Below are 56999 nucleotides of genomic sequence, written 5' to 3'. Positions count from 1 at the left end.
AGCCATCGCCGGCAACATCCTCGTGCGTCAGCGCGGGACGAAGTTCTATCCGGGTCGCAACGTGGGCATGGGCAAGGACCATACCCTGTTCGCGCTCGTCGATGGCCGCGTCGCGTTCCACGAGGGCAAGCTTGGCCGTAAATTCTGCTCGGTCGAACTGGCCGCAGCGGCCGAATAATCGGGCAACCGCGCCGGGTTGCCCACCAGGGTGACCCGGGTTCCGCGCAGGAACCAGCAAAAAAGGGAGACGGGTCACCCCGGCTCCCTTTTTTCATGCTCCCTCCACCGTTTGGGCTTCTGTCGCCGTCCCGTCATGGGTCTGTGGCAAGCGCCCGACGCGACGAGGAGTTGTCGAGTGATGTTCGCGCGGACCCCAAGATTGTTGTTACGGCCAGCCTGGCCGGAAGATGCCGCCGCCCTGACCAAGGCCATCGGCCATGAAGCCGTCGCCCGCATGGCGGCGCGCGTGCCCCATCCGTACACCCATGACGACGCCGAGCGCTGGCTGGCCCAGCCCTGCGGCCCGACCGAGCCGCGCTTCCTGATGACCGCGCTCGACCGGGGCGGGGCGCCCGAACTGATCGGGGGAATCGCGATCATCGCGGGCGATACGGGGCATGAACTGGGTTACTGGCTGACGCCCGACGCCTGGGGGCGCGGCTATGCGACCGAAGCGGGCCGCGCCGTCGTTGCGATGGCGCGCCACGCTTTGCCGATCACCCGACTGAACGCCTGGCATTTCGTCGACAACCCCGCCTCGGGCCACGTCCTGACCAAGCTGGGCTTCCGCCCGACCGGCCAGCGCATGGCCCGCGCCTCGGCCGGACGGGCGACGCTGTCGCCCAGCATCCATTATGCGCTGGACCTGGAGGAGGAGCGAAATCCCGCGATGCCGTTGGCGGCATGAGGGTCTTCCCGGGTCGCAGTCGGGATAGCGGCCTGCGATCCGGGATTCCGGGCGGGAGGGGCGTGGCCTTCGACGTCGCTCAGGCTGAACAGCTGTTTGTATAAGGCCCCATTCTTCCAACCTCCGTTCAGCCTGAGCGAAGTCGAAGGCCACGCGAAACACCACCGCCCCACGTCCACGCATCCGGTGCACCAAGGCCACGCCCCTCCCCCGATCGCCCCGGCGACAAAAGGCCGGGCTGGTCAGTCGGCGCGGTGAGCGGTAAAGGCGGCGCCATGCATTTTCTCGATCAGGCCAAGATTTTCGTCCGCTCCGGCGCGGGCGGCCCCGGCGCAGTGTCCTTCCGCCGTGAAAAGTTCATGGAATATGGCGGCCCCGACGGCGGCAACGGCGGCAAGGGCGGCGACATCATCTTCGAGGCGGTCGCGGGCCTGAACACCCTGATCGACTTCCGCTACACCCAGCATTTCCGCGCGCCCCGCGGATCGGGCGGGTCGGGGTCGAACCGCACCGGCGGCGGCGGCGAGGATCTGGTCATCAAGGTGCCGGTCGGCACCCAGGTCCTGTCCGACGACAAGGAAGAGGTGCTGCTCGACTTCACCAAGGTCGGCCAGCGCGAGGTGTTCCTGCGCGGCGGCGACGGCGGGCGCGGCAATGCCAGCTACAAGACCTCGACCAACCGCGCGCCGCGCCAACACGGCACCGGCTGGCCCAGCGAAGAGGCGTGGGTCTGGCTGCGTCTGAAGCTGCTCGCCGATGCGGGGCTGGTGGGCCTGCCCAATGCGGGCAAGTCGACCTTCATCAACGCGGTGACGAATGCGCAGGCCAAGGTCGGCGCCTATGCCTTCACCACCACCCGGCCGCAGCTGGGCGTGGTGCGCCACCACGACCGCGAGTTCGTGATCGCCGACATCCCCGGCCTGATCGAGGGCGCGGCGGACGGCGCCGGGATCGGCGACCGCTTCCTGGGCCATATCGAGCGATGCCGCGTGCTGCTGCACCTGGTCGACGCCAATGACGAGGACGTGGCCGAAAGCTATCGCATCGTCCGTGACGAGCTGGAGGCCTATGGCGCCGGGCTGATCGACAAGCCGCACATCATCGCGCTGAACAAGATCGACACGCTCGACGACGAGCTGATCGAGGCGCTGTCGGCCGAACTGGCCGAGGCGAGCGGCGCCGATGTGATCCCGCTGTCGGGCGCGGCGGGCATCGGCGTGGACTGGGTCCTCGACAAGCTGCTGGAGCAGATGGGTCCGGGGCCGGATGCGGTGCCGGAGAATGACGAGGGCGAGGACGAGATTACGTGGTCGCCGCTGGGATGATTCGTCAGGTGGCGGGCTCGCTGAGACTTCCTGCCCTCCCCCATCCCCTCCCACTTGCGGGAGGGGAGCGATACTTGGCGAGCTATTCGCTCTTTCTTCTCCCCTCCCGCAGGCGGGAGGGGCCGGGGGAGGGAAAAGCGCCTCGCAGAGACCGGCAATCTTGGCACTCCATTCCACAATGATCTTCCCCCCGCCCCCCTGCCAGCGGCTGATCGTCAAGGTCGGCTCCGCCCTGCTCGTGACGCCCGAGGGCGAAGTCCGTCGCGACTGGCTGACCGGACTGGTCGCCGACATCGCCGCACGCGTCCGCGAGGGGCAGCAGATCGCGATCGTCTCGTCGGGCGCGATCGCGCTCGGCGCGCGCCGACTGGACCTGTCCAAGGGCGGCCGCGCCAGCTTGGAGGATGCGCAGGCCGCCGCCGCGACTGGCCAGATCGCGCTCAGCCAGGCCTGGGCCGAACTGCTCCACGCGCAAGGACTAACCGCCGCGCAGATGCTGGTGACACTCGACGATCTGGAGGATCGCCGCCGCTACCTGAACGCCGCCGCGACGCTGAACCGGCTGCTGGGGTTGGGCGTGGTGCCGGTCATCAACGAGAATGACAGCGTCGCCACCGAGGAAATCCGCTTCGGCGACAATGACCGACTCGCCGCGCGGGTGGGGCAAGCGGCGGGCGCGAACGGCGTGCTGCTGCTGTCCGACGTGGACGGACTGTACGACAGCAACCCGCACACCAACCCGGACGCCCGCCATATCGAGCGGGTTGAGCGAATCGACTCGGTCAGCGGCATGGCCGATGGCGGCTCCGCCTCCGGCATGGGGTCGGGCGGCATGGTGTCGAAGATCGCCGCCGCGCGCATCGCGGTCAGCGCGGGCGCGCATCTCGCCATCGCCTCGGGGCGGATCGACCATCCGCTCTCCACCCCCGCCCGCCACACGATCTTCGTCGCCGAAAAGGGCGCCCCCGCCCGCAAGGCATGGCTGGCAGGCGGCCTGACTGCGCGCGGCGCGATTCACGTCGATGCGGGCGCGGCCAGGGCACTGGCAGAGGGCAACAGCCTGCTCGCGGCGGGCGCGACTGCCGTGCAGGGCCATTTCGCGCGCGGCGACCTCGTCACCATCGAGGGGCCGAACGGCACCATCGCGCGGGGGCTCAGCGAATATGACTCGACCGAGGCGCGCGCGCTGGTCGGCACCCGCTCGGACCAGCAGGCCGAGATACTGGGTCACGCCCCGCGCGCCGCGCTGATCCATCGCAACCATCTGGCCCTGCTATGATCGTCGCGGTGACGGGAGCGACCGGCTTCGTCGGTCGCGCGGTGGTGGACCGTGCCGCCGGTTCGGGCCTCACTTTGCGCGCCCTCACCCGGCGCGCCCAGCCGTCGCGCGCCGGGCTCACCTGGATCGCCGGCGCGCTGGACAAGCCGGAGAGCCTCGCCACGCTGGTCGAGGGGGCCGACGCCGTGCTCCATATCGCGGGCGTGGTGAATGCGCCCGACCGCGAAGGCTTCGTCGCGGGCAATATCGATGGCACGCGCGCCATGGTCGATGCGGCGAAGGCGGCGGGCATTCGGCGCTTCGTCCATGTCTCCTCGCTGTCGGCGCGCGAGCCCGAGTTGTCCGTCTATGGCTGGTCCAAGCGACAGGCCGAGGATGTGGTGGCGGACAGCGGCCTCGACTGGACGATCGTCCGGCCGAGCGGCATTTATGGCCCGCACGATACCGAGTGGCTGGACGTGTTCCGCACCGCCAAACTCGGCCTCGCCTTCATGCCTCCGCCTGGCAAGCTGTCGCTGATCGCGGTCGAGGATTTCGCGCGGTTGCTGACCACACTCGTCGCCACCGATGGTCCCCGCGCCGTGCTGGAGGTCGATGACGGACAGGTGCTGACCCATGCCGAACTGGCATCCGCCATGGGCGCGGCGGTCGGGCGGCGGGTGATGACGCTGCATCTGCCGAAAGGTTTGTTGAGCCTGGGTGCGAGGATCGACCGGAAACTGCGGGGCAACGGCGCCAAGCTGACCCCCGACCGGGTCGGCTATCTCTGCCACCCCGACTGGACCGCCGACCCTGCGCTTCGCCCCGACCCGGCGCTGTGGGAGCCCGCCATCCCGCTGGCCAAGGGGCTGGCCGATACGGCACGGTGGTATCGCGCCAACGGCTTGCTATAGCAGCGAACATACAGGTGGTCGAAAAGCCGCCGCATTTGGGTGCCACTGGGCGCCCGACTGAAAGGATCATCATGAGCGACCGCCAAGCCATTTTCGACACCGTCGCGGCCCAGATCGCGCCCTTCAACAAGAAGGGCGTCGCGCTGACCGAGGCGACGACCTTCCAGGGCGACCTGGAGTGGGACAGCTTGACCGTGATGGATTTCGTCGCCGCCATCGAGGACGAGTTCGAGATCATCATCACGATGAACATGCAGGCCGAGATCGAGAATGTCGGCCAGCTGGTCGACGCGGTCGAAAAGCTGAAGCAAGCCTGACCCTGAAGCGCCCGAGACGGACCCTCCCATGACCGAAGCCGCCGCCCAGCCCCATGCCCTGCCCGCAGATGCACAGGAGGTTGCCCCCGAGCGCGACCTGCTCTCCAAGTTCGACGGCCTGATCGCCGAGCGGCAGAAGCTGCTCGACTCAGGGGTCACCGATCCCTTCGCGATCGTGATGGAACAGGTGAAGTCGCCCACCGAGGCGGTGATCCGCGGCAAGGATACGATCCTGCTCGGCACCTATAATTATATGGGCATGACCTTCGACGCCGACGTCATCGCGGCGGGCAAGGAAGCGCTGGAGAAGTTCGGTTCGGGCACCAATGGCAGCCGGATGCTCAACGGCACCTTTCACGACCATATGGACGTCGAACAGGCGCTGCGGGAGTTCTACGGCACGACCGGCGCGATCGTCTTCTCGACCGGGTACATGGCCAATCTCGGCATCATCTCGACGCTGGCGGGCAAGGGCGAGTACGTCATTCTCGACGCCGACAGCCATGCGTCGATCTATGACGGCTGCCAGCAGGGCAATGCCGAGATCGTCCGCTTCCGCCACAACTCGGTCGAGGATCTCGACAAGCGGCTCGGCCGCCTGCCCAAGGAACCGGCCAAGCTGGTCGTGCTGGAGGGCGTCTATTCGATGCTGGGCGACATCGCCCCGCTGAAGGAGATGGTCGCCGTCGCCAAGAAGCATGGCGCGATGGTGCTGGTCGACGAAGCGCACTCGATGGGCTTTTTCGGCCCCAACGGACGCGGCGTGTACGAGGCGCAGGGGCTGGAAGGCCAGGTCGATTTCGTTGTCGGCACCTTCTCCAAGTCGGTCGGCACGGTCGGCGGCTTCGTCGTGTCCAACAATCCGAAGTTCGAGGCGGTTCGCCTGGCCTGCCGCCCGTATATCTTCACCGCCTCGCTGCCCCCCTCGGTCGTCGCGACCGCCGCGACCTCGATCCGCAAGCTGATGACGGCGCATGAAAAGCGCGAGCGGCTATGGTCGAACGCTCGCGCGCTTCATGGCGGACTGAAGGACATGGGCTTCCGCTTGGGCACCGAGAATTGCGACAGCGCGATCGTCGCGGTCATCCTGGAGGACCAGGAACAGGCGGTCATCATGTGGCAGGCGCTGCTCGACGGTGGGCTGTATGTGAACATGGCGCGTCCGCCCGCGACCCCGGCGGGCACCTATCTGCTGCGCTGCTCGATCTGCGCAGAGCATACGCCTGAGCAGATCCAGACGGTGCTGGGCATGTTCCGCGCCGCGGGTCAGGCAGTCGGCGTCATCGCCTGACCCCGTTTTCGGGTCGGCCCCCTTTCATCCTCCCCTGCTAGGGGAGGTGGCAGGCCGCAGGCCTGACGGAGGGGTGTCACCGCCTGATGGGAGCGGACCGCAGATGCCGACACCCCTCCACCATGCTCCGCATGGTCCCCCTCCCCCTCTGGGGGAGGAAGGGGTAAGCGGCCCCGTAAAAGCCGCACGGCTATATCCGGCCCGGCTTTGCAATATCCGACCGTCGAGGATAGCGTCGCGCCCGTGATGGATCAGGACGAGCTTGGCGGGGTCGGCCGGTGGCGGACCTTTGCGCTGATCGCGATGGCGGTGGCGGGCGCGGTGACGTTGGCCATGCTCGTCATCACGCTGGGCCACGCCAATCGCGAGCGCGACCGCGCGCTGGAGCGGCAGAGCCACAGCTATGACGTGATGATCGCCGCGCGCACGTTGGCGGGCACCATCGCCCGGTCGGAGGCGTCGTTGGGCCGCTACGTCATCTCGGGCGACCGCAAGCTGGGCCAGCTCTATCAGGACGAATGGACGACGGCGGGGGTTCAGCTCGACCGGCTCGACCGGATAATCGAGGACCAGCAGCAACAACGCCTGATCGACGAGCTCCGCCAGGCCTATGAAGCGCGCGGTCGCGAATTGTCGACGATCGCTTTGTCGACCACCTATCACCTCAACCGCCAAGCCTATGGCCTTTATTATCAGGCGCGTCAGGCCGAGGCGCTGCTCAAGATCAACGATCTGCTCGCCCGTCTGACCGATGGCGAGCGGGTGCTGCTGCAACAGCGATCCCAGGCTGCGCAGGAGACGGTCCAGCATTCCAACAAGATCGCGAGCGGCCTCGTCGTGTTCGGCATCGTGCTGGTGCTGGGCGGCATCGCGCTGGCATGGATCATCGTCGGCGCGGTGGGCGAGCGGGCCGAGGCCCATGCCGAAGCGCGCGCCGAACGCGCCCGAGCCGAGGAACTGGCCAGTGCGGTCGAGGTCGCGACCGAGGAGCTGAAGGTCCAGGAAGCCAAGCTGCGTCAGGCGCAGAAGATGGACGCGCTGGGCCAGCTGACCGGGGGCATCGCGCATGACTTTAACAACATGCTGGCGGTCGTACTGGGCGGGCTGGAACTCGCCCGCCGCACCCAGTCGCCCGACGACATGGCGCGCCATCTGGAGAGCGCGACCGAGGGAGCGCACCGCGCCGCCGCACTGACCCGCCGCCTGCTGATGTTCAGCCGCGAGGAAGCGCTGGCGCCTGAGATTCTGGTGCCGCGCCGTCTGGTCGAGGGTATGCGCGACCTGCTCGACCGGACGCTCGGCGACGGGGTGAAGGTGAAGGTCGAGGACTGGACGACCGGCTGGACGCTGTTCGGCGATCGAACCCAGATGGAGAATGCGATCCTCAATCTGGCGGTGAACGCCCGCGATGCGATGGACGGGCGCGGCCAGTTGACCATCCGCACCGCCGAAATGCGCATGGGGCCCCATGCCCTGCCCCGTGCCGAGGCGGGCGATTATGTGGTGCTGTCAGTCGCCGACACCGGCGACGGCATGACGCCCGAGGTGATCGAACGCGTGTTCGAGCCGTTCTTCACCACTAAGCCCGCGGGCAAGGGCACCGGGCTGGGTCTCAGCCAGATTTTCGGGCTGGTCGGCCAGATGGGCGGCGACGTGACCATCCAGAGCGCGCCGGGCAAGGGCACGACGGTCAGCCTCTATCTGCCCCGTCATGACGCACCCGCCCCCGCGATGCCGGTTGAGACCCCGCTGGCCGCGCCCGAAGTCGAGGCGGAAGCAGAGGGAGCGCTGCGCATCCTGCTGGTCGAGGACGATCCCCGCGTACTCGCCGCGACGATGAGCGCGCTTCAAGAGCTGGGCCATGATCCCATCCCCTGCAACGACTCGCGCGAGGCCGAAGGATTGCTGGCACGGCATCCGGGCATCGGGCTGATCGTGTCCGACGTGCTGATGCCGCACCTGACCGGTCCCGAGCTGATCGCGACGATCCGCCCGCGCCATCCCGATCTGGCGGTGCTGTTCGTCACCGGCTTCGCGGGCGACGCGCAGGCGACCGGGTTCGAGGGGCATGAGGTGCTGCGCAAACCCTTCACGCTGGCCGGGCTGGAGCGCGCGGTGGCGGCGGCGTTGAAGCGGGCGGAGGGGTTGGTCAGCGCGGCGGCTTGAGGGGTGCGGTACGTAGCCTTCGACTTCGCTCGGGCTGAACGGCTTTTGGTATCAAGCTCCATGTCCCTCACTCCGTTCAGCCTGAGCGAAGTCGAAGGCCAAGGGAATCCTTCGCAAACAAGGGGTGACGCGCCCTGCCCGCGCCCGTATAGCCATGGCCGTTTTATCGCGCGAGTGATGTCCCCCGCATGAAATCCATCGATCGCTACATGGCCCGGTTGATCGCGTTGCCGCTGTTCGCGACGCTGCTCATCTCGGCGATGCTGCTGGTGCTCGATCGCATCCGCCGCCTGTTCGAATTCGTCGCGACCGAAGGCGGGCCGATCAGCGTCGTGTGGCGGATGCTCGCCAACCTGCTGCCCGAATATCTGGGGCTGGGCATTCCGATCGGGCTGATGCTGGGCATCCTGCTCGCTTTCCGCCGCCTCGCCACCTCGTCCGAACTGGACGTGATGCGCGGCGTGGGCATGAGCTATACCCGGTTGCTGCGCGTGCCGTACATGTATGCGATCGTGCTGGCCGCGCTGAACCTGGCGATCGTCGGCTATATCCAGCCGGTCGCCCGCTATTATTACGAGGGCTTGCGCTACGAGCTGCGCACCGGCGCGCTGGGGGCGTCGATCAAGGTCGGCGAGTTCACCCATCTGGGCGACCGGATGACCCTGCGCATCGAGGAGAGCCGGGACAATGGCCGCGACCTGTCGGGCATCTTCGTCCATGCCAACACGTCGAAGGGCGACTGGATCGGCGTGACGGCGGAGCGCGGGCGCTTCCTGGCGACCGACGATCCCAACGTCATCATCTTCCGCCTGACCAACGGCACGCTGATCCACAACCGGCCCGAGTTCAAGGCGCCGCGCGTGCTGACCTTCTCCAGCCATGACCTGCCGATCGACTTGCCTAAGTTCGACAATTTCCGCCAGCGCGGCGGCCGCGACCTAGAGTTCACCCTGCCCGAGCTGGCCCGTCACGGTCAGGAGGCGCAGAGTGCCGAGGCACGCGCCGGCAGCCGATCCGAATTCCACTTCCGCGTGGTCGAGGTGGTGACGATGTTCCTGTTGCCGCTGCTCGCGGTGTCGCTGGGCATCCCGCCCAAGCGATCGACCTCGGCGCTGGGTGTGTTCCTGTCGATCGTGATGCTCGTCACCTATTTCAAGGTGAACCAATATGCCGCCGATATCGGCGCGCTGGGGCGAGTGAACCCCATCCTGGCGCTATGGGGGCCATTCGCGGTGTTCGCGGGGCTGGTCCTGTGGATGTATTATGTCACCGCCTATGTGCCCGGCGGGCAGCCGATCGGCGCGCTGGAGCGCGGGGTGGCCAAGCTGGCCAAGGCGATCGGGCGCTGGATACCCGGCCGCCGCCGTAAAAAGGCCTATACGGCATGAGCCTGTCCAACATTTTCCCGTCGAGGACGATCGCCATCTACATGGCGAAAATGTTCCTGATCCGCACCTTCGCGATCCTGTTCGCGGTGGCGCTGGTGCTCCAGACGCTCGACGTGCTGAGCGAATCCGGTGCGGTGCTGGCCGCGCCGGGCAACGGACAGGCGCAGGTGTGGCGATACGTGTCGCTGCGCGCGCCGCAGATCATCTCGTTCCTGCTGCCCTTCTCGGTGCTGCTCGGCACGATCCTGACCTTCTTCACGATGAACCAGAATTCCGAGGTCATCGCGCTGAAGGCGGCGGGCATGTCGGCGCATCAGGTGCTCGCCCCCCTGCTGATCGCCAGCGCGGGCGTGGCGGCGTTCAGCTTCGCGTTCAACGACCGCATCGTGCCGCGCGCCAGCGCGACGTTGTCGGCCTGGCAGAAGGTGCAATATGGCCCCCTGCCCATCGACAGCGGCGACCGGGCCAATGTCTGGGTGCGCGACGGCGACGACCTGATCTCGGTCGATCTGATCCAGGGCCGGGGCGCGAAGACCCAGCTGGGCGGCGTAACTCTCTACGACCGCGCGGGCGGCAGCCTCCAGGCGATCGTGCGGGCCCCGCGCGGCGTGCGCTCGGGCGATGGCTGGCAGATCGGCCCGGCGACCCGGTTCGAGGTGAAGTCGGGCAAGCTGACCAACTATCCCTCGCTGATCGTCGGGCGCGGCGTGTCGCCCGAGCAACTGACGCTGGCCAGCGTGAACGCCGACAACCTGTCCTTCGGCGCGCTGTCGAGCGCGATCACCGACCTGCAGGAAGCGGGACGGCCGACCAAGTCGCTGGAAGGTTCGCTTTGGCACAAGCTGTCCGCGCCGATGTCGGCCATGCTGATGCCCCTGCTCGGCGCGGTCGCGGCGTTCGGCATTGCGCGGTCGGGCAAGCTGTTCGTCCGAGCCGTGATCGGCATGGCGCTGGGCTTTGCCTATTTCGTGGCGGACAATTTCTCGATGGCGATGGGCGATCTGGGCGCCTACCCACCCTTCCTCGCGGCTTGGGCACCGATCCTGCTGTTCTTCCTGATCGGCGAAGCGGTACTGTTCCGGACGGAGGAGTGAGGGGGTAGGCTGGCGCCCCCCTTTACCTCCCTCCGTTCAGCCTGAGCGAAGTCGAAGGCCAAGGGAAAACGTCCACCAAGCTGCGATGATGGCCCGTGCACTTCGACTTCGCTCAGTGCGAACGGAGGTACGGAATTGCACGATAACCGACGGCCGGTGCCGGGGGATTACTTCCCCCGGCGGATCGTGCTCATCCCGATCTTCGCCACCAGCCCCGGCAGGCCCTTGTAGCTCGCCTTGTGATAGGGCGAATCCGGGGTCAGCGCCGCGCTGATCCGGCGGTGCGCCTCGCCCAGCGAATGATAGGGCAGCGACGGCAGCAGGTGGTGCAGCGCATGATAACGCAGTCCCACCGGCGCCCACAGGCCCGGCAACAGCGCGGGAGGCGGCACATTGACCGAGTCCAGATACTGCGCCGTCACCGTCATCTGCTCGCCCTCATTCTCCCATAGGTGGGCGACGAGCGTGCGGACCTGGTTCAGCACCGCCACCGCCGAGCCGATCGCAAAGCCGATCGCGAAACCGCGCACCGGGATCACGCCCGTCGCAACGAGCACGATCAGCGCGATCGCCCAGATCGAGGCCGCCGCATCGGTGCGGTTGAAGCGGACCAGCGCCTCCCCCTCGGGCATACGGCGGCGGAAATGCGGATTGATCGCCAGCGCCGAATAGCGCTCGACCACCACCTTGCGCAGGCCGGGAATGACCCAGGACAAAGGCGACAGGATCGCAAAGCGGATCAGCAGCCCCAGCGGGGCCAATGCCGACACCAGGATGAACACCGGCAGCGTCCAGGGCTTCATCAGCGCCAGCGGCAGATATTCGGGATCGTCCGCCGTGCCGTACCGCGTCTTGGCGTGGTGCAGGTTGTGCACCCCCTCATACATGAAGGCGGGCGTCAGCAGCGGCACACCGACCAGCGCGTTCCACCCTTCGCGGAAACGCGGCAGCGCCGAATGCTTCATATGGCTGACTTCGTGGATAAACAGCAGAGCGCGATAGAGCGCCAGCACCGCCACGACCGAGGCCACCACGATCACGCCCGTCGACGATGCGGTCACCGCCACGGCCAGCGCCGCATAGCCGACCAGCGCGCTGCCCACCATATCGCCCCAGTAAAGGCCGGGACGCGGCGCGATCAGGTCGCGGGTCAGCTCGGCGGCGGCGCGCAGCATCGCCTTGTCGTCCGCAATCGGGACACGCACGGAAGGGGCCGCTGCGACGGCATGCGCACTCCGTTCAAAAGAAAGCGTCGATTCCATAGCTCTATCCTTTGCCCCCACATAGTGGCGACACGGTGGCATTCCCACGGCCCGCCATGACGGAATCCTCACTCGCTATGATCGACGCGGGCGGTTAGGAACGATGGCAAAATCATTGCCGGACCGCATCCCATGACCGTTTCCATCCGCCCCATCTCTTCGAAGTCGGATCGCAAGATCTTCGTCGACTTCCCCTTTCGCCTTTACGCCGACGATCCCCACTGGGTTCCGCCGCTGAAGGGCGAGGCGCTGGGACTGATCACCCCGGAAAAGAATGGCTGGTACAGCCATGCCAAGGCGCAGCTGTTCCTGGCGGAAGAGAATGGCAAGGTCGTGGGCCGCATCTCGGCGCATCTCGACACGCTGGCGCTGGAGATGGAGCCGTCCAAGGGGTTCGGGCCGGGCGTCGGCTTCTGGGGCCTGATGGATGCGGTGAACCAGGACGTGTTCAAGGCGCTGCTCGCCGCCGCCGAGGGTTGGCTGCGCGACCAGGGCATGACCCGCGCGATCGGTCCCGTGTCGCAATCGGTCTGGGAAGAGCCGGGTCTGCTGGTCCAGGGCTTCGACCAGGACCCGACGATCATGATGGGCCATGCGCGCCCCGAATATCAGGGTTGGATCGAGGGTGCCGGTTACGGCGTCGTCAAGCAGCTCTTCACCTATGAGCTGGACATCACGCAGGAATTCCCGCCCATCGTCCAGCGGATCATCAAATCGGGCGAGAAGAACGAGCGCATTCGCGTGCGCGAGGTGAACAAGGCCAAGTTCGAGGAAGAGGCCGCGATCATCCTGAGCATCCTGAACGATGCCTGGTCGGATAACTGGGGCTTCATCCCCCTCACCCCGCCCGAGATCAAGGATGTCGGCGTCAAGCTGAAGCCGATCGTGTTCAACGACCTGATCCGCATCGCCGAGCTGGACGGCAAGCCGGTCGCGTTCATGATCACGCTCCCCGACCTGAACGAGGCGATCAAGCCGCTCAAGGGCAGCCTGCTTCCCTTCGGCTGGGCCAAGCTGCTGCTCTGGCTGCGCGCGCCAAAGGTGCGGACGATGCGCGTGCCGCTGATGGGCGTGGTCAAGGAGCTTCAGTCGTCGCGCATGGCCAGCCAGTTGGCCTTCATGATGATCGAATATATCCGCCAGGCCTCGGTCACCAAATATGGTGCGTCGCGTGGCGAGATCGGCTGGATCCTGGATGACAATCAGGGGATGCGCTCAATCGCCGAGACCATCAAGAGCGACGTCAACAAGACCTATAACGTCTATTCGCGCGATCTGGGCTGATTCGCGCCGGGTGGGGCCGTCCTGGAATGGCGGCCCCGTTTCCCGTGCTTCACTTGGTACGACCGATATAGTTGAGCGGGTCGACACCGCGCCACATCCATTGCTTGCGCGTCATGCAGACCTTGCCGCGCATGATATGGTCTTCCTCGACATTCAGAAAGCAATAGCGGGTCGGCTTTGCGGCGGCCGTGGGCGCGGTCGGCAACGCGGCGGCTTCGACCGCAGGAGCGGCTGGCTTGGCCACCTCGTCGCGCAGCGACGGAGCGGACGACGGCGTCGACAGGGCGACAGCGGCGGCGAGCAGGGCGAACATCATGATGGGTCTCCGCTTTTCGAGGCTTAGCGACGCGCGATGCGGCCGGTGGGAAGTTCGCCGTCCTTCGCGATCCACTCGTCGGCGGTGCGGCAGACCTTGACCGGAATACGCGAGCCGGTGATCTGACCGACGGCGCAATAGCGGGTCGCCTTGGACGGCTGGATATCCGTGGTCGCGACCGCGACGGTGTTCAGCGTGACGGTGTTCGGCTCGACGGGCTCACGGGCCGGAGCGGCGGACAGGGTCGATGCGATCAGCAATGTCAGCAACATGGTGGTAACTCCCTTTGTGCCGGATCACCCCGGCAGGTGAGTTACTGCATTAGTCATGCCATACACATAAGACGTGGAATTTCAGAGGCTTAGTGTTTTCTGTAATTGCGCACGATGCTAATGCGTGGTGAATTTCGCCACATTCACGGTAAAACTCGCCATCAGGCGGAAGGCCTGACCGACCGGGCATCGTCATTCGCGCCGCACAGTTTTCCACGCCACTCTTCGCCGAACCATGAGTCCCGATCGAATCGCGGCGTTTAAATGGCAAAGAATAAGGAAAATATATTCCACCCCAGCACCAGCATAGACCGATGCGTCCGGCAGATCACAGGGCACGTCCATTCACATAGAACAGTGCGTCCATCTTATTCCCTAACTGACATATGCGACATATTCATGCATGCGCGATGACATTTTCGTTGCGCTATTGCGAAATTCTCGCAGATGACACGCCATTTGTCGTGAAACTGTCACCGCCTGCTGCGAACAGGGGTCGCATCGTCGTTCAACGGGATGCCCCTTCGATGGCAACGCAGATGAGTACCGCCAGCGTCACCAAGGCCTATGATCGCTGGTCGCCTGTCTATGACCTGGTCTTCGGCCCCGTCTTCAAGAAAGGCCGCTCCGCCGCCATCGTCGCCGCCGAGCGGATCGGTGGCCGGATCATCGAAGTGGGGGTCGGCACCGGCATCTCGCTTCCCCAATATTCGCGGGCCAACCGCATCGTCGGCGTCGACCTGTCCGAGCCGATGCTCGACAAGGCGCGCGAGCGGGTTCGCAGCGGCCAGCTGACCCATGTCGAGCAGATCGCCTACGGCGATGCCGAGGCGCTGCAATTCGCCGACAACAGCTTCGACGTGGTGGTCGCGCAATATGTCATCACCGCCGTCCCCAACCCGGAGCGGGCGCTGGACGAGTTCGCGCGCATCTGCCGCCCCGGTGGCGAGATCGTCATCACGACGCGGGTGGGCGCGGGCGACGGGCTTCGTGGACGGATCGAAAAGACGCTGATGCCGATCACCAGTCGCTTAGGGTTTCGCACCGACTTTCCGTTCGAACGCTATACCGACTGGGCGGCGACGCGCGGCGACGTGGAACTGGTCGAAAGCCGCCCCCTGCCCCCGCTCGGCCATTTCTCGCTGGTCCGCTTCGCCAAGCGCCAGCCCTCCCTCCAAGGACAAGTCCAATGACGGGTTTCCGCGCGCAGCTCGCCGAACAGCGGTGGGACGATCATCGCTTCTATCATCACAGCCTGGTCAATCAGAGCCTGCACTTCGTCAGCGCCTGTACCTTCCTGACCGCCTATGTGCTGCTGTTCATCGATCCGGCGGTCGCCAGCCTGCTCGCCTGGGGCGTGGCGATGACCAGCCGCCAGGCCGGGCATTTCTTCTTCGAGCCCAAGGGCTATGACCATGTGAACAAGGCGACGCATGAGCATAAGGAAGAGATCAAGGTCGGCTATAATCTGGCGCGCAAATATGTGCTGATGGGCATCTGGGGCGCGATCCCGGTCGTGCTGCTGGTCCAGCCGACGCTGTTCGGCACGCTGGAATATCCGGACGGCTTCATGGGCTATCTGCGCCATGTCGGCATCGGCTGGCTCGGCCTGGGCGTCAGCGCGATCTTCGTGCGGGTGATGCAGCTCTGGGCGAAGCGCGATCTGGAGACCGGGCTGGTCTGGGCGACCAAGATCGTCACCGACCCCTTCAACGACTTCAAGATGTACAAGAGCGCACCCCGCCGCCTGATGAAGGGCGAGCGGATGGATCATCACGATGTCGATGATTTCGAGGATTTGAAGGCGGCGTAAATTTCGCTTTGCGACGGAGAAGGGCGGCGGTCCGGCAAGGACCGCCGCCCATTTTTATATTCCACCCTCTCGTCTGGCCGCTCCCCTCCCGCAAGCGGGAGGGGATGGGGGAGGGAAAGCCACAGGCGACAAGCTCGGTGAGACACCATGCCCTCCCCCCGGCCCCCTCCCGCCTGCGGGAGGGGGAGAAGTAAAGGCTGGCGGGGATCTAAGCACCCCGCCCCAACCGCACCGCCAGCGACTCCTTCAAGATCCGCCGCCGGATCGCCTTGTTCGCCGCCTTCAGCTCCTGCGGTGTCTCGGGCGAGGTCCACCACCAGCCATCGTCACGCATCTGTTGTCCCGCTGCAACGAAGCGGTCGCAAATATCGGCGAACAGGGCGTCGTCGATGTCGAGGCTGAAGATCAGCCGCCCGGTTCCGACCCAGCTCAATGCCAGACCTTCCGCCCGGAGATAATATTGCAGCATCCAGTTATAGGGCGAGGCGACCGAATAGAGGATGGTCCAGATCGTCTGGACATGCGCGACCGACAGGGGCAGCCCCGCCGCCGCCATCCGCGTATTGAACATCGCGGCGCGGGCATTCCATCGCTCGTCCAGCCCGTCATACAGCGCGGCGATCTCGGGCGTTTCCAGCCGTCGCAGAAAGGCGTTCATCGCCCCCATCACCATGGGGTGCGAGTTGAACGTGCCGCGCGCGAAGCAGATGTCGACGGGGCGATCCTCCCGCCACCGCTTCATCAGATGCGCCGGGCCGCACAGCACCCCGACCGGCAGGCCCCCGCCCAGCGTCTTGCCATAGGTGATGAGGTCGGGCTTCACCCCGAAATACTCCGGCATCCCGCCCTTCGCCAGGCGGAAGCCCATGAACACCTCGTCGAAGATCAGGACGATGCCGTTCGCACGGCATGTCTCGGCCAGCCGGTGCAGCCAGTCGCGATAGGCGGCCAGGTCCGCCCCCGCCTTGCGCCCGCCATCGACCAGCTGCCCGTCCGAAGGGGCCGAGCCATTGGGGTGCATCGCCTGGAGCGGGTTGACCAGCACGCAGGCAATGTCCTTGCGCGTCGCCAACACCTTCAACGTGCGCTCGGACATGTCGGCCAGCGTCAGCGTCCGGTCGGCGGGCACCGGGTTGCCGATGCCCGGCTGCACATCGCCCCACCAGCCATGATAGGCGCCCGCGAACCGTACCAGACGCGGCCGCTTGGTATGATAGCGGGCGAGCCGCACCGCCTGCATCACCGCCTCGGTGCCCGACATGTGGAAGGACACCTCGTCCATCCCCGTCAGGGTCGTCAGGCGGCGGACATTGTCGGCGACGACCGGGTGGAACAAGCCGAGCACCCCGCCCAGTTCCCCGACCATCTCGGCCCCCTCGGCCATGGTCCGTTTGTAGAAGTCGTTACCGAACAGGTTGACGCCGTAGGAGCCGGTCAGGTCGATCAGCCGGTTGCCGTCCAGATCGACCAGGATCGGCCCTTCCGAGCGCTGATAGAAGGCGCCGGTCGCCAGCGTCGTGCGCACCTTCTCGCGAAACTGGAACGGTACCCGGTACGCGCCGGTGAATTGCAGGTCGGACAGGCCGCTTCGTGTATCGCGGGTCAGCGCCAGCGTCTGCGCGTAACGCTCGGCGAACAGCGCGCCCAGGCGCTCGAACCCGGCGCGCCGCTGGTCGGCAATCGCGTCCGGCGCATCGTCGACGCGGAAGAAGCGATCCTCGCCATAGCTGTAGAACGGGATCTGCCCGGCAATCCGCTTGGCCATGCGGACATGGCCGCCCAGCCCCGGATGCTTGGCGCGCGACAGGGTCAGCCGCCGATGCCCCTTCGTCAGGGCAACGGCACCGGCGGAAGCGGCCAGCAGGCCAGTGAGAATCGGGTTCATGCGGCCTTTGACCGCGTACCCATGACGGAGGCATGACAATGCGTGGACCCATCATGCGGTTCTTCCTGAACGAGGACATCAATTTCCTCGTCACCAACCGCCTGCCGCGCCGTTTCGCGACGAAAGCGGTCGGCCGACTCGCCCGGATCGAGCATCCGTTGATCGCCAAGCCCAGCTTGGCGCTTTGGAAATTCTTCGCGGGCGTCGACCTTTCCGATGCGCGCACGACCCGGTTCCGATCGCTGCGCGACGGTTTCGTCCGGCCCTTGCGCGACGGCGCGCGGGCGTTCGACAGCGATCCCGAAACCATCGCCTCCCCGTGCGACGCGCTGGTCGGTGCGCATGGCCGGATCGAGGACGACCGACTCTATCAGGTGAAGGGCTTTCCCTATCGCCTGGGCGATCTGATCCCCGACCCCGAGCTGGTCGAGCGGTTCCGCGACGGCTCCTTCCTGACGCTGCGGCTGACGGCGGGCATGTATCATCGCTTCCATGCGCCGACCGACATCGTGGTCGAGGGCGTGACCTATTTGTCGGGCGACTGCTGGAACGTGAATCCGATCGCGTTGAAGCGGGTCGAACGCCTGTTCTGCCGCAACGAACGCGCGGTGATCGAGGCGCGGACGCTGATGTCCGGCCTGCCGCTGCTGATCGTGCCTGTCGCCGCGATCCTGGTCGCGAGCATCCGGCTACATTGCTTGGATACCGTCGAGAGCCTGCGCGACCATGGCCCCGGCCGCACCGCCTGTTCCGCCCGGATCGGCAAGGGCGAGGAGATGGGCTGGTTCGAGCATGGTTCGACCATCATCCTGTTCCTGCCCAAGGGGATGCGACTGGCCGAGACGCTGGTGGAGGGAGAGGCGATTCGGGCCGGAACGGTGGTCGGGCGGCTGTGACGAACAGGCTTTGCCGCCCCCCCCTGTGAAGGGGGATCAGAATTCCGACCAGTCGCCGTCGTCGACCACGACCGCTGCGGCGGCACTCGATGCGCGGGCGACGCGCGGAGCGGCGGCGATGCGCGGGGTCGCCTGGGCTACGCGGGCCTGGAGCTGGTGGACCGGCGAATGATGGACCGGCGCGGGTGTCCGTGCGGGCATTCCGCCGTCGATCAGACGGAAGCGGCCGACCTCTCGAGTCATGTTGCCGGTTTCTTCGGACAGGCTGCGCGCAGCGGCGGTGGCCTGTTCGACCATCGCGGCATTCTGTTGGGTCACGCCGTCCATCTCGGCGACGGCGGTGTTCACCTGCTGCAAGCCGGTCGCCTGCTGCGCAGCGGCCGAGGCGATGTCGGAGACGAGCGCATTGATCTCGCCGATCCGGCCGGTGATGCGGGTCAGCGCATTGCCCGCCTGCGCGACCAGTTGAACCCCGGCGTCGACCTGCTGGGTCGAGGCGGTGATCCGCTCCTTCACGTCCTTGGCGGCGTCGGCCGAACGCTGCGCCAGCGCGCGCACTTCGCTGGCGACGACCGCAAAGCCCTTGCCCGCATCCCCGGCCCGCGCCGCCTCGACACCGGCGTTGAGGGCCAGCAAATTGGTCTGGAAGGCGATGCCGTCGATCACCGCGATGATCTCGCTGATCTCATGCGACGAGCGTTCGATGCCGTGCATCGCCTCGACCGCTTTCCGCACCACGTCCGTGGACTGATCGGCATCGGTACGGGTTTCGGTGACCGCCTGATTGGCGCGCTTGGCGTTTTCCGCCGTTTCGCGCACCGTCTCCGTGATCTCGTGCATCGCAGCGGCGGTTTCCTCAAGGCTGGCCGCCTGCTGCTCGGTGCGGTGCGACAGGTCGTCCGACGCCTCGCGAATGTCGGCGGCGCCGTTGGTGATCCCCTGCGCGCTGGCGTTCACGGCGGTCAGCGTGGCGGACACCGAGTCCATCGCGTTGTTGAAATCCTGTTTCAGCTTTGCGAACGGCCCGGTCAGGTCCGCGTCGATCCGCTTGGTCAGGTCGCCCTGCGCCAGCGCGTCGAGGCCGCTGCCGACGCTGCTGACGATCAGGCTGGTCTGTTCGGCCTTGGCGCGCTCCGCCCCGACGAGCTGGTCACGGAAAGCGACCATCGCCTCCGCCAGTTGGCCGACTTCGTCACGACGCGGCTCGACCTCCAGCGTCGTGTTCAGGTCGCCCGTCGCCAGCCGCCGCATCGCGACGGTCATCGCCGCCAACGGATTGGCGATACCGCGGATCAGCGTCATCAGCAGATAGCCGGTCAGGGCCAGCACCAGCAGCGAGATCGCAATCGATGCATTGCGCGACCAGATATAGGTTTGCGTCGCCTCGTTCATTTCCTTGTCCATCAGGGCGACCTGAAGGTCGGTCATGATGGCCGCGTCCTTGTTCGCGGTATCGAAGATAGCCTTGCTCGCCCGGAAGTTCGCCAGCGCTTCCTCATTCAAATTCCGACTGCCGAGATCGATCGTCTTGCGCGACATTTGCTCGTACGTCCCCCAATGTTCGCGGAACGTGCGGAACTGGGCGATCGAATTGGGCGCAGACAAAGTGCGGTCCAGAAAAGCTTCGCTTTTGGCGATCGCCTCGGACCGTTCCTTCAGGTCACGAACTGCGGAGGCAATCTGGTCGGTCTCGGTGAAGAGAATGACCGATGCCTCATAGACGCGATAATCTGATGTCGCGGTGTTGATCAGCGAGATGGCAACCAGCTTGTCGCGGCGAACGCGCCCAAGATTTTCGGCTACGCTGTTCAGATGCTGCTGGCTCATGATGGACAGCACCATCGTGACGACCAGGGCGGTGGCCAGAATGCCGAACGCCACGAACAACTTGTTGCTGATCTTCAGATTCTTCATCATCGAACACCCCGAGAATATGGGGGTTATGACGTCGACCTCTTAAGATCACGTTTCGTGCCATGACTGTCGTTTGACTTGTCGAAAAGCCGTTTCGCAATCGTTATGATTACCCATCTTCGATCCGGGTGGCGACGGCATACTGCATGGTGACCCCGACTGGATTCGAACCAGTGGCCCTCAGATTAGGAATCTGATGCTCTATCCTGCTGAGCTACGGGGCCCCATGCAGGCCGGGTGATACAGGCGGGGCGCGGCGTGGTCCAGAGCGGTTTGACGGGCGCGATGGCCGGTCTAGTTCGCCAGCTTGGGCGGCACCACGGGCAAGGGCAAGGGGGCGACCGGCACCCCCTCTTCGATCAGCGCCTTGGCCTCGGCCAGACTGGCCTGACCGTGGATCTGCGTCACGGGCGCCTCGCCCTCATGCATGGCGCGCGCCTTTTCTGCGAAGGCGCCGCCGACCCAGGTGGAAGTCTCCAGCATCTTCGCCTGCGCCTGGGCGAGATGTTCGAGCGCGGCCTTCATCGCCTGCGGACTGGGCGAGTCGGGTTTGCTGTTGCCCTTGGCGGCGATCTGCGGCGCCATGACCGCCTTCTCGATGCTGCGATCGCCGCAGAGCGGGCATTCGACCAGCGCCTTGTCGCGCTGTTCGGCATAGGCGGCCGAGGAGGCGAACCAGGCCTCGAATACATGGCCGCCCGCACAGCGCAGATCGAAGACGATCATGCCTGCACCACTGGCGGAATGGCGCGGCGATGGCGGATGGCGGGCAAACGTTCGCGCACCGACTCGACCTGCGCCGGATCGATCTCGGCAAAGCCCAGCCCCGCCGCCTCGCCCATGTCGAGCAGCACCTCGCCCCAGGGGCCGACGACCAGCGAATGGCCATAGGTGGCACGGCCGTCCTGATGCTCGCCGGTCTGGGCGGCGGCGACCAGATGCACCCCCGCCTCGATCGCGCGGGCGCGGAGCAGCACATGCCAGTGCGCCGCGCCCGTCGGCCGGGTAAAGGCGGCGGGCACCGACAGGATCGTCGCCCCCGCCTCGGTCAGCGCGGCGAACAGCGCCGGGAAACGCAGGTCGTAACAGATGGCGAGGCCTAGGCGACCGACTGGCGTATCGACCACCACGGCCTGCTCGCCCGGCGCATAGGATGCCGATTCGCGCCAGCTTTCGCCGCTGGGCAGGTCGACGTCGAACAGGTGCATCTTGTCATAACGGGCGCGGATATCGCCACGGTCGTCGATGACATAGCCGCGATTGGCCAACCGGCCATCCGCTTCCCGCACCGCCAGCGAGCCGAGATGGACCCACAGACCATGCGCCGCCGCCGCCGTGCGAACGCGGGCAAGCACCGGGTCTTCGCCTTCGGACACCAGATGCGCCGCCGCCCGCGCACGATCGCGGTCGATCAGCCCGGACATCTCCGGCGTGAACAGCATTGCCGCGCCCTTCGCCGCCGCCTCGGCGATGGCGCGCTCCAGAATCCCGGCATTGGCGGCGGGATCGATCCCCGCCGTCATCTGCAACACCCCGATTCGGGTCATGCCGCCAGAAGCGGGTCGAGCCCTCCGCGCTTGTCCAGCGCCGCCAGATCGTCCGAGCCGCCGATATGCTGTCCGTCGATAAAGACCTGCGGCACGGTGGTGCGACCGTTCGCGCGCTGGATCATCTCGGCACGCTGGGGGCCGCCCATGCTGATGTCATATTCCTGGGGCTCGACGCCCTTGGAGGCGAGCAGCGCCTTGGCCCGCGTGCAATAGGGGCAGAACGCCTTGGTGTAGATTTCGACCTTTGCCATGCCCTTCAGGTGTGTCGCGGGACGCCGCTTGTCAATCGTCCGCCCCGTCGATGACCCGCGCCCAGCACAGGATCGCCACCGATGCCGCCCCCGCCGCCAGCAACACCCGGACGCACGCCCCGGCCGTCGCACCGGTGGTATAGACATCGTCGACCAGCACGACATGCCGCCCCTTTACCGCCGCCGGGTCGGTGACGCGAAACGCCGCCGTCACCGCCGCGCGCCGCTGTCTGGGGGACAGTCCGCGCAACAGCGGCGTCGCGCGTACCCGCTGGAGGACCTGCCGCGCCATCGGCACGCCGCTGCGCCGGGACACGCTCTCGCCGATCAGCACCGCTTGGTTAAAGCCGCGCCGCCACAAGCGCCAACGGTGAAGCGGAACGGGGACCAGCAGGTCCGCCCCCGGCGGTATCCGCCGCGCCATCGGCCCCGCCATCGTCTCGGCCACACCGATCCGCCCGCCATGTTTCAGCCGGATCGGCAGCTCGCGCGCGATGGGGCCGTAGGCGACGGCGGCATACACCCCCGCGTGGCGCGGCGGATTGGCCAGACATGCCCCGCATCGCCCCGACAGCCCGCCCAGCGGCATTCCGCAACCCGTACAGCCGAGCGTGTCTAGGAACCGCAACTGTCCCCAGCACGGCCCACAGAAACGATGATCTGCCTCGACCGGCTCGGCGCAACCCGGACAGCGCGGCGGCAAGGCCCAGTGGGCCAGCGCGAGCAAGGGGGCGGCGAGCACGGCGCGGCCCCGCTCCATCGCAAATCCGGTCTGTTTCGATCCCGCCCCCATCGGCTTTGCCTTGTCCCCGATCGCGCGAGCGCGCACAAGCGCGCGGGTGAGCATGTCCACCATCTTCGACCGTCGCGCCCGCCGCCTGCGCCGCGACCGTGCCCAGCCCGATTTCGCCGAGCATGATTTCCTGCGTGCCGCGATGCTCGACGGGCTGGCCGAGCGGCTGGATGCTGTCACCCGCCCGTTCCACGACATATTGGACCTGGGCTGTTTCGACGGCGGCTTCCTGCCCCCGCCGGGTGCGCGGGTGGCGCGGCTGGACCCCGGCTTCGCCTTTGCCCGCGCCGCGCAGGGCGTTCAGGGCGACGAGGACCGCCTGCCCTTCGCCGATCGCAGCTTCGATCTAGTGGTCAGCGCGGGCGTGCTCGACCAGATCGACGACCTGCCCGGCGCGCTGACGCTGATCCGCCGGGTGCTGCGCCCCGACGGGCTGTTCCTGGGCGCGTTCGTCGGCGGCGGATCGCTGCCCCGCCTGCGCGCCGCGCTGCGTGTCGCCGAAGCGGAGCGGCCGGTCGCGCGGCTCCATCCGCAAGTTGACGTACGCTCGGCCGGCGACCTGCTGATGCGCGCGGGCTTTACCCTGCCGGTCGCGGATATCGAGACGCTGGCGGTCCGCTACCGCGATTTCGGTCGGCTGCTGGGCGATCTGCGCGGCATGGGGGCGAGCAACCTGCTGGCCGAGCGGCGTCCGATCGGGCGGGACGCACTGGCGGCGGCGGCGGCGGCCTTTGCCGAGATGGCCGATCCCGATGGCCGCGTGCCCGAACAATTCAACCTGGTCTTCCTGACCGGCTGGGCGCCCGATCCGTCGCAGCCGGTGCCCGCCAAGCGCGGCAGCGCCACCGCGTCGCTGGCCGAGGCGCTGAAGCCGAAGCCCGAGGCGGGCGAATAATCAGCCGATGATCGCGCCGCGATCCCCCGCCAGGATACGGCCCATCGCCTCGAACAACTGATCCATCGCGACCGGCTTCACGATCACATCGTCGGCCCCCGCGCTCAGGCAGCGTTCGCGCAGGTCAACGCCGCTGTCGGCGGTGACCACAATGATCGGCACCTCGGCCTTGTCATCGCCGCGGGCGCGGATGTGGCGGATGGCGGTGATGCCGTCCATGCCCGGCATCCGCAGGTCGATCAGGATCATGTGATACTGGTCGCGGTCGATCATCTCCAGGCCGAGTTCGGCATTCTCCGCCTCCGCCATGGTCGCCCCCGCGACATCCAGCATGTCACGCACGACGCGGCGGTTCATCCGGTCGTCCTCGATGAACAGGACGTTCATTGCCGTCCCTTTCGCCCATCGGGCCGGATGGCACATGTGATCGCGGTCATTCTGGAGCCCTAACGATCATGCCGCTTGCGTTACAAGTGGCCGGGCGGCGGTTTGCGGTGAGGCGTCGAACATCTTCCGCATCACCTCGGTCCCCGTAATCGGCTTGGCGATAACGTCGATTAATCCTTCAGCAATAAAATCGTTCCCTTCCAGGGGCTCAGCCTGGGGCCAAAGCAGGTGGACAGGCATGGGACGGTCGCTCGCGCTGACGATGCGGCCCAACGCGGCGGTGCTGCCTTCCTCCCGGATCGCGCTGTCGTCGATCAGCATCTGCGTCACCCCGCCATCGCTCAGTCGCGATGCCGCCTCCCCGGCATCGGCGGCGAAGGCGACCTGCGCATAAGGCGCGCACAATTTGGTCCACATCGCGCGACGGATCGGGTTGCGGTCGAGGATCAGGACCAGCGGACGCTCCGGCGCGGAGGCCGGCGCCACCTCGGTCAGCGGCAGGTCGAGCGTGAAGCACGATCCCCGGCCCGGCTCGCTTTCCACCGTCACGTCGCCGCCCATCGCGCGGGCCAGACGCCGACAAATGGCGAGGCCCAGCCCGGTGCCGCCGAACTGGCGCGTCGTGCTGGCATCCGCCTGGCGAAACGCCTCGAATATCTCCTCAAGCTTGTGCGGCGGGATGCCGATGCCGCTGTCAGTGACGCTGATCGATACGCCCCGTTCGTGGCGGCGCGCGGCCAGCCGGACCTGTCCGACGCTGGTGAACTTCAGGGCGTTGGACAGCAGGTTGAACACGATCTGCCGGATGCGCGCCGGGTCGCCCATCACGGTCGCAGGGCAATCGGCCAGATCGAGGGTAAAGCCGATCGCCTTGGCCACCGCCTGCCCCTCGAACAGGCGGGACGCATCGCGGATCGTCGTCGCCAGATCGAAAGGCGCCTGTTCGAGCGTCAGCCGGCCTTGTTCGATCTTGGCGACGTCGAGCAGATCGTCGACCAGCGCACGCATGGTCAGCCCTGCGCCGTGCATCACCTCCACCCGCTCGCGCTGGTCGCTCGCCAGCGCCGCGTCCGCCAGCATCACCTGGGTCATGCCCAATATGCCGTTCAGCGGGGTGCGGATCTCATGGCTGGTCGTCGCCAGGAACTCGGTCTTGACCGCCAGCGCCTTTTCCAGCTCGTCATTGGTCACGGCCAGTTCGCTATGCGCGGCGCGGATGCGATTGCGGCTGCGGCCGAGCGTCACCAGCCAGATGCCGAGCAGCGCCAGGACCACGACGATCGCCGCGACCGAGCCGATCAGGATGAAACGTTCGGTGCGCAACTGCGCGCGCTCGAAGGCGATATTGCGTTGCAGATCGGCGGCCTTCATCCGGGCGATGCGCAGTTCCTGATTGGCGAAGTCGAACCGCGCGCCCATCAGCGCCAATCCGGTCGAGGTCGCCAGACGCGTCGCTTCGTCGTCGATCCGTTTCAGCGCCTCCAAATGTCGCAGCGCGTCGGCCGTCCGCCCGGCCGCCGCGTAGATGCGATATGCGCTGCGATGCGCGTCACGCTGAAGGACGGTCGTGTTCGCCAGATCGACCCCGGCAAAGCTGCGGTCGATCAGCTGCGCCGCCTCGGCCAGTCGCCCGCGCTGGAAAGCGGCCTGGGCGGCGATGCTCTGCAGCGCGCGGACATCGTCGGCCGTGGCGTGCGGATCGCTGCGCGTGGCGGTGGCGATCATCGCCTCGGCCTCGCCGATCCGACCCATCTGCAACGCGGCTCGCGCCATGTTCCGCCCGATGACCGCCTGAAGCGCCGGGCTTTTCATCCGGCGCGCCAGCCGCATCGCCTCGCGCAGCTGGATCAGTGCATCGCCGGGGCGCGACAACTCACCCAGCGTCAACGAGCGGTTGTTGAGGATCGCCAGACGAAGGCTGTCGTCCCCCCGATAGGCGCCACTCGCCTGTTCAAGATAGTGAAGCGCGGAGGTGAAGTCCTTCGCATCGTTATACAGGTCGGCGATCTGGACGAGCGCCTTGGCCTGACCACGCGTATCGTTCAGCCGCTGGAACGCCCGATAGGCCGATTGATAGGCATTGAGCGCCTCGGCGATCCCGCCATCGGCTCGGGCCAGACCGCCCTGCGTCAGAAGAATATTGCCCATCAGGTCGGAATGCGGGTCCAGCCCGCGCGCCGCCTGCATCGCGGCGGCGATTGCGGCCTTGGCGTCCTCACTCCGCCCGAGCCGCACCGCGCTCTCGCCGCGCAGCCAATCGGCGGTCGCCAGCGCCAGGGTGCGCCGCCGCTCGTCGCCGATGGCCAGCGCGGCGCGGCGGGCCTTGTCCGCGCTCTGCATCGCACGCGCCGGATCGCGGAGCATTTCCGCCTTGGCCGCATTTAGCGCCTGGTCGAGGGTGGGCTGAGGCGGGGCTGAAACGGTCTGGCCGCGAACTTCACCCGCCGCGACCAGCAATGCGGCAATGACCAGCGCGATCCTAACCGCGCGCACGGGTCACCAGCCGGGCCAGCGGCGTCGGCCGGGCCAGTGCCGTCACGCTCTGATGCGCCTGTTCGTCGAGGAAATGGATCAGCGCCTCCAACCCGATCGGCCGGCTGATAAGATAGCCCTGGATCATGTCGCACCCCATGACGCTGAGCAGCGCCAAGGTTGCGGGCGTCTCCACCCCCTCGGCGACCACTTCCATTTCCAGCGCATGGGCCAGGTCGATCGTCGAACGCACGATCAGCGGGTCGCGATTGCTGCTGGTCAGCTGGGTGATGAACAGCTTGTCGATCTTCAGCTCGCAGGCGGGAAGCTGCTTCAGATAGGAGAGCGAGGAAAGCCCCGCGCCATAATCGTCGATCGCCACCGCGATGCCCATGTCGACGAATGCCTGGAGGTTGGTCATCGCGCAGTCGGGATCGCGGATGACCGAGGTTTCGGTGATCTCGAAGCCGATGCACGCGCTGCTGTCGCTGACCAGTGCGCAAGCTTCGCGCACGAAATGCGGATCGCCCAGCAACATGCCCGAGATGTTGATGAAGACGCGAAGCGGATGCCCCGCCTCGGCCAGGCGGCGCTGGTCGGCGATGACCTGTCGCAGGATCCAGAGCGTGAGCGGGCCGATGATTCGCGATTCCTCAGCCACGGGGATGAACTCGACCGGGCTGATGAGGCCGTAGCTGGGATGCCGCCAGCGTAGCAGCGCCTCGACGCTCGCCACACGCTGTTGCCGGACATGCACCTTCGGCTGATATTCGACGAATAGGCCGTCGCGCGCGATCGCGCAGGTCAGCTCATGGCCCAGCGCGATCCGGTCGAGCCGCCCGGTCGGGACCGCCATCTCGCGCACGATCAGCCGTCCCTCCACCTGCGCATCGGCCAGCGCCTGTTCGGCCTCCTCCAGCAGGCGGATGTCGTCGTCATGCGGCACGGCGGCGACGGCGGCGCCCAGCACGGGTTCGATGCGGCACTCGCCGCCGTCCAGCGCGAAGGGGTGGCCGAGCACTTCGGACAGGGTCAGCAGATGGGCGTCGAGCGACTCGCGGGTCGCGGCGCGGACCATCACCTCGACCTGCGCGGGCGCGGTCGGGCGGGCGACGGCGTCGGGTATGCATTGCGCCACGCGGTCGGCGACCGCCTCGATCAACGCACCACTCGACGCGCGACCCAGCTGGCGACGCAGCAGCGTGAAATTGCCGATGCCGATGAGCACCAGCGATTGCCACTGGGGATCGGCCGCAGCGGTGGGCGTGACGGATGGGGCCGTGACGGAGGCGGACGCGCCGGGCGCGGTGGAGGAAGCACCTTTCTTCACGCCCGCAAAACTAGGGTCAGGGATTAAACAAGGTGTTAACCGCCTTTGCCGCGCCAAACCAATCGCTTGGCAACTCGCCGCTTCCCCATTGCGTAATGGTTAACGTCGAATTAACCATATTCACGCACTCAAAAGGGTGCTTTCGAGGGAGAAAACCCATGCTGAAGTTCATTCTGGCGCTGATCTACGGCGAGTCGATCCGCCCCTGGTAATCCATGTTAAGTCATGGGGCGGCCCAAATGGGCCTAAAGGTCGGCGCCGCCCCGTGATTTCTGGTTAACCCAAGTAAAAATCGCGTCCGTTAGCGGATGAGATCATCGGCCAGCCGCAACATGAAGGCGGCACCCCGCTCCATTTGCTGAACCTCAATATATTCGTCCGGCTGATGGGCTTGGGCGATCGAGCCGGGACCGCAAATGACGGTCGAGAACCCCGCCCCCTGAAACTGCCCCGCCTCGGCGGCATAGGGGACCGCCCGCGCCGGGCCGTTGTCGCCCGCCCAGCGCCGCGCCAGCCGCTCCGCCACGCCATCCGCCTCTGGCGCGAAGGAGGGCGTGCGCGACCGCCGCTCGACCTGCACCCCGGCTTCGGGGAAGCGGGCGCGAAGCTCCGCATCCGCCGCCTCGCACGCCGCGAAGAAGGGCGCGAGGATTGCTTCCGGCTCCTGCCCCGGCAGGGTGCGCAGATCGAAGGCGAAGCGGCATTCGCGCGCCAGGATATTGACCGCCGTGCCGCCATTCATCTGGCCGATGGTCAGCGTGGCGTGATGCGGGCAGAAGGGACCGTGCGGATCGCCCTCCCCCGCCAGCCGCTCGGCCAGATCCGCCAGCCGCTGCATCAGCCGCACCGCGACCATATTGGCCGAGGCGCCCAGATGGATCAGGCTGGAATGCGCCTCATGCCCCGTCACCGTGACGTTCCAGGTGGCGATGCCCTTATGCCCGCTGACCACCACCATCTCGGTCGGCTCGCCCACCACCACCGCGGCGGGTGACGGCAGTTCGCGCGCGATCTCGGCGATCATCGAGGGGGCGCCGAGGCATCCCACTTCCTCGTCATAGGAAATCGCCAGATGCAGCGGCCGCGTCATGGCCCCACGCGCGACATAAGGGGCCAGGGCCAGCGACAGCGCCAGAAACCCCTTCATGTCGCAGGTCCCCCGCCCCAGCAGCCGGTCCCCGCGCCGGGTCAGCCGCCAGGGGTCGCTGGTCCAAGGCTGGCCGTCGACCGGCACCACGTCGCTGTGTCCCGACAGGACGACGCCGCCCGACTCCATCGGGCCGACCGTGGCATAGAGATTGGCCTTGCTGCCATCGGCATTGAACACCCGCCGCCCGGTGACGCCGATCCCGCCCAGATGGCGCTCGACATAGGCGATCAGTTCCAGGTTCGACTCGCGCGACGTGGTGTCGATCGCGATCAGGTCGGCCAGGATGGCGGTGGCGTCGGCGGCAAGATGCTCGGGGGTCATGCGGGCATCCTGCCGGATGTTTCATTTTGATGAAACCCTGATGCGCTCTACGGCCCTCACCCTTCCCACCCGCTTGCAGCGGGCGGGCCCCTTCCCTCTCCCAATGGGAGAGGGAGGGAGGGGCGAAGCCCCGGAAGGGTGAGGGTGGCGGCTCCCGTCAGAAATCCCGCGAGTAGCGCAGGCTCGCCGCCGATCCACCGAACGAGCCAGTCTGGGTCAACAGGCTGAGCGTGCGGGTCAGCGCGATCTGCAACTGGGTGGCGGTGAAGCCGCGCGCGTCGGTGACGATCTCCACATAGATATTGTCGGTGATGTACTTGCCCGCCGCCAGGCTGGTGCCCCGGCCGGTCGCCTCGTCGGCGCCCAGCACGCGCAGCCGGTCGAACCCGGTCGCCGAGCGCAGCTTGCCCAGCGGGTTCAGCCCGCCGCCGCCCGACCCACGCAGCGAATTGAGCGCGGCGGCCAGCTGGATCGCCTCGGTCGCGGACAGGTTCTCGGGGTTGGTCCCGAACAGCAACCGGCTGAGCACCTCGTCCTGCGGCAGGGTCGGCGTCGAGGTGAAGCTGATCTGCGGACGCTGGCCGGTGCCGGTGACGTTGATGACCGCGGTGATGCCGTCCGTCGTCGTCGTCGCCTGGATATTGATGTCCGGATCGGTCAGCGCGCCGCCACGGAAGCGGATCGTGCCGCGATTCACCTCGAACCGTTTACCCGCAAAGCTGTAGGTGCCGCGTACCAGGTCAAGCCCGCCATTGATCGTCGGCGCCGCGCTGGTGCCGCCGATGCGCAGGTCCATCTCCCATTCGGACTCCAGCCCCATGCCGGAGACGAACAGCTGGTTGTCCGCGCGCACCCGCAAGTCGAGGCGGAACAGCCCCGGCGGTGCGGCGGGCGCGGGCCGGTCGGTCGGGCGCGGGGTGCGGATTTCGCTGCGACGGCGCACGCCGGTCAGCTCGGGCACCTCGGCCTGGCCTTGGCGGATGATCTGGTAGCGCGCATTGGGCACGGTCAGGTTGCCCTGGATCAGGCCGCCGTCGCGGTTGTGAGTCAGGCGAATCGTGCCGCTGGTCGTCGCGGCCAGTGCATCGCTGTCGGCCAGCCGCGCATTGTTCAGCTGCGCGCGCAGGTCGATGGGATAGCCGCTGTCCGCCGCAAGGCCGATCGTCCCTTGCGCCTGGATCGTCCCCTCGCCCGCCTTGGCCTGCAAGCGGGTGATTTCCAGCCGGTCGTTGTTGAAGCGGCCCGCCAGCTGCATGTTGGTCAGGCGGGTGCCGTACGCCTCATTGTCATAGGTCAGGTTGTCGGCGCGGATCAGCCCGTTGAGCTGCGGCGAGGACACGCGTCCGCCGAAATCGGCGGCGACCGCGATCGGGCCGCTCAACTGCTGGTTGGGAAGCGCCGCAAAGGAGAAGAGCACCGCCGACGGGCCGTTATAGCGGACGCCCCCCGAGAGCGGCGCCTGCATGAGCCGGTTGACCCAGCCGCCATTGCCCGGCGGCAGCGGACGCAGGTTCGCGACCATGCGGCCGACCACCGTCTGCCCGCGCCGGATCAACGCGCGCGCCTCACCGCCATCGGGAACCAGACGCCCCGCGAACACGATGTCCACCGACTCCGACACTGCGGCGAGACCGGTGCGCCGGAAATTGGCGACGGTCAGCCGCGCCTCGGCGGCGGGGAAGCTGGCGTCGCGTGCCTGCGCGAAGTCCAGCGCGCCGCTCGCCTCGCCCGAAATGCCCAGATTGGGGACGAAGGCGTCGAGGATCGACAGTTGCAGCTTGTCCAGCCGCGTCTGCACCTTCAGGCCATTGCCATAGGACCCGGCGACCAGCACCGACCCGCGCCCGAAATCGATCCGGGTCGGCGTCACCTGCCACTCGCCCTTCACATTCTGGATGCGCGCGGGGTTGGCGGTGCGGAAATTGATGCCGTTCGCCTGCCCCTTGGCTGCGACCAGATAATTGTTCGGCGCGAGTTGCGCATTCAGCGCGATGTTGAATGGGATGCTCGACGATCCGGTCAGCACCGCCTGCGCCGTGCCGCGCCGGCCGGTATAGTTCACCTTGACGCGCGAGGACTGGATGACGACCTCGCCATAGCGGGTGTCGGCCAGTTGCGCGTCGGCGACGATCTGCGGCGCGCCCGGCAGCATGACCACGCTGGCGTTGACGATGGCACGACCGATGGTGAAGTCGACCGCCCCCGGCACGCGCGCATTATAGGCGCGCGCGGCGATATCCGCCCGCTGGTTGCCGCCCTGTTCCGCCAGCTGGACGCGGCCGTTGATCCCCTGCCCGGCGAATTGCAGCGCGCCCGCAAACGGCCCCGCCGCCGTCTGGACCACGCGACCCGTCGCGTTGATCCCGGCAAAGACCAGGCTGCGCACGTCGATCGCCAGCTGCCGCCCGGTGCTGACCAGCACATTGGCGGTGAAGGGACCGTAATTGGTGTCGCCGCTGGCGTTGACGGCATAGGCACCGTTCTGCCCCACGACCCGCGCCTGGAGGTTGGCGAGGCCGACGCCGACGCCCGGCTTGGCCGCGCGTAGCACGATCACCGGATTGGTCTGCGATCCCGTCACCCGCGCGGTGATCGGGCCGTACTGGTTGGAATAGGCATCCGCCTCGACCGCCAGCGCGCCATTGGCCGGGTTGAACCGCCCGCTGCCCCGCGTCACGCGGAACTGTGGCGCGGCCAGCCGCAGGCCGCTGAACGTCACGATGCCTTGCGGGCTGTATTCCACATCGGCGCGGATGGTCGCGTTGCCGCCCAGGAAGTTGCGCGCGCCCTCGTTGAAGATTTGCGAGGTGCGGGCGACCACCCGGCCCTTCATCCCGAAGCCGCCCGGCGTCGCCACCAGATTGGCGTCGGTGGTCAGGTTGATGATGCCGATGCTCTCGACCCGGTAATTGTTCACCCGGCCCTTCAGCGCGCCGGTGTAGCGGCCGGTCTTCATGTTCGCGACGACCACGGCGGTCGCGTCGATATTGTCCGACCGGATGCGCAGATTATCCGACAGGATATTGGGCATGGCGACCGCGAAGTCGCCCTGGATCGCGACATTGTTGGTCAGGCCACCCACCGCCGCGTTCAGACCCGCTATCCGCCGTGCCTTGGCCTTGACCGGCACCAGGATGCGGTCGGCATTCACCTTGGCCAGACCCTCGGCATAGAGATTCTCGACCGAGGTTTCGCCAAAGCCCAAAGCGGCGGCGCGGATTTTGTAATCCACGGTCGGCATCGCGAAGGCACCGTCCAGCACCACGCGCGCCAGCACGTCGCGGCCGCGCAGGTTCGGCGCGATGGCGCCCGGCGTCAGCAGCTTGGCATCGACCGCGAAATTGCCGAACCGGCTGTTCGCCAGATCGAGCAGGCCGCCCGCATCGACCATCAGCGCCGAGGAGCGCAGCTTCATCCGCGTATCGGCGCGGCGTTCGTCGAGCGTGGTGTCGATCGCGACCTGAAGCGCCGGTGCGGTCAGCCGCTCGACCGGCCCTTCCAGATACAGGCCGGGCCGGGTCACGCCCCGCACCTCGACATGGCCGTCGCGCGCGGTGGCGTTCAGATTGGCGAGTTCGCCCCCGCCCAGCGTCGCAACCGCGCGACCGTTCCAGGCCTTCCACCCGCCGCGCCCGTCGACCGACAGGGTCAGCGGCGCCTTCAGCCCCGCCATGGTGGCGACGACGCCGCCGGTCGGCGCGGTCAGCTTGACGTCAATCGCCAGCCGGTCGGCATCGGGCACCGCATCCAGCACCAGCCGCAGCCGGTCGCCGCCCGCCACACCCTGTCCGCGCAGCGCGTCGGCGCTGGCCGTCACCTGCGCCCGGCGGTCGGCGATATGCACCTTGCCGTCGATCGCCAGCACATGACGCTGGCCCGTGACCGGCGCACCGATCACGAAACGCTTCAGCGTCAGCCGGTTCACATCGATGTCGAGATCGGGGAGCAACGGCGCATTGGGATCGCTCGGCGTCGGCTTCAGCGCGGGCTTGCGCGCCAGCGTCACCAGGTCGGCGTTCAGCGAGCGGACGTCGATATGGTTCTTCGTATAGGCAAAGGGCCGCCAGTCGACGTCGAGGCGCGGGCTGGACAGGAACACGCCCTTGGGATCGCTGACCCGCAGGTCGACCAGCCGCATCTGGCCATAGAGCGAACCCTCGATCCGCCCGACCTTGATGTTCAGGCCCGAGGCGGTGGTATAGCCGCCGAGCTGGTCCGCGACGAAGCGGCGACCCGGATCGGTGTTGATGCCCAGCAGGATCGCCCCGACCAGCAGGATCAGCCCCAGGATCGCGATGCCGATCCATTTCAGCACCCGCTGCCACAGCGGGCGACGGACGATGACGGTTTCGGTTGCAGGCTCAGGCGCCAAGGTCTGCTCGTCCGCCATCAGAAGGCCTGCCCGATCGAGATATACAGGGCGACCTTGCCGTCGCCCGGACGCGGGTTCAGCGGCGTCGCCACGTCGACGCGCAGCGGCCCGAAATTGGTGTAGAAGCGCCCGCCGATGCCCGCGCCGAAGCGCAGGTCCTTGCCCGTCGGCAGCGTGCTTTCATAACTGTTGCCCGCATCGATAAAGGGCACGATGCCGAAATTGCCGAAGCGATAGCGCGCCTCCAGCGCGAACTCGTTCAGGCTGCGTCCGCCGACCGGATTGCCCTGCGGATCGAGCGGCCCGAGCCGCTGGAAGCCATAGCCGCGCACCGATCCGCCGCCGCCGCCATAATAGCGCCGCGACGGCGCCAGATCGTCACGGTCGATGCCGAAGATCGCCCCCGCCCGCGCGCGGCCGGCGATCACCAGACTATCGTTGAAGGGGTAGTAGAAGGTCCCCTCGACCATGGTACGGGCATAGGGCCGCACCGCGCCGCGCACCGAGGTTTCGGGGCTGAGGTTCAGTTTAAGGCGATAGCCGCGTGTCGGGTTGAGCAGGTCGTTCGACTGGTCGAACACCACCTGCCCCGGAATCGCCGCGATGCCATAGGTTGCGCGCCGCCGGTCGCCGCGCGCGAAATCATAGACGCTCTCGTTCGTGCCGGTGAGCTCGCCGCCAAAGGCGTAGGTGAACTTCTTCTGCCAGATCGGCGTCGAGTCATAGCTCCAGCGGAAGGCGACGGTGCCGATGAACGCGTCGAAGGCGTCGTAATTCTGATGGCTGGCCGAGGCGATGACCTGGAACGTCCGGTCGCGTCGCCCGGCATTGGAACGGCGGAAGGTGCCGCTCAGGCCCTGTTCCTGCGTGCCCGCGATGACCGAGGCGATCAGCGCACCTTCGGGCTTGAAGGCGTTGCGGTTGGTGAAGCTGCCCTGCAAGCGCACGCCTTGCCCGGTCGAATAGCCGCCCTCACCCGACAGAGTGCGCGCAGGCCCCTTGGTCTGGGTGACTTGCAGGTCGATCTGTTCGGTGCCGTCCGGGTTCATGCGTCCGGTCCGCTTCGGTTCGACCGCGATGCCGTTGAACAGCCCGGTCGCGACCAGTGCGTTGCGCAGGTCGTCGGTCAACCGCGAGTCGTAAAGCTGCCCCTCATCGAAGCGCGGGAAGACGTTCAGATGGTCGAGATCGAAAACTGGATCACCCGCCGTGGTGAGCTTGCCGAAGGCCGAGCGCGGGCCGGTGTCGACCGGCAGGGTATAGGCACCGACCGGCTCCGGTCCCTGATCCTCCAGCAATATGTCGCGCTGCCCCACCTTGACGAAGGGATAGCCGCGCTGGGGCAGGACCAGGCTGACATTGGCCTCCGCCCCCTCGATCCGCGCCGCCTCGATCGGGTCGCCGACCTTGAGCGGCAGGTTGCTGCGAATCAGGTCGGTCGGCACGGTCGGCTGCGCATTCACCGTGATCGAGGACAGGCGATAGAGCCGCCCCGGCGTCGCGGTCAGCACGACCTTCAGCCGCCCCGCTTCGCCATCGGCGGCGGTTTCGCGTTGCAGGGTCGAGACGGCGGTGGCGTCATAATAGCCCAGCGACTTCATCAGCCGGATCGCCAGCTGCTCGTCCTCGCGCGCCCGCGCCGAGACCTGGGTCGCGTTCGCCGCCTTGCCCTTGCCCTCGCGCAGCGCCGACAGCCCCTTGAACTCGTCGTCCAGCTTCAGCTCGGCGAGCCCGCGCACCTCCATGTCATAACGGATATCGGGCGCGCGCTGGCTCTTGGTATCGGCGACCGTATCGAGCGGGGTCGAATTGAAGCTGCTGAGCGGGGTCAGCGGCTGGGCCAGCTGCGGGTCTTCCGGTGCGATCGCCCCGATCGTCTCGCCCGTCGCCAGCGGCTGACCGGTCTGGGCAGCGGGCAGCGGCGGCGCGGTCTGGGGAACCGGGATGGTCTGCGTTTGGGGCTGATCCTTCGCCATGGACGACATGGGCTCCAGCGGCGCGTTGATGTCCCCGCTCAGCGGCGGCAGCGCGGCGTTGAACTGCGCATCGGGGACGATCGGGGCGTTGCCCTGCGGATCGGTGGCGCCATCGCGCTGATCTTGCGGCAGGCTGGGCCCTTGCGCGGGCGCGGTGCCGGGCTTGGACAGTTGTGCGGATACGGGAGAGGAAAAGAGGGTGGGAGCTATGAGCGCGAACGCAAGCCAGGTATGTCTGCCGATCCGTTCCGCCACGCCGTCAAAAGCCCCTTTCCGACAGGGCCTTCCGTTATTCGGAACGATCCCCCACCGTGCCATAACGCCGACAGAAGCGGTGAGGTTCCCTCAGACGTTCACCGAGCAGCGGGCGCACACCCGACAAGGCCGCCGACGGGCACAACGATTTCATCCTGATTTCCACGCGTTAGGCGGATGCTGGCATCGGAGACGATCGCCCCGTCCTGCAACGTCTCGCGTTGGGTGATCGTCATGTCGAGCGTCGCGGCGACACCCGCCCCGACATAGCGGGTGGTGCTGGCCAGCCCCAGCGCACTTCCGCCCTCGGCTTGGGCGGCGGCCAGATCGGTCGGCTTGCCGTCCAGCATGATGCGCAGCCGACCCGGGTCGACCATCGCGACGAAGCGCTGGTCCTGCACCGCCCAGAGATAGGCCGCACAGCCCCGCTCGGGCAAAGCCTGTTTGGGCAGCGCGCCCAGCACCGGGGGCGCGGGCACGGTCGGGGTCGCCTGTGCCAAAGCGAGGATCGACAGAAGCATCATGACGCCATTCCTATCACCAACACCCAGGCCGGGTAAGCCGCCAGCGCTAGCAACACACCGAGCGGCACCATGTCCTGCCCGCTCGCGCGCCGCCCCAGCAGATGCCGCACCGCGACGAAGCCCAGCCCGATGACGCACGCCGCCAGCAACACGCCCGGCAGCATCCGCCAGCCCAGCCACAGCCCGATCGCGCCCAACAGCTTGGGGTCGCCGCCGCCCATCCCCTCACGCCCGCGCCACCGGCGATAACCCTCGGCAATCGCCCAGAGCGCGCCGAAGCCGACCAGCCCGCCGACGATCCGCTCCGCCAGCGACGGCGCGTGGCCGAGCACCCCGGTCAGCAATCCCGCCCCCGCCAGCCATACGGTCAACCGATCGGGCAGCCAGAAGGCCAGCGCATCGAGCGCGCCCAGCGCCAACAGCGACCAGCCGAACAACGCCCCCGTCCAGCCATCCGGCCCGGCGACCCAGCCCGCCGTGACGCCGATCAGCGCGCCGATGGTTTCGATGCGCCAATGCACCGGATCGATCGGCTGGCGGCACCGTGCACAGCGGCCCCGCAGCGCGACGAAGCTCAGGACCGGCACCAGCTCCCACGCGCGCAACGGGCTGCCACAATGATCGCAGGCCGATCGCCCCGTCAGCACCGATCGATCGTCCAGCCAGCGCAGCACCAGCGCCGCGACGAACGACCCGATGATCGCCCCCGCCCCGCCATAGATCGCGGCCCACAAAGCCGATGCCGCCCCGAACGTCATGGACCGCCCCCTAACCCCTTTGCTTGCCCCGGGCAAAAGGCGTAAGGCCCGCGCCAAATAACGACATCAAAACAGACCCAATCGGAGAGTATGCCATGACGGATCCCATCGTCATCCTGTCCTATGCCCGCACGCCCATGGGCTCGTTCCAGGGCAGCCTGTCGGGCCTGTCCGCGACTCAGCTGGGCGCCGCCGCCGTCAAGGGCGCGGTCGAGCGGGCGGGTGTCGACCCCGCTCTGGTCGAGCGTATCCATATGGGCTGCGTCCTCCCGGCCGGGCTGGGCCAGGCGCCCGCGCGCCAGGCGGCGATCTTTGCGGGCCTCGGCGAACATGTCGAGGCGACGACGGTCAACAAGATGTGCGGGTCGGGCATGCAGGCCGCGATCATGGCGGCCGAGGCGCTGGCGGCGGGATCAGCCGACATGATCGTCGCGGGCGGCATGGAGAGCATGACCAACGCCCCCTATCTCAGCCACAAGCATCGCGGCGGCGCGCGGATCGGGCATGACACGCTGTACGACCACATGTTCCTCGACGGGCTGGAGGACGCCTATGAGCGCGGTCGCCTGATGGGCCATTTCGCCGAGGAAGCCGCGCAGGAATATCAGTTTACGCGGGGCGCACAGGACGATTTCGCCATCGCCTCGCTGGAACGCGCCAAGGCGGCGCAAGGATCGGGCGCGTTCGATCGTGAGATCGTGGCGGTCACGGTCAAGACGCGCAAGGGCGAGGAGCAGATCACGCTCGACGAACAGCCCGCCAAGGGCGATCCCGCGAAGATCCCGACGCTCAAGCCCGCTTTCTCGAAGGACGGGACGATCACGGCGGCCAACGCCTCATCCATCTCGGACGGCGCGGCGGCGCTGGTGATGACGCGCTTGAGCGTCGCCGAGCGGCTGGGCCTGACCCCGATCGCGCGGGTCGTGGCGCAGGCGGGGCACGCCCATGCGCCCGCCCGCTTCACCACCGCGCCGGTCTTTGCGATGCGCAAAGCCCTGGAGCGCGCGGGCTGGTCGACCGACGACGCCGACCTCTACGAGGTCAACGAAGCGTTCGCGGCGGTGGCGATGATCGCGATGCGGGACATGGATTTGTCGCACGACCGGCTGAACGTCCATGGTGGCGCCTGCGCGCTGGGCCACCCGATCGGTGCCAGTGGGGCACGGGTGCTGGCGACCCTGCTGTCGGCGCTGGAGACGAAGGGCGCGAAGCGCGGCGTCGCGTCGCTCTGCATCGGCGGCGGCGAAGCCACCGCGATGGCGGTGGAGTTGATTTAAGTTTCTTCTTCGCCCCTCCCGCAGGCGAGAGGGCATCCTTCTTCTTACTCCCCTCCCGTAAACGGGAGGGGTTGGAGGAGGGTATGGAGTCTCACCGAGACCATCGCCCGCGGCCTACCCTCCCCCATCCCCTCCCGCCTGCGGGAGGGGCGTGTCTGGCGGCGAACGAAGGAATCCTCACAACTGCCACGGCGCGACGCGCAGCCCTCAAAGCCAAGTAGTGCCACGACGCTTCTCCCCTCCCGCTTGCGGGAGGGGCGTGTCTGGCGGCGAACGAAGGAATCCTTACAACTGCCACGGCGCGACGCGCAGCCCTCAAAGCCGGTTAGTGCCGCCACGCTTCTCCCCTCCCGCAGGCGGGAGGGGTCGGGGGAGGGCATGGAGTCTCACCGAGCCCATCGCCTGCGGCCGTCCCTCCCCCATCCCCTCCCGCCTGCGGGAGGGGCGTGCCAAGTGGCTTACGGTAGAACCTCACCCGGCTCGACACCCCAGATCGAACCCACGGGCACGAATCCCGCCTGCCCCTTCACATCGAACCGGCACCAGCCGCCATTGCACTCGCTGACCCGCCCGACCACGCCGGGCGCCGCGCGCCACAGCGTCTTGGCCCCCTCATCCGGGGCCGAGCGCATCGGCAGCGGGTCGGTGCCACGCACGATGGCGGTGCGGGTGTTGCGCAGCAGGACGGCGAGCATCCAGCCCTCCGTGCCGTCCGGGTCCTGCACCTTGCGCCATTCCTTGAACACCGCAACGACCTTCACCGGCAGGTCGGCACGGCGATAATTCCAGCTGGCGGGATAGTTGCGCCCTGGGCCGGTCCGCATCCGCGCCACCGAAGCGCCGATCGACCCATAATAGGGCACCGCGCGTTTTTCGGTCGCCGCCTGCGCCGCCGGAGCCAATGGCCCCACCGCCAGCGTGCCGCTCGCCAGCGTCGCCGCCAAAATAGCCAGTCCGGCCATGGACCTGCGCATCATATGTCCCTTTACCTGCCCGCCCGCGCGATGCTCTACGCCGAGCCGGGGGGCCGCTTCAACCATGTTCGGGCGCGCGATCGCCGGTTGACGGACCCGCGGGCTTGCCGCAATCCGATGGCCATGGTCGATCCACGCCGCTGCCTGAACCCCAGGGTGGTCGTCACCCGCGAACTGCCCGATCCCGTGATGGAGCGGATGGCCGCGCTGTTCGAGACGCGGCTTAACCGATCGGACGAAAAGCTGAGCCGGGAACAGCTCGCCGCCGCCATGGCCGACTGCGACGTGCTCGTGCCGACCGTCACCGACGCGATCGACGCCGACCTGATCGCGAATGCCGGTCCCCGGCTGAAGCTGATCGCCAATTTCGGCGCGGGCGTGAACCATATCGACCTGAAGGCAGCGCGCACGCGCGGCATCATCGTCACCAACACGCCGGGCGTCCTGACCGAGGATACCGCCGACATGACGATGGCGCTGATCCTGTCGGTGCCGCGCCGCCTGGCCGAGGGCGAGAAGCTGGTCCGCTCGGGCGCGTGGAAGGGGTGGAGTCCCGGCGGGATGCTGGGGCACCGGATCGGCGGCAAGGGCTTAGGCTTCGTCGGCATGGGGCGGATCGGCCAGGCGGTGGCGCGGCGGGCGCGCGCCTTCGGCCTGTCGATCCACTATCACAACCGCCGCCGCCTGCCCGCCAGTATCGAGGCGGAACTGGGTGCGACCTGGTATGGCGATCTCGACGCGATGCTGGGCACGGTCGACATCGTGTCGATCCACACACCGCTCAACGCCGACAGCCACGACCTGATCGACCGCCGCCGCATCGCGCTGATGCGTGCCCACGTCTATCTCATCAACGCCAGTCGCGGCGGGATCGTCGACGAGGACGCGCTGGTCGAGGCGCTGGAGCATGGACGACTCGCGGGCGCAGGGCTGGACGTGTGGCGGCACGAACCCGAGATCGACCCGCGCCTGCTGGCCCTCCCCAATGTCGTGCTGACCCCGCATATGGGCTCGGCCACGCTGGAGGGCCGCGTCGCCTCGGGCGAAAAGGTCATCGCCAATATCCGCAGCTGGGCCGACGGCCACCGCCCACCGGATCAGGTGCTAGAGGGATGGCTTTAGCTCGGCCGATCGGGTGTATCCCTCCATCAGCGGAACTCGTATTCAAATCGATGCGGCTGGCCACGACTGCATATACATTCTCCGCTTGCGAAGAACGGCCTTCCCGATACTAGTTGCCAGAGCATTTCTTGTTCAGACGTGCTCACTGGGGGGACATATGAAGAAACTGGCGCTGGCGACGTTGCCCTTTTTGCTTACGGTAAGTGCCTGTGGCGGGGCCGATAACTCGAGTGACACTGGGGCCGTAACGGTTACGCCCGCGCCATCGCCTACGCCGTCCCCGACACCCAGCCCGACTCCAACGCCAACACCGACGCCGACCCCCACGCCGACCCCCACCTCATCAATCCTGCCGCTAGCGTCACCGATACCGGCCGACGGAAATTGGTCGACCTTCCAGGGCAATCCTGGTCATACGGGTTATGTCGCCGCCACTTTCTCGACCGCACAGTTTGCCGATTCCTGGACGATCAACACTTCCAAAACACCGAGTGATGTCGCTGCGATAACAGGGAAGATATTCTTCAACGTCGTCAAATCGGATGGCCATATTTACACACAGGCAATAGCGACATCCAACGCCGCTTTATTGTGGGGCTTCGACCTTGGTGGCGAAAATGTCTATCCTAACACAATTCCCTATGGTCCGGCCTACGCCAATGGGCGGGTCGCATCGGCACCCCCCAACGGCACCTCTTCCGCCGCGCCTTTACAGGTCATCAATGCGACAAACGGCGCTTATTTGAGCACAGCGAAGTATGATGCTCAATTCAGCAGTGGCAGCGTGCCGACCATGGTGGATGATGAGATTTATTTCGCATCCGGCTATTATGGCAATGTCGTATTCGGAGCAAATGCTGCAAGCGGCAACAGGATGTGGCGGACGGAAGATAGAACGCAATATGGCGGTTACGTCATGGATGGGCAGAGTGTTGCCGTCGATCAACGCTATGTATATTTCTACAGAGTAGGAACCCTGTCTGTTCTGGACCGATCCGGTACGCCGTTAAAATCCATCCAGAACCCGTTTTTCACAAAAAGCTTTCTAAGCTATTCGGGGAGCTATGTCGGCGGTCCGATGCTGGACGGGATGGGGCGAATATTTGTTTTTACCGACAACTACGATCCCAGCAAATCTCTTCCTATCGCCGCCTTTGGACTTAACGAAGACAAACCGTTGTGGCGATCAAGCTATAGTTACACTGGGCAACCAGCACTGCGTGGCGGCATCATTTATGCGGCTCGTTCCGCGAGCACAATAATTGATATGATTGACACCGCGACCGGAGCGGTATCAAAATCCATCGATGTCGGTGGCTCGGACAATCTGACGAGCAACGTCGTAGTATCTGACAGCCATCTATTTGTAGCGAGCGCCAATACGACTTTCGCAATCGACCTTGGCAACAGCAACTTTCCAGTTGTGTGGAAAACATCTTATGGCGGCAATCTGGCGCTGACGCCGGATGGCTATATCATCATTTCCACCAAGACCGGCCTGCACGCTGCAAAGTTGAAATAGATCTATTTTGCAACGGATGGGGTTGGGGGCGGGTCCGCCACCACCCCATCACGACTTGGCGCGTGACGACATCACGCTTCAGGATATCGTCAGCCGCTGACGCAGCTACTCGACGCCCTGAACGACGAAGGTGAACCATGCGCTCTCCGCATGATCGTAGAGCTGGATGACCTGATCCTCGATCCGGCAGGTGAAGTGGCCGGAGCTGCTGCGGTCGAACCCCTTGGTCTCGCCATCGGCGATTTCCATATGGATCGCCGCGCCGGTCCCGGTTTCGCGCAGTTCGGGAAGCGTGCCGCCGAACTTCACGTTCCGGTCGCCGTCCAGGCCTTGCAGATGCTCGCCACGCGCCTCGGCCGCGATCCGCAAATGCCGGTCCGTCGACTGGTCATAGAGGCCGGCGACCTTCTTGCCGGTCACGAGAGCGTGGGACGAGGCGGCGACGATGGCGCGGATGTCTGGCTGCATGGGCGTCCGCCTGACACAGGCCCTGTCCCGGATCAACCGTCTGTCCATCCCATCGGAGCGGGATGATCGGTTCTTGCTTCATATCAAAATGTTGCGGCGCGGAACCCTGTCCGGCATCGCCGCATTCCCCTCCTGTCATTCAAACAGGAGCTACCCCCATGAAAAAGCTGGCAATTGCCTTCACCCTTGCCGCGACCACCCTGTCGATCTCGGCCTGTTCGACGCTGAAGGGCGCCGCCATCGGTGGTGCGGGCGGCGCAGGCGTCGCGGCGGCGACGGGCGGCAGCGTCCAGAAGGGGGCGGCGGTCGGCGGCACGGCGGGCGCGGTGGTCGGCACCGTCGCCGACTGAACGAAAAAGGGCCTCTTCCGACTATCGAGAGAGGCCCTTTTCATTACACGGATCGGTGAGGATCAGTCGCCGGTCAGGATGCGGTCGACCAGTTGCTTCACCGTCGGCACGAACCCGTTCGAATAGAAGGGATCGCGCTTGAAGTTATAGGCTGCGTGCCCGGCGAACATCAGATTCTGCTCGACATCGCCGCCATGCGCGATCTCCTGCAGCGTTTTCTGGATGCAGAAGCTGCGCGGGTCGGCCAGACGGCCGGTCGAGTTGGTCTCGCTGTCCGCCCAGCTGGAAAACAGGCACTGCGACAGGCAGCCCATGCAGTCGGCCTGATCCTTGCGGATTTCCTTGGCTTCCTCAAGCGACACGAAGACGAGCGTGTTGTCCGGCGTCTTCAGCGCCATGGTGAAGCCCGCGCCGAACCACTCGCGCGCGCGCAGCAGGTCGCCCTTGGTCACCCAGAAATTCTTGCCTTTCACCCCCACGTCGAGCTGGAAGACATGGTCACCCGCTTCCTGCGTCGAAAAGGCGATCTGGCGCTCCGAACGCGCCTCCAGGCTGCGCAGGAACGGATTGCGTACCGCGCTGGAATAGAAGCCGGTCGGCGAGAAGCGGTGGAGAAGGACATCGCCCTCCTCGATCGTCATCAGCCGCTGCTTCCACTCTTCGGGGATCGGGCTTTCCTGCGTCAGCAAAGGCCGCGTACCGAACTGGAAGGCGATCTTGCCCAGCTCGGGATTGTCGATCCAGTTGTTCCAGTCGCGAAGATACCAGACGCCGCCCGCCATCACGATCGGCACCTCGTCCGAAATCCCGCCCTCGCGCATCGTGTCGCGCAGCGCTTTCACGCGCGGATAGGGGTCTTGGGGCTGCAAGGGGTCTTCGGCGTTGGACAGACCGTTATGGCCACCGGCGAGCCAGGGATCTTCATAGACCACCGCCGCCAGCCATTCCGACGCCTTGGAATAGGCCCGCTTCCACAGCGCGCGGAAGGCGCGGCCCGAGGAGACGATCGGCAGATAGCTGACCTGGTGATGCGCCGCGATCTCGGACAGCTTGTAGGGCATACCCGCACCGCAGGTGACGCCCGCGACCAAACCCTTGGTGCGCGCCAGCACGCCTTCCAGCACCCGCTGCGCGCCGCCCATTTCCCACAGCACGTTGATGTTGATCGCGCCCTTGCCACCGGCAATGTCCCAGGCGCGCTTCACCTGCTGGACCGCGCCCTCGATAGCGTATTCGATCAGTTCCTCATGCCGCTCGCGCCGGGTCAACGCCCGGTAGATCTGGGGAATGATCTTGCCCTCGGCGTCGTAGCTGTCCGCGTTCACCGCCGACACGGTGCCGACGCCGCCCGCCGCCGCCCAGGCACCGGCAGAAGCGTGATTGGTCGCAGCGACGCCCTTCCCGCCTTCGATCAGCGGCCAAACCTCGCGGCCGTTGTACAGGATGGGGCTCAAGCCTTTGAACACGTCTTCACCTTACTGGTCCGAAAGGGTTTCATATAGCGTGTTAGGTTCGCTTAGCGAGGGGAATTAACGGCACGGTCACGTACCGGCCCCCGTACCGACCTCAGCCCAGCGCGCCCGGCTGCCCCAACACGCCTTCGTAAAGCGCCTTGTAACGCGCGATCATCTGGCTCTGGTCGAACTCGGCCCGCACGCGCGCCTGGTTGGCCGCCCCCGCCTCGGCACGCAGCTCGGGATGGTTGACGAGCGCCTGGATCACGTCGCGCAGCCGCACCTCGTTGGGGGCGTCGGCGATGAACTGGCGGTTCGGCTCGGACACCATCGACGCCACATCGCCGACGGGCAGCGAGGCGATGGGCAGTCCCGCCGCCATCCCTTCCAGCACCGAGATCGGCGCCTGTTCGGACAACGAGGACAGCGCGACGATGTCGAAATGCCGGATGAAGTTATACGGGCGCGGCAGGAAGCCCGGCATCACGAGCCTGTCGGCGATGCCCATGGCGGCGGCGGCCTGCATGATGTTCGCCCGCTCCGGCCCCTCGCCCACGATCACCAGCCGGAAGCGGTTGGGAATGCCGCCCATCGCGCGGACCAGCATCGGCAGGTTCTTGACGGTGCGCAGGCCTGCCAGTGCGCCGACGACGATCTCCTTGGGCTGGCGGACGAAGCCGGGAATGCCCTTGGGATCGGGATCGCGGGCATAGAGCATGGTGTCGATGCCGTTGGGGATACGGTGCACCCGCGCGGCAGGCTGTTTCCAGGTCTGGAGCGCGATCGCCTCCAGGATATGGCTGGGCACCGCCAGCGCGTCCGCCGCCGACAGGGCAATGCGGCGATAGATGTTGCGCTCGATCTTGAGGCCGCGCGCCTCGTCGGCGTTGAAGCCGTCCTCGTGATGGACCAGCGGCGGCGCGCCCTTGGAATACACCCGGCGCGCCATCACCCCGTCGATCGCGCCCCAATTATAGGTCAGCACCAAGTCGAAGCGGCGCATATAACCCGCAATCGCCTCGTACCGCTTGACCGAGGGCTTGCCGGTCAGCGGCGGCGCATCCTGCGCGATCTCATAGCGGATGCCCTTGGCGATCGAATCGCGCGCGCCCAGTTCGTCGGGCATGGCGGAGACGATGCTGTGCTTCGCGGCATCGCCGAATGCGTTCATCAACGCGACCGCGCGCGCCTCCTTGCCGCCCAGCGAGAAGGAGGAATGAAGGTGCAGGATGTTCAGCGGACGGGCCATGCGCGCGGATTTAGCGGGCGGGAACGGCGATGAAAACCGCCAGCGCCATTTTCCTCCCCTGCAAGGGGAGGTGGCAGGCCAAAGGCCTGACGGAGGGGTGTCACGGTTTGCGAAGTCAGACCAAAATCACCACCGGGGATACCCCTCCGTCACGCTTCGCGCGACACCTCCCCTTGCAGGGGAGGAGGAGAATCGGCCTACCCCGCCACCGTGTCGAGCAAGCGGCCGAGCCCCGCCAGCGCCTCGGTCTCGGTCAGCAGCGGCGTGTGGCCGACGCCGGGCACCGTCACCAGTTCGGACGGCGACAGCCGGGCGACCATCCGCTCGGCGACGCTGGCGCTCAGGATATCCGACCGTTCGCCGCGCACTACCAGCGTCGGCACGCCGTTGAGCGCGTCCAGCGCGGCCCACATGTCCGGCCCACCCTCGGTATTGGGGACCCGGAACGGCTCGGCGATCTTCAGGTCATAGTCGAGCACGATCCTCCCCGCACTGGTCAGCCGGTGCGTGCGCTTGGCCATGGCGAGCCAGTCCTCGATCCCCCAGCCGGGATAGACGTCCTCGTTATTCTCCTGGACGCAGCGCGCGGCGTGCAGCCAGGTGGGGAAGCTCTGCCCCTTGCCGACATAGCCTCGGATGCGCGCTAGGCCCGCCGCCTCGATCTCCGGCCCGATATCGTTCAGCACCGCCCCCGCCAGCCGCCCGCGCGCGGTGGCAGCCAGCACCATCGTCACGATCCCACCCAGCGAGGTGCCGACCGCAACGAAGCGGCTGATGCCGAACTCGTCCAGCATCGCCTCGACGTCCTGCACATAGGTCAGAGGCACATAGGTCATCGGATCCTTGGCATAGGCACTCTCGCCCCGCCCTCGGAAGCTGACCGCGATGACGCGGGCTCGGCCGTCCAGCGCCTCGGCCAGCCCCTCGAAATCGCGGGCATTGCGAGTCAGGCCCGGCAGGCAGATGACCGGGGGCAGCGTATCATCCCCCGGATAATCCCGTGCATGGAGCCGCAGGCCGTCCTTCGACCACCAATATCGATTCTCATGAGGGATCATGCTTGAAGGTCCTCCGGTGCCGCCTCCATATCGCGGCATGCCCGTATCCCCGCAAGCCTATCGCCCTTCGACCGCCCTGACCGAGATCGCCGATTTCATCGCCGATCCCGTCGCGCCCGCCGATTTCCCGCAGACGATCATCCGCTTCCGCAACGACCGGGCGGCGGCGGAGATCGGGTTGGAGACGCTGACCGATGCTGAATGGACCGCGCATCTCGGCCGGTTCCAGCCCTTGCCCGACACGCTGCCGGGGCCCTTCGCGATGCGCTATCACGGGCATCAGTTCCGCCATTACAATTCAGACCTGGGCGACGGGCGCGGCTTCACCTTCGCGCAGATGACAGCCCGCGATGGCCGGTTGCTCGAACTCGGCACCAAGGGGTCGGGCCAGACGCCGTACAGCCGTTCCGGCGACGGTCGCCTGACGCTGAAGGGCGGGGTCCGCGAAATCCTGGCGACCGAAATGCTGGAGGCGCTGAACGTCCCCACCTCGCGCACCCTGTCGATCATCGAGACGGGCGAGGCGCTGCACCGGGGCGACGAACCGTCCCCCACCCGCTCGGCGGTGATGGTGCGGATGAGCCACGGCCATATCCGCATCGGCAGTTTCCAACGCCTCGCCTTCGAGCGCGACGAAGCGGGCATGAAGCGGCTCGTGTCTTACGTGCTTCGCCATTTCTACAGCGAGGATTCGGACGATCCGGTCCGGCTGCTGACGCTGGTGGCGCAGCGGACGGCGACGCTGGCGGCGCGCTATATGGCCGCCGGGTTCGTCCACGGCGTGCTCAATTCGGACAATATCAACGTCACCGGCGAAAGCTTCGACTATGGCCCATGGCGGTTCGCGCCGACCTGGGACCCCGAGTTCACCGCCGCCTATTTCGACCATTCGGGCCTCTACGCGCTTGCTCGCCAGCCCGAGGCGATCCAGTGGGACGTGATGCAGTTCGCCTCCAGCCTGCGCCTGATCGCCGAGAGCGATCCGCTGATCGCCGCGCTGGAGGGCTTCGCCACGACCTATCAGCAGGAGATCGTCACCGCGCTCCTGTGGCGGCTGGGGCTGACCCCGCGCGGCGGCACCGAAGACCGGGCGCTCGTTCAGACCTTCGAGCGTGCGCTGCGCGAGAGCCAGGCAAGCCTCGACCGCACCTATTTCGACCTGTTCGGCGGACAGGTGCCCGACCATTATGACGAGACGTGGAACGGCTTGCGCGACCTGATCGAGCCCTACGCGCCGCGTCGCCCCCGTGATGGCGCCTATTGGCAGGGCACGCCGGAATCGATGCTGATCGACGAGGTCGAGGCGATCTGGGCGCCGATCGCCGAGCGTGACGACTGGACCATGCTGCATGACAAGGTCGCGCGGGTGCGCGCCATGGGCCGGGCGCTTGCCGACCCGGTTACGGCGGCCTAGCCTTCCGCCATGACCCAGTTTCTGCCGACCTACGAACCCGCCACCGGCGCCCTGATCGCTGAGCTTCTCATCGGTGATGCCGATCGGGAGGTCGCCGCCGCGCGTGCGGCATGGCCCGCTTGGGCGAGGACACCGCTGGCCGAGCGGATCGATACGCTTCGCCGCTTCGCCGAGATCGTGCGCAGCCGCGCCGACGCTTTTGCCGACCTGATCGCACGCGAGACGGGCAAGCCGCTATGGGAGGCCAAGACCGAGGTCGACACCGTCATCGCCAAGGTCGCCATCTCGATCACCGCGCAGGCCGAGCGTGCTGGCGAGCGCTTCACCGACCAGCCCGGCGGCGGACGCATGGCGCTGCGCCACCGGCCGCATGGCGTGCTGGCGGTGCTGGGGCCGTATAATTTCCCCGCGCACCTGCCCAACGGCCATATCGTGCCAGCCCTGCTGGCGGGCAATGCGGTGGTGTTCAAGCCATCGGAGAAGACACCCGCGACGGGCGCGTTCCTGGTCGAATGCTATCATGCCGCGGGGGTGCCCGAGGGGGTCGTCCGGCTGCTGATCGGCGGACCGGATCAGGGCCGCGCGCTGGCCGGGCATGACGCGATCGACGGGCTGCTCTTCACCGGCTCGGCGCGCACCGGGCTGGCGCTCAACCGCCAGTTCGCCGAGCGGCCGGAGAAGATCCTGGCGCTGGAGATGGGCGGCAACAACCCGATCATCGTCTGGGACGATCCCGACCTCGACGCCGCCGCCGCGCTGATCGTCCAGTCGGCCTATACCACCGCCGGGCAACGCTGCACCGCCGGGCGACGGCTGATCGTCGAGGACCGGCTGTTCGATCCGCTGATGGCGGCGCTGACCCGCCTCACCGACCGGCTGATCGTCGGCGCGCCGCATGACGAACCAGCGCCGTTCATGGGGCCGGTGATCGACCATGACGCGGCCGAAATGCTTGAAGTGGCTTTCGCCACACTCGTCGGCATGGGCGCGACGGTCCTCCGTCCGCTGGAGCGCATCGCGCAAGGCCTGCCGCTGCTGACGCCCGCGATCCTCGACGTCAGCGCGGTTGTCGACCGTCCCGATGATGAGCTGTTCGGCCCGGTCCTGCAAGTCTCCCGCGCTTCCGACTTCGCGGACGCGATCTCGCAGGCCAACGCCACCCGCTACGGCTTGTCGGCCTCGCTGATCTCGCCGTCGGCCAAGCGCTACGAACAATTCTGGAGCGGCATCCGCGCCGGGATCGTCAACTGGAACCGCCCGACCAACGGCGCGGCGTCGAGCGCGCCGTTCGGCGGCATCGGCTGGTCGGGCAACCACCGCCCCAGCGCCTATTACGCCGCCGATTACTGCGCCTATCCGGTCGCCAGTGCCGAGAACGAAAGCGCCGCCGCCACCATTGCGATCGGCCTGCGCGGATAAGAAAACGGCCCGGAACCGAGGTTCCGGGCCATGCCGTCGTTTAGAAGCGGGCAGAAATGCCGACCCGCAGCGTGCGTCCCCGTACCGTATAATAGGTCGGGAAGGTGTTGAAATACTGGCCGATGGCATATTGGGTATCGTAACCGATCAGCGGCGGGTCCTTGTCGAACAGGTTCTGAACGTTGAACCGCACGTCGATCCCCTTCACGAGCGTCACGTTGGTGTTGAAGTCGAAGTAGCTGTAGCCCGGAATACGATTGGCCAGCGGATAGGTCTGGCCCGGCGCTGCCGCCAGAACCGTATTGGTCGACAGCTTCGAATTGTTCGTCGGGCCGGTATAACGCCAGGTGAAGCCAAGTCCGCCCTTGATCCACGGCAACTGCCAGTTGACGCCAGCGACGTGGCGCCAGCGCGGCATCGGATCGCCGCAGGCAAAGCCAAAATAACCCAGGCACGACCAGGGCGTATTGCCCGGCGCGAACTGGCGCTCGTACTTGGTGGTCAGGGTCCCGTTGAAGTTTAGCCCGAAGGTACCGATATTATCCTTCATGCCGAACCGCTTGGGATCGAGCGCGTAATTGGTGCTGAAATCTATGCCCCGTGTCGCGGTATAGCCCGAATTGTTATAGCGGGCGTCGGCGATCAGAAGCTGCCCCGTCTGGGGATCGCGCTTGTAGAATTGGCAGAAGAACTGCACCTTGTTGTCATAGCATTGGTTGAACGCCATGCCGATGCGGGTCCATTCGAACGCGCCCTGGATGTTGATATCGTACCAGTCGGCCGAGGCCGTCAGCCCTGGGATGACGCGCGGCTGGAACACCACACCCAGCGTCTTGCTGCGCGATCGTTCCGGCTGGAGGTCAGAATTGCCGCCGTTGACCAAGGTCGTCGGGCAGAAGCCGTTGGAATCGCAGCCGGTATAACTGGTCAGCGCATCATATTGCGCCCGCGTCATACCGATCGAGCACTGATCGAACGTATAGCGCTTTGCGCCCTTGCCATCGCTCGACGCACGCGGCGGCGCGCACAGATCGAGCATCGGCGTGTTGGGATAGCGGTTCTCGCCCTCCAGGCGCTGGAGCACGCCCACCCGGACCGCACGGTTGTAGCTGCCCCGGAAGCGCAGGCCATCCACCGGCGCCCAACTCGCCTCCGCCTTCCAGCTGTGGATCAGATTCTGATAAACGTCGTAATCGGAAATCCGATATCCGCCGTTGACGCTGAGTTCCTTGACGAAGGGCTTGTCCTCGACCAGCGGAATGTCGATTTCACCGCCCAGTTCCTTCACGCTGGTTCGCCCATCGAAGGTCGTGAAGTTCGACCATGAGCCGAAGCCCTGCGACTGGTTGCGATATTTGCGGTATTCTCCGGTGATCGCAAAGCCGACGCCGTTGGTCGCGAACGGGCTCTTGATCCCGTAGTCCTCTAGCGTGCCGGACACGATCGCGTTGATAACCTCCAGATCGTTCTGCTGGCGACGGCTGCCCGTGCCGCTCACCCAGTTATAGACCGCGTCGCTGATCGAGGTGTTGGACGAAAAGGCGTCGATCGGCTGGCAATCGGGGTCCGTGCCGTTAATCTTGGACAAGCAGGTCGGCACGCCGTTCACGTTGCGAACCTGAAGCCCGCGCGCCAGGCGATCGGCCTGATCCGGCATCCATTGATGATCGGCCGACCCGTTCATGATGTTGCGGGTCTGCTGATAGCTGAGTTCGAACCGGATCTTGTCGACGATCATCCCCGACAGATTTAGCGAACCGCGCCAATCGCTGGTCGTGTTGCGAAAGTTCACCATCATGCCGGGACGGAACAGCGACAGCGCAATAGGATTGCTGAGCGCGGTGCTGCCCGCCGCTGCGCCACAAATTTCCTGGGCCTGCGACGCGCTAAGGAACGGATTGTCGCAATTGACCGGTGCGGCGGGTGTCCACAGCCCGCCATCGACCGAATTGGCGCCCGTCTCCACGATACGGCTGTACAGGAAGCTGCCATTCAGCCGCATCCCCAGCGGCAATTCCGCCGTCAGGAAACCACCGCTGTTGACCGTTTCACTCCGCCGCTGGATCGAGTCGATGCGCTGGATACGCACCTCGTCCGCCGTGTCATAGGGACGAAAGCTACGCGAACCGTCGCGCGCATTGGTCCGATCCTGACCATTGATGCTGAAATAATTATAGGGATTGTAGGTCGTGCCGTCGCAGGCCCATTTCGTGTTGCCCGCATCCCGATTGTTGGGATCGAACATCAGAAGCGGGCAGTTGACGGTATCGATATTGCGGAACTGGATCGGGTCGGCCTTTTTGTACGTCGCGAAGGCGCTGATGTTCAGCCGGTCGCCCAGCAAATTCTGCCCCGCCGCCACCGACGCGAAATAATTGCCGCCGCCCAGATAGGACCCGCGCGGATAGGTATAGCCCGCATCCTGCGCGACCTTCGCGAGCAGCGGACTATTGTTATTGTGGTTGAAGCCGCTGACCTCGCCGTCGAAGGCGATGCCGTTGAACTTGCGCTTCACGATGAAGTTGACGACGCCCGCGATCGCGTCCGAGCCGTACACCGCCGACGCGCCGCCGGTCATGATGTCGATCCGCTCGATCAGCGCGCCGGGGATGATGTTGACGTCATTGTCCATCCGCTGCCCGTTGAGCAGCGTCAGCGTGCGGCCCGCACCTAGATTGCGCAAGCCCACCGGCGCGGAGCCGGACGTCCAGCTCTGGCCCTGCAGACCCAGCATCGGCGTGACCTGCGGCAACTGCGCCAGCGCGTCCTCGATGCGCGCCAGCCCCCGCTCCTTCAGATAGGTCGAGTCGATGGTCGTGATCGGCGCGTTGCTGGTCATGTTCGGACGCACGATGCGCGTGCCGGTGACGATCACGTCGCCGGGATCGGACTTTTCCTGCTTGGCGTCGATCTTGTCTGTCGATGCCGCCACGCCGGTCACGGCAGGAACGTCGTCCTGTGCTGGATCGGCTGCCCCGCCCGGCGCCACCTGTGCCGACGCAACGCCCGCCCACATGAACGCAATCAAAGATGCACTAAAGCCATATATCCGATTCGATGATTTCAACATCGCCTCGATTCCCCCTTCTTTTTATCTCCCACGCCATTCAATCATAACTCCGATAAATACACAATATCTTATACTATATGCAGCGCAGCATGGCGAAGCTGATCTACCGTCGACCCAAGCATCACTCGGTTGTCGATCCCGGCCCGGGGGATCATCTGTGGAGCATGGCTACCCTTCTCGACCCCACCGCGCGCGGCCGCGTGATCCTGGTTGGTGCAGGCCCCGGCGATCCGGGCCTGCTGACCGTCCGCGCGGTCGAGGCGCTGAAGACCGCCGACGTCCTGGTCCATGACGGGTTGATCGACCCCCGCGTCCTCGACCTCGCGCCGCCAGAGGCGCAACGCATCTCGGTCGCCAAGCGGCGGGCGCGGCACACTTTGTCGCAGGAGGCGATCAACGCGCTGATCGTCGCGCATGTGAAGACCGGCGCGATCGTCGTGCGGCTAAAGGGCGGCGACCCCTTCATCTTCGGCCGCGGCGGCGAAGAGGTGGAGGCGGTGCGCGCCGCCGGGCTCCCCGTCGAGGTGATCCCCGGCGTGTCGGCAGCACTCGGCTGCGCGGCAGAGGCGATGCTGCCGCTCACCCACCGCGATCATAGTTCGGCCGTCTCGTTCGTCGCGGGCCAGTGCAAGGGGCTGACCGATCAGGACTGGTCGGGACTGGCGGGCCAGGGGCGCACGCTCGTCATCTATATGGGCGTGGCGACCGCGAACGGTATCGCCGACAAGCTGATGGCCGACGGCGTCGCCCCCGACATGCCGGTCGCCGTGCTGGAACGCGGCACGCTGGAGGGCCACCGCGCGATCCGCACTTTGCTCGCCGATCTGGGACCGATGGTCGAGCGGGAGCGGGTGCAAAGCCCGGCGATTATCGTCGTCGGCGAAGTCGTGACCCTGTCGGATGCCGAAGACAAGCTCGCGCGTTGGGCCCGCGTGGCGGAAGGAATGAGCGCATGAAGCTGTTGACGGGCAATGACTTGGGTACCGGCGATGTCGTCTGGTGGACGGGGCGCGACTGGTCGCGTCATATCGAGGACGCGGTCGATGTCGGCGGACAGGGCGAGGCGATCCTTCGCGCCGAGGAAGGCGCGCGCCGGGTCAACGTGCCCTATCTGATCGATGCCGAGGCGACCGAACAAGGCCCCCGCCCCGCCCATATCAAGGACCGTATCCGCGCGCTCGGCCCCACGGTGCGCCCCGACCTGACGCTGAAGCCCGCCGATGCGGATGCCGGCGCCTGGGTCATCTGAGAGAACCGCCATGTATCGCTATGACGAATATGACCAGAGCATCGTCGATGCCCGTGTCGAGGAATTTCGCGACCAGGTGGAGCGCCGCCTGTCGGGCGCGCTGACCGAGGACCAGTTCAAGCCGCTGCGGCTGATGAACGGCCTCTATCTTCAGCTCCACGCCTATATGCTGCGCGTCGCGGTGCCCTATGGCACGCTGGACAGCCGCCAGATGCGGATGCTGGGCCATATCGCACGCAAGTACGATCGCGGTTACGGCCATTTCACCACGCGCCAGAACATCCAGTATAACTGGATCAAGCTGGCCGATGCGCCCGACATCCTGGCCGAGCTGGCGACGGTGCAGATGCACGCCATCCAGACCTCGGGCAATTGCATCCGCAACATCTCGTCGGATCAGTTCGCCGGAGCCGCCGCCGACGAGGTCGCCGATCCGCGCCCCTGGGCCGAGCTGCTGCGGCAATGGTCGACCTTCCACCCCGAGTTCACCTACCTGCCGCGCAAGTTCAAGATCGCGGTGATCGCAGCGGACGAGGATCGCGCGGCGATGCGGCTGCACGATATTGGTATCCAGCTGCTGGAGCGGGACGGGGTGCTGGGTGCGAAGATCTTCGTCGGCGGCGGCATGGGTCGCACCCCGATGATCGCGCATGAGGTGAAGGACTTTATCACTGCCGACCATCTGATGAGCTATCTGGAGGCATGCCTGCGCGTTTATAACCGCTATGGCCGCCGCGATAATATCTACAAGGCGCGGATCAAGATCCTGCTCCACGAGATCGGCGTCGACGCGTATCGCGAGCAGGTCGAGGCGGAGTTCGCCGCGATCCGCGACCTCGGCATCGACCCGCCGCTCGCCGAGCTGGAACGGATCACCGCCATGTTCGCGGGACCCGACTTCGCCAGCGATGCGCCGGACACGGTCGACCGCTCCGACCCCGACTTCGCGGTCTGGCTCGACCAGAATGTCGCGGCGCACAAGCAGCGGGGCCATGCCATCGTCACGATCAGCCTGAAGCCGATCGGCGGCATCCCCGGCGACGCCTCGGCCGACCAGATCGACCTGATGGCGGACCTCGCCGAGCGTTACGGCCATGACGAGCTGCGCGTCACCCACGCCCAGAACATCGTCCTGCCGCACGTCCGCAAGGCCGACCTGTACGCCATCTGGACCGCGCTTCGCGACGCCGGGCTGGCCGAAGCGAACCTGGACCTGATCTCGGACATCATCGCCTGCCCGGGCCTGGATTATTGCAGCCTGGCCAATGCGCGCTCCATCCCGCTGGCGCAGAAGATCGGCGAGCGCTTCGCCGGGCGGCAGCGCGAGCTGGGCGAGCTGAAGCTGAAGATTTCGGGCTGCATCAACGCCTGCGGCCATCATCATGCCGGGCATATCGGCATTTTGGGGGTCGATAAGAAGGGCACCGAGAATTACCAGCTGCTGCTCGGCGGATCGGGCGCGGAGGATGTGTCGCTCGGCAAGATCACCGGCCCCGGCTTCGACGAGGACGGCGTGGTCGACGCGATCGAGCGCGTGACCGACCGTTATGTCGAACTCCGCGAGGGCGGCGAACGCTTCCTCGACACCTATCGCCGCGTCGGCATGCAGCCGTTCAAGGAAGCGATCTATGGTTGATCCCATCACCGTGAACACGAATGCGGGCGAGACGCTGCTGCGTTTTCGCGACGACGTGGTGCATGACGAACCGGCGGTGACGCTGGATGCGTTCCTGGGCCAGACCAACGCCACCGCGGTCCGCCTGGAGGCGGGTGACGACGCGCGCGAACTGCTCGACCATCTCGGCCAGATCGCGCTGGTCGAGATCAGCTTCCCGACCTTTCGCGACGGGCGTGGCTATTCGGCGGCGCGTATCCTGCGTGAGGCTGGGTTCGAAGGCGAGCTGCGCGCGGCGGGCGACGTGCTGGTCGACCAGATTCCGCATATGCGCCGCTGCGGCTTCGACAGCTTCGCGCCCGAAAAGCCGGTCGACGCCGCGACGCTTGCCAAGCTGCTCGCACTCTATCCGCAGCCCTATCAAAAGGCCGCCGATGCGCGCGTGCCAGTGTGGAAACTGCGCCATGGCTGAGCGTGCGCTCGACCGGATAGACGTGCGGCCGACCTATACGGACGAGGATGCGGCCTCATATGATGCGCGCTTCGCTAGCGTGCCCGCGCCGGACATGCTGCGCACCCTGCTGGTCGGAGAGCTGCACGGGCAGATCGCGGTGGTTTCGTCCTTCGGCACCGAGTCTGCGGTACTGCTGCACATGGTCGCACAGGCCGATCCGGCGACCCCGGTAGTGTTCACTGATACGCTGAAGATGTTTCCCGAGACGTTGGCCTATCGCGACACGCTGGTCGAGCGGCTGGGCCTGCTCGACGTTCGTGTGATCCGCCCCGCCCCCGCATTGCTGGCGGCAAAGGACCCGGACGGCATCCGCCACGGATACGACCCCGATGGCTGCTGCGACCTGCGCAAGGTCGAGCCGCTCGCGCGTGGTCTCGCGCCGTTCGAGGCATGGATTTCGGGCCGCAAGGGCTTCCAGGCGGGCACCCGCCGCGCCCTGCCCCGCTTCGAGGTCGAGGATGGTCGGTTGAAGCTCAACCCGCTGGCGGACTGGGACAAGGCGGCGCTGGACGACTATTTTGCGGCCCATAACCTGCCCCGTCATCCGCTGGAGGCCGAAGGCTATCTGTCGATCGGATGTGCGCCCTGCACCAGCAAGGTGAAACCCGGCGAAGACCCCCGTTCCGGCCGCTGGCGTGGCTTCGACAAGGTGGAATGCGGGATACACCGGCCGGTCGAAGCTGTTCGACCGAGCTAAACTCCCGCACCACCCCGGCGAAGGCCGGGGTCCAGTTGCGATGCGCTCGGTAGCGCGCGAGACGTCGCGTGGGAGACATAAGCGAGCGACGGGACAGGCCTCCCCCGCATCGTCTTGCGCGCCTTCACTTGGTGGCATCTGGACCCCGGCCTCCGCCGGGGTCGTGAGAGGAAAATGACAAGGGTCTTCCCCCCGTTCGCACTGAGCGAAG

Annotated in this window: 49 protein-coding genes and 1 tRNA gene (1 of these 50 running past the window's edge); 26 read left to right on the top strand and 24 right to left on the bottom strand. The window is 66.5% G+C overall.

Annotated elements, in window-relative coordinates; translation table 11 throughout:
• From rpmA to lptG, 10 genes are all read left to right on the top strand, one after another.
• Positions 1–178, top strand: partial view of a 50S ribosomal protein L27 gene (gene rpmA, locus KV697_RS16710; RefSeq protein ID WP_042486007.1) — the 3' portion only. Its footprint begins 89 nt before the window's first position; 178 of the gene's 267 nt are visible here — the last part of the coding sequence; the start codon falls outside the window, past its left edge; its stop codon occupies positions 176–178.
• A gap of 180 nt (positions 179–358) precedes the next feature.
• Positions 359–907: a GNAT family N-acetyltransferase gene (locus KV697_RS16705; RefSeq protein ID WP_219019140.1), complete on the top strand. Its 549-nt coding sequence runs from the start codon at positions 359–361 to the stop codon at positions 905–907.
• Between the two features lie 275 nt (positions 908–1182).
• Positions 1183–2232 carry a GTPase ObgE gene (gene obgE, locus KV697_RS16700; RefSeq protein ID WP_219019139.1) on the top strand — a complete coding sequence of 350 codons (1050 nt, stop codon included), beginning with the start codon at positions 1183–1185 and terminating at the stop codon, positions 2230–2232.
• A gap of 178 nt (positions 2233–2410) precedes the next feature.
• Positions 2411–3511, top strand: a complete 1101-nt coding sequence (gene proB / locus KV697_RS16695; RefSeq protein ID WP_219019138.1) for a glutamate 5-kinase — start codon at positions 2411–2413, stop codon at positions 3509–3511.
• Positions 3508–4404 (top strand): SDR family oxidoreductase, encoded by an 897-nt coding sequence (locus tag KV697_RS16690; protein WP_219019137.1) that lies wholly within the window; start codon positions 3508–3510, stop codon positions 4402–4404. The genes proB and KV697_RS16690 overlap by 4 nt, the downstream gene beginning before the upstream one ends.
• A gap of 71 nt (positions 4405–4475) precedes the next feature.
• Positions 4476–4721: an acyl carrier protein gene (locus KV697_RS16685; RefSeq protein WP_076711893.1), complete on the top strand. Its 246-nt coding sequence runs from the start codon at positions 4476–4478 to the stop codon at positions 4719–4721.
• A gap of 28 nt (positions 4722–4749) precedes the next feature.
• The gene (gene spt, locus KV697_RS16680) at positions 4750–6012 is read left to right on the top strand and encodes a serine palmitoyltransferase (protein WP_219019136.1); all 1263 of its coding nucleotides are present in this window, start codon (positions 4750–4752) and stop codon (positions 6010–6012) included.
• A 246-nt stretch (positions 6013–6258) separates the two neighbouring features.
• Complete coding sequence (locus tag KV697_RS16675) at positions 6259–8178, top strand: ATP-binding protein (protein ID WP_219021464.1); 1920 nt, start codon at positions 6259–6261, stop codon at positions 8176–8178.
• 188 nt (positions 8179–8366) lie between these two features.
• Complete coding sequence (gene lptF, locus KV697_RS16670) at positions 8367–9566, top strand: LPS export ABC transporter permease LptF (RefSeq protein WP_219019135.1); 1200 nt, start codon at positions 8367–8369, stop codon at positions 9564–9566.
• A complete protein-coding gene (lptG, locus tag KV697_RS16665; RefSeq protein ID WP_219019134.1) occupies positions 9563–10660 on the top strand; it encodes an LPS export ABC transporter permease LptG in 1098 nt (365 codons plus the stop codon). The genes lptF and lptG overlap by 4 nt, the downstream gene beginning before the upstream one ends.
• A 167-nt stretch (positions 10661–10827) precedes the next feature.
• Here lptG and KV697_RS16660 read toward each other — a convergent pair whose 3' ends face one another.
• Complete coding sequence (locus tag KV697_RS16660) at positions 10828–11922, bottom strand: fatty acid desaturase family protein (protein WP_219019133.1); 1095 nt, start codon at positions 11920–11922, stop codon at positions 10828–10830.
• Between the two features lie 132 nt (positions 11923–12054).
• Here KV697_RS16660 and KV697_RS16655 point away from each other — a divergent pair, with 132 nt between their 5' ends.
• A complete protein-coding gene (locus tag KV697_RS16655) occupies positions 12055–13206 on the top strand; it encodes an N-acetyltransferase (protein ID WP_219019132.1) in 1152 nt (383 codons plus the stop codon).
• A gap of 49 nt (positions 13207–13255) precedes the next feature.
• Here the strand turns inward: KV697_RS16655 and KV697_RS16650 are convergent, their stop codons facing one another.
• Entirely contained in the window at positions 13256–13522 is a 267-nt protein-coding gene (locus KV697_RS16650) for a hypothetical protein (RefSeq protein ID WP_219019131.1), read from the bottom strand.
• 23 nt (positions 13523–13545) lie between these two features.
• Positions 13546–13794: a hypothetical protein gene (locus KV697_RS16645; protein WP_219019130.1), complete on the bottom strand. Its 249-nt coding sequence runs from the start codon at positions 13792–13794 to the stop codon at positions 13546–13548.
• Positions 13795–14333: 539 nt separating this feature from the next.
• Between KV697_RS16645 and KV697_RS16640 the strand changes: the two genes are divergently transcribed.
• Both KV697_RS16640 and KV697_RS16635 read left to right on the top strand, forming a co-directional pair.
• Positions 14334–14987, top strand: a complete 654-nt coding sequence (locus tag KV697_RS16640; protein ID WP_257575387.1) for a class I SAM-dependent methyltransferase — start codon at positions 14334–14336, stop codon at positions 14985–14987.
• Positions 14984–15607, top strand: coding sequence for a hypothetical protein (locus KV697_RS16635; protein ID WP_219019128.1), 624 nt, complete (start codon positions 14984–14986; stop codon positions 15605–15607). The genes KV697_RS16640 and KV697_RS16635 overlap by 4 nt, the downstream gene beginning before the upstream one ends.
• 208 nt (positions 15608–15815) lie before the next feature.
• Here the strand turns inward: KV697_RS16635 and KV697_RS16630 are convergent, their stop codons facing one another.
• Positions 15816–17492 (bottom strand): aminotransferase class III-fold pyridoxal phosphate-dependent enzyme, encoded by a 1677-nt coding sequence (locus KV697_RS16630; RefSeq protein ID WP_219019127.1) that lies wholly within the window; start codon positions 17490–17492, stop codon positions 15816–15818.
• A 38-nt stretch (positions 17493–17530) separates the two neighbouring features.
• Between KV697_RS16630 and asd the strand changes: the two genes are divergently transcribed.
• Entirely contained in the window at positions 17531–18388 is an 858-nt protein-coding gene (asd, locus tag KV697_RS16625; RefSeq protein ID WP_257575386.1) for an archaetidylserine decarboxylase, read from the top strand.
• Between the two features lie 36 nt (positions 18389–18424).
• Here the strand turns inward: asd and KV697_RS16620 are convergent, their stop codons facing one another.
• From KV697_RS16620 to KV697_RS16595, 6 genes are all read right to left on the bottom strand, one after another.
• Positions 18425–20305: a methyl-accepting chemotaxis protein gene (locus tag KV697_RS16620; RefSeq protein ID WP_306822658.1), complete on the bottom strand. Its 1881-nt coding sequence runs from the start codon at positions 20303–20305 to the stop codon at positions 18425–18427.
• A gap of 144 nt (positions 20306–20449) precedes the next feature.
• Positions 20450–20526 (bottom strand) — tRNA-Arg (locus KV697_RS16615).
• 70 nt (positions 20527–20596) lie between these two features.
• Positions 20597–21028: a DUF1178 family protein gene (locus KV697_RS16610; protein WP_219019126.1), complete on the bottom strand. Its 432-nt coding sequence runs from the start codon at positions 21026–21028 to the stop codon at positions 20597–20599.
• Positions 21025–21849 carry a carbon-nitrogen hydrolase family protein gene (locus KV697_RS16605; RefSeq protein WP_219019125.1) on the bottom strand — a complete coding sequence of 275 codons (825 nt, stop codon included), beginning with the start codon at positions 21847–21849 and terminating at the stop codon, positions 21025–21027. Before KV697_RS16605 ends, KV697_RS16610 begins: the two co-directional genes overlap by 4 nt.
• Complete coding sequence (gene grxC / locus KV697_RS16600; RefSeq protein ID WP_042486177.1) at positions 21846–22103, bottom strand: glutaredoxin 3; 258 nt, start codon at positions 22101–22103, stop codon at positions 21846–21848. Before grxC ends, KV697_RS16605 begins: the two co-directional genes overlap by 4 nt.
• Before the next feature lie 31 nt (positions 22104–22134).
• Positions 22135–22950 carry a ComF family protein gene (locus KV697_RS16595; RefSeq protein ID WP_306822657.1) on the bottom strand — a complete coding sequence of 272 codons (816 nt, stop codon included), beginning with the start codon at positions 22948–22950 and terminating at the stop codon, positions 22135–22137.
• Between KV697_RS16595 and KV697_RS16590 the strand changes: the two genes are divergently transcribed.
• Positions 22949–23791, top strand: a complete 843-nt coding sequence (locus KV697_RS16590) for a class I SAM-dependent methyltransferase (protein WP_219021460.1) — start codon at positions 22949–22951, stop codon at positions 23789–23791. The two genes, KV697_RS16595 and KV697_RS16590, sit on opposite strands and share 2 nt — an antisense overlap.
• Here KV697_RS16590 and KV697_RS16585 read toward each other — a convergent pair whose 3' ends face one another.
• From KV697_RS16585 to KV697_RS16550, 8 genes are all read right to left on the bottom strand, one after another.
• Complete coding sequence (locus KV697_RS16585; RefSeq protein ID WP_219019124.1) at positions 23792–24178, bottom strand: response regulator; 387 nt, start codon at positions 24176–24178, stop codon at positions 23792–23794.
• Between the two features lie 66 nt (positions 24179–24244).
• Positions 24245–26671 carry a tetratricopeptide repeat-containing sensor histidine kinase gene (locus KV697_RS16580; RefSeq protein ID WP_257575385.1) on the bottom strand — a complete coding sequence of 809 codons (2427 nt, stop codon included), beginning with the start codon at positions 26669–26671 and terminating at the stop codon, positions 24245–24247.
• A complete protein-coding gene (locus KV697_RS16575; RefSeq protein ID WP_219019123.1) occupies positions 26658–27980 on the bottom strand; it encodes an EAL domain-containing protein in 1323 nt (440 codons plus the stop codon). The genes KV697_RS16580 and KV697_RS16575 overlap by 14 nt, the downstream gene beginning before the upstream one ends.
• A 301-nt stretch (positions 27981–28281) precedes the next feature.
• Positions 28282–29451: an acetylornithine deacetylase gene (gene argE, locus KV697_RS16570; protein WP_219019122.1), complete on the bottom strand. Its 1170-nt coding sequence runs from the start codon at positions 29449–29451 to the stop codon at positions 28282–28284.
• A 157-nt stretch (positions 29452–29608) separates the two neighbouring features.
• Complete coding sequence (locus tag KV697_RS16565) at positions 29609–33841, bottom strand: translocation/assembly module TamB domain-containing protein (RefSeq protein WP_219019121.1); 4233 nt, start codon at positions 33839–33841, stop codon at positions 29609–29611.
• The gene (locus KV697_RS16560) at positions 33841–36054 is read right to left on the bottom strand and encodes a BamA/TamA family outer membrane protein (RefSeq protein ID WP_257575384.1); all 2214 of its coding nucleotides are present in this window, start codon (positions 36052–36054) and stop codon (positions 33841–33843) included. The genes KV697_RS16565 and KV697_RS16560 overlap by 1 nt, the downstream gene beginning before the upstream one ends.
• Positions 36055–36152: 98 nt before the next feature.
• Positions 36153–36578: a hypothetical protein gene (locus tag KV697_RS16555; RefSeq protein ID WP_219019120.1), complete on the bottom strand. Its 426-nt coding sequence runs from the start codon at positions 36576–36578 to the stop codon at positions 36153–36155.
• Complete coding sequence (locus tag KV697_RS16550) at positions 36575–37336, bottom strand: prepilin peptidase (RefSeq protein WP_219019119.1); 762 nt, start codon at positions 37334–37336, stop codon at positions 36575–36577. Before KV697_RS16550 ends, KV697_RS16555 begins: the two co-directional genes overlap by 4 nt.
• Before the next feature lie 95 nt (positions 37337–37431).
• On the opposite strand from KV697_RS16550, the gene KV697_RS16545 reads away from it, so the two are divergent.
• Positions 37432–38613: an acetyl-CoA C-acyltransferase gene (locus tag KV697_RS16545; RefSeq protein ID WP_219019118.1), complete on the top strand. Its 1182-nt coding sequence runs from the start codon at positions 37432–37434 to the stop codon at positions 38611–38613.
• Positions 38614–39071: 458 nt separating this feature from the next.
• Here KV697_RS16545 and KV697_RS16540 read toward each other — a convergent pair whose 3' ends face one another.
• The gene (locus tag KV697_RS16540; RefSeq protein WP_219021457.1) at positions 39072–39587 is read right to left on the bottom strand and encodes an SH3 domain-containing protein; all 516 of its coding nucleotides are present in this window, start codon (positions 39585–39587) and stop codon (positions 39072–39074) included.
• Positions 39588–39710: 123 nt separating this feature from the next.
• Here KV697_RS16540 and KV697_RS16535 point away from each other — a divergent pair, with 123 nt between their 5' ends.
• Positions 39711–40709 (top strand): 2-hydroxyacid dehydrogenase, encoded by a 999-nt coding sequence (locus tag KV697_RS16535; RefSeq protein WP_219021456.1) that lies wholly within the window; start codon positions 39711–39713, stop codon positions 40707–40709.
• A gap of 157 nt (positions 40710–40866) precedes the next feature.
• On the top strand, positions 40867–42231 hold the full coding sequence (locus KV697_RS16530; protein ID WP_257575383.1) for an outer membrane protein assembly factor BamB family protein: 1365 nt from the start codon (positions 40867–40869) through the stop codon (positions 42229–42231).
• Between the two features lie 105 nt (positions 42232–42336).
• Here KV697_RS16530 and KV697_RS16525 read toward each other — a convergent pair whose 3' ends face one another.
• Complete coding sequence (locus KV697_RS16525; protein WP_219019117.1) at positions 42337–42699, bottom strand: hypothetical protein; 363 nt, start codon at positions 42697–42699, stop codon at positions 42337–42339.
• A gap of 158 nt (positions 42700–42857) precedes the next feature.
• On the opposite strand from KV697_RS16525, the gene KV697_RS16520 reads away from it, so the two are divergent.
• Positions 42858–43049 carry a hypothetical protein gene (locus KV697_RS16520; RefSeq protein WP_219019116.1) on the top strand — a complete coding sequence of 64 codons (192 nt, stop codon included), beginning with the start codon at positions 42858–42860 and terminating at the stop codon, positions 43047–43049.
• A gap of 62 nt (positions 43050–43111) precedes the next feature.
• Here the strand turns inward: KV697_RS16520 and KV697_RS16515 are convergent, their stop codons facing one another.
• The 3 genes from KV697_RS16515 to KV697_RS16505 form a co-directional block, all read right to left on the bottom strand.
• Positions 43112–44515, bottom strand: a complete 1404-nt coding sequence (locus KV697_RS16515; protein ID WP_219019115.1) for an NAD(P)H-dependent flavin oxidoreductase — start codon at positions 44513–44515, stop codon at positions 43112–43114.
• A gap of 100 nt (positions 44516–44615) precedes the next feature.
• Positions 44616–45752, bottom strand: coding sequence for a glycosyltransferase family 4 protein (locus tag KV697_RS16510; protein WP_219019114.1), 1137 nt, complete (start codon positions 45750–45752; stop codon positions 44616–44618).
• A gap of 197 nt (positions 45753–45949) precedes the next feature.
• Positions 45950–46810 carry an alpha/beta fold hydrolase gene (locus KV697_RS16505; RefSeq protein ID WP_219019113.1) on the bottom strand — a complete coding sequence of 287 codons (861 nt, stop codon included), beginning with the start codon at positions 46808–46810 and terminating at the stop codon, positions 45950–45952.
• 37 nt (positions 46811–46847) lie between these two features.
• Here KV697_RS16505 and KV697_RS16500 point away from each other — a divergent pair, with 37 nt between their 5' ends.
• The gene (locus tag KV697_RS16500) at positions 46848–48224 is read left to right on the top strand and encodes a protein adenylyltransferase SelO family protein (RefSeq protein WP_219019112.1); all 1377 of its coding nucleotides are present in this window, start codon (positions 46848–46850) and stop codon (positions 48222–48224) included.
• A 9-nt stretch (positions 48225–48233) separates the two neighbouring features.
• Complete coding sequence (gene astD, locus KV697_RS16495) at positions 48234–49643, top strand: succinylglutamate-semialdehyde dehydrogenase (RefSeq protein WP_219019111.1); 1410 nt, start codon at positions 48234–48236, stop codon at positions 49641–49643.
• A 40-nt stretch (positions 49644–49683) separates the two neighbouring features.
• Here astD and KV697_RS16490 read toward each other — a convergent pair whose 3' ends face one another.
• Entirely contained in the window at positions 49684–52659 is a 2976-nt protein-coding gene (locus KV697_RS16490) for a TonB-dependent receptor domain-containing protein (protein ID WP_219019110.1), read from the bottom strand.
• A gap of 218 nt (positions 52660–52877) precedes the next feature.
• Between KV697_RS16490 and cobA the strand changes: the two genes are divergently transcribed.
• From cobA to KV697_RS16465, 5 genes are read left to right on the top strand one after another with little or no spacing between them, the layout of a single operon-like run.
• Positions 52878–53669, top strand: a complete 792-nt coding sequence (gene cobA, locus KV697_RS16485; RefSeq protein WP_219021454.1) for a uroporphyrinogen-III C-methyltransferase — start codon at positions 52878–52880, stop codon at positions 53667–53669.
• Positions 53666–53962: a DUF2849 domain-containing protein gene (locus KV697_RS16480; protein WP_056430319.1), complete on the top strand. Its 297-nt coding sequence runs from the start codon at positions 53666–53668 to the stop codon at positions 53960–53962. The genes cobA and KV697_RS16480 overlap by 4 nt, the downstream gene beginning before the upstream one ends.
• Before the next feature lie 10 nt (positions 53963–53972).
• Positions 53973–55598 (top strand): nitrite/sulfite reductase, encoded by a 1626-nt coding sequence (locus KV697_RS16475; RefSeq protein ID WP_219019109.1) that lies wholly within the window; start codon positions 53973–53975, stop codon positions 55596–55598.
• Positions 55591–56049: a DUF934 domain-containing protein gene (locus KV697_RS16470; protein ID WP_219019108.1), complete on the top strand. Its 459-nt coding sequence runs from the start codon at positions 55591–55593 to the stop codon at positions 56047–56049. Before KV697_RS16475 ends, KV697_RS16470 begins: the two co-directional genes overlap by 8 nt.
• Positions 56042–56788 carry a phosphoadenylyl-sulfate reductase gene (locus tag KV697_RS16465; protein ID WP_219019107.1) on the top strand — a complete coding sequence of 249 codons (747 nt, stop codon included), beginning with the start codon at positions 56042–56044 and terminating at the stop codon, positions 56786–56788. The genes KV697_RS16470 and KV697_RS16465 overlap by 8 nt, the downstream gene beginning before the upstream one ends.
• Positions 56789–56999 lie beyond the last annotated feature (211 nt).

It is taken from the genome of Sphingomonas sanguinis (assembly GCF_019297835.1).
Taxonomy (GTDB): Bacteria; Pseudomonadota; Alphaproteobacteria; order Sphingomonadales; family Sphingomonadaceae; genus Sphingomonas; species Sphingomonas sanguinis_D.
Note: the sequence above shows the minus strand (reverse complement) of the source record. Positions and strands in the feature narration are given on the sequence as shown.

Bases quoted from the DNA above. Each gene is read 5' to 3' on its own strand.
- KV697_RS16705 (WP_219019140.1), top strand. From the start codon at position 359: ATGTTCGCGCGGACCCCAAGATTGTTGTTACGGCCAGCCTGGCCGGAA.
- obgE (WP_219019139.1), top strand. From the start codon at position 1,183: ATGCATTTTCTCGATCAGGCCAAGATTTTCGTCCGCTCCGGCGCGGGC.
- proB (WP_219019138.1), top strand. From the start codon at position 2,411: ATGATCTTCCCCCCGCCCCCCTGCCAGCGGCTGATCGTCAAGGTCGGC.
- KV697_RS16690 (WP_219019137.1), top strand. From the start codon at position 3,508: ATGATCGTCGCGGTGACGGGAGCGACCGGCTTCGTCGGTCGCGCGGTG.
- KV697_RS16685 (WP_076711893.1), top strand. From the start codon at position 4,476: ATGAGCGACCGCCAAGCCATTTTCGACACCGTCGCGGCCCAGATCGCG.
- spt (WP_219019136.1), top strand. From the start codon at position 4,750: ATGACCGAAGCCGCCGCCCAGCCCCATGCCCTGCCCGCAGATGCACAG.
- KV697_RS16675 (WP_219021464.1), top strand. From the start codon at position 6,259: ATGGATCAGGACGAGCTTGGCGGGGTCGGCCGGTGGCGGACCTTTGCG.
- lptF (WP_219019135.1), top strand. From the start codon at position 8,367: ATGAAATCCATCGATCGCTACATGGCCCGGTTGATCGCGTTGCCGCTG.
- lptG (WP_219019134.1), top strand. From the start codon at position 9,563: ATGAGCCTGTCCAACATTTTCCCGTCGAGGACGATCGCCATCTACATG.
- KV697_RS16660 (WP_219019133.1), bottom strand. From the start codon at position 11,922: ATGGAATCGACGCTTTCTTTTGAACGGAGTGCGCATGCCGTCGCAGCG.
- KV697_RS16655 (WP_219019132.1), top strand. From the start codon at position 12,055: ATGACCGTTTCCATCCGCCCCATCTCTTCGAAGTCGGATCGCAAGATC.
- KV697_RS16650 (WP_219019131.1), bottom strand. From the start codon at position 13,522: ATGATGTTCGCCCTGCTCGCCGCCGCTGTCGCCCTGTCGACGCCGTCG.
- KV697_RS16645 (WP_219019130.1), bottom strand. From the start codon at position 13,794: ATGTTGCTGACATTGCTGATCGCATCGACCCTGTCCGCCGCTCCGGCC.
- KV697_RS16640 (WP_257575387.1), top strand. From the start codon at position 14,334: ATGAGTACCGCCAGCGTCACCAAGGCCTATGATCGCTGGTCGCCTGTC.
- KV697_RS16635 (WP_219019128.1), top strand. From the start codon at position 14,984: ATGACGGGTTTCCGCGCGCAGCTCGCCGAACAGCGGTGGGACGATCAT.
- KV697_RS16630 (WP_219019127.1), bottom strand. From the start codon at position 17,492: ATGAACCCGATTCTCACTGGCCTGCTGGCCGCTTCCGCCGGTGCCGTT.
- asd (WP_257575386.1), top strand. From the start codon at position 17,531: ATGCGTGGACCCATCATGCGGTTCTTCCTGAACGAGGACATCAATTTC.
- KV697_RS16620 (WP_306822658.1), bottom strand. From the start codon at position 20,305: ATGATGAAGAATCTGAAGATCAGCAACAAGTTGTTCGTGGCGTTCGGC.
- KV697_RS16610 (WP_219019126.1), bottom strand. From the start codon at position 21,028: ATGATCGTCTTCGATCTGCGCTGTGCGGGCGGCCATGTATTCGAGGCC.
- KV697_RS16605 (WP_219019125.1), bottom strand. From the start codon at position 21,849: ATGACCCGAATCGGGGTGTTGCAGATGACGGCGGGGATCGATCCCGCC.
- grxC (WP_042486177.1), bottom strand. From the start codon at position 22,103: ATGGCAAAGGTCGAAATCTACACCAAGGCGTTCTGCCCCTATTGCACG.
- KV697_RS16590 (WP_219021460.1), top strand. From the start codon at position 22,949: ATGTCCACCATCTTCGACCGTCGCGCCCGCCGCCTGCGCCGCGACCGT.
- KV697_RS16595 (WP_306822657.1), bottom strand. From the start codon at position 22,950: ATGCTCACCCGCGCGCTTGTGCGCGCTCGCGCGATCGGGGACAAGGCA.
- KV697_RS16585 (WP_219019124.1), bottom strand. From the start codon at position 24,178: ATGAACGTCCTGTTCATCGAGGACGACCGGATGAACCGCCGCGTCGTG.
- argE (WP_219019122.1), bottom strand. From the start codon at position 29,451: ATGACCCCCGAGCATCTTGCCGCCGACGCCACCGCCATCCTGGCCGAC.
- KV697_RS16565 (WP_219019121.1), bottom strand. From the start codon at position 33,841: ATGGCGGACGAGCAGACCTTGGCGCCTGAGCCTGCAACCGAAACCGTC.
- KV697_RS16555 (WP_219019120.1), bottom strand. From the start codon at position 36,578: ATGATGCTTCTGTCGATCCTCGCTTTGGCACAGGCGACCCCGACCGTG.
- KV697_RS16550 (WP_219019119.1), bottom strand. From the start codon at position 37,336: ATGACGTTCGGGGCGGCATCGGCTTTGTGGGCCGCGATCTATGGCGGG.
- KV697_RS16545 (WP_219019118.1), top strand. From the start codon at position 37,432: ATGACGGATCCCATCGTCATCCTGTCCTATGCCCGCACGCCCATGGGC.
- KV697_RS16540 (WP_219021457.1), bottom strand. From the start codon at position 39,587: ATGCGCAGGTCCATGGCCGGACTGGCTATTTTGGCGGCGACGCTGGCG.
- KV697_RS16535 (WP_219021456.1), top strand. From the start codon at position 39,711: ATGGTCGATCCACGCCGCTGCCTGAACCCCAGGGTGGTCGTCACCCGC.
- KV697_RS16530 (WP_257575383.1), top strand. From the start codon at position 40,867: ATGAAGAAACTGGCGCTGGCGACGTTGCCCTTTTTGCTTACGGTAAGT.
- KV697_RS16525 (WP_219019117.1), bottom strand. From the start codon at position 42,699: ATGCAGCCAGACATCCGCGCCATCGTCGCCGCCTCGTCCCACGCTCTC.
- KV697_RS16520 (WP_219019116.1), top strand. From the start codon at position 42,858: ATGAAAAAGCTGGCAATTGCCTTCACCCTTGCCGCGACCACCCTGTCG.
- KV697_RS16510 (WP_219019114.1), bottom strand. From the start codon at position 45,752: ATGGCCCGTCCGCTGAACATCCTGCACCTTCATTCCTCCTTCTCGCTG.
- KV697_RS16505 (WP_219019113.1), bottom strand. From the start codon at position 46,810: ATGATCCCTCATGAGAATCGATATTGGTGGTCGAAGGACGGCCTGCGG.
- KV697_RS16500 (WP_219019112.1), top strand. From the start codon at position 46,848: ATGCCCGTATCCCCGCAAGCCTATCGCCCTTCGACCGCCCTGACCGAG.
- astD (WP_219019111.1), top strand. From the start codon at position 48,234: ATGACCCAGTTTCTGCCGACCTACGAACCCGCCACCGGCGCCCTGATC.
- KV697_RS16490 (WP_219019110.1), bottom strand. From the start codon at position 52,659: ATGTGGGCGGGCGTTGCGTCGGCACAGGTGGCGCCGGGCGGGGCAGCC.
- cobA (WP_219021454.1), top strand. From the start codon at position 52,878: ATGGCTACCCTTCTCGACCCCACCGCGCGCGGCCGCGTGATCCTGGTT.
- KV697_RS16480 (WP_056430319.1), top strand. From the start codon at position 53,666: ATGAAGCTGTTGACGGGCAATGACTTGGGTACCGGCGATGTCGTCTGG.
- KV697_RS16475 (WP_219019109.1), top strand. From the start codon at position 53,973: ATGTATCGCTATGACGAATATGACCAGAGCATCGTCGATGCCCGTGTC.
- KV697_RS16470 (WP_219019108.1), top strand. From the start codon at position 55,591: ATGGTTGATCCCATCACCGTGAACACGAATGCGGGCGAGACGCTGCTG.
- KV697_RS16465 (WP_219019107.1), top strand. From the start codon at position 56,042: ATGGCTGAGCGTGCGCTCGACCGGATAGACGTGCGGCCGACCTATACG.